This is a genomic window from Kitasatospora sp. NPDC003701, from assembly GCF_053587085.1.
Genome location: NZ_JBSFNM010000028.1, coordinates 55499 through 105546, shown reverse-complemented (window position 1 = coordinate 105546; position 50048 = coordinate 55499). Strand labels below are relative to the sequence as shown.

Annotated in this window: 15 protein-coding genes (1 of these 15 cut by a window edge); 3 read left to right on the top strand and 12 right to left on the bottom strand. The window is 75.7% G+C overall.

The annotated features are described in order from the left end of the window. From ACWDRR_RS24950 to ACWDRR_RS24925, 6 genes are all read right to left on the bottom strand, one after another. The coding region (locus ACWDRR_RS24950) for a type I polyketide synthase (protein WP_449774427.1) at positions 1-1790 on the bottom strand (1790 nt) is incomplete at its 3' end. A gap of 46 nt (positions 1791-1836) precedes the next feature. Beyond that, positions 1837-17856 carry a type I polyketide synthase gene (locus ACWDRR_RS24945; RefSeq protein WP_449774429.1) on the bottom strand — a complete coding sequence of 5340 codons (16020 nt, stop codon included), beginning with the start codon at positions 17854-17856 and terminating at the stop codon, positions 1837-1839. Positions 17857-17960: 104 nt separating this feature from the next. Next, positions 17961-35036 carry a type I polyketide synthase gene (locus ACWDRR_RS24940; protein ID WP_449774426.1) on the bottom strand — a complete coding sequence of 5692 codons (17076 nt, stop codon included), beginning with the start codon at positions 35034-35036 and terminating at the stop codon, positions 17961-17963. Between the two features lie 32 nt (positions 35037-35068). Then, the gene (locus ACWDRR_RS24935; RefSeq protein ID WP_449774425.1) at positions 35069-36262 is read right to left on the bottom strand and encodes a cytochrome P450; all 1194 of its coding nucleotides are present in this window, start codon (positions 36260-36262) and stop codon (positions 35069-35071) included. A gap of 192 nt (positions 36263-36454) precedes the next feature. Further along, on the bottom strand, positions 36455-37087 hold the full coding sequence (locus ACWDRR_RS24930) for an FMN-dependent NADH-azoreductase (protein WP_449774424.1): 633 nt from the start codon (positions 37085-37087) through the stop codon (positions 36455-36457). A 247-nt stretch (positions 37088-37334) separates the two neighbouring features. Continuing rightward, entirely contained in the window at positions 37335-38555 is a 1221-nt protein-coding gene (locus tag ACWDRR_RS24925; protein ID WP_449774423.1) for a response regulator transcription factor, read from the bottom strand. A 1414-nt stretch (positions 38556-39969) separates the two neighbouring features. Here ACWDRR_RS24925 and ACWDRR_RS24920 point away from each other — a divergent pair. After that, on the top strand, positions 39970-40479 hold the full coding sequence (locus ACWDRR_RS24920) for a GNAT family N-acetyltransferase (protein WP_449774422.1): 510 nt from the start codon (positions 39970-39972) through the stop codon (positions 40477-40479). A gap of 118 nt (positions 40480-40597) precedes the next feature. Here ACWDRR_RS24920 and galE read toward each other — a convergent pair whose 3' ends face one another. The 3 genes from galE to ACWDRR_RS24905 form a co-directional block, all read right to left on the bottom strand. After that, positions 40598-41614, bottom strand: a complete 1017-nt coding sequence (gene galE, locus ACWDRR_RS24915) for a UDP-glucose 4-epimerase GalE (RefSeq protein WP_449774421.1) — start codon at positions 41612-41614, stop codon at positions 40598-40600. A 128-nt stretch (positions 41615-41742) separates the two neighbouring features. Continuing rightward, the gene (locus ACWDRR_RS24910) at positions 41743-42453 is read right to left on the bottom strand and encodes a hypothetical protein (RefSeq protein WP_449774420.1); all 711 of its coding nucleotides are present in this window, start codon (positions 42451-42453) and stop codon (positions 41743-41745) included. Between the two features lie 102 nt (positions 42454-42555). Then, the gene (locus tag ACWDRR_RS24905; protein WP_449774419.1) at positions 42556-44817 is read right to left on the bottom strand and encodes an RICIN domain-containing protein; all 2262 of its coding nucleotides are present in this window, start codon (positions 44815-44817) and stop codon (positions 42556-42558) included. Positions 44818-45795: 978 nt separating this feature from the next. Here ACWDRR_RS24905 and ACWDRR_RS24900 point away from each other — a divergent pair. Continuing rightward, positions 45796-47181 carry an NAD(P)/FAD-dependent oxidoreductase gene (locus ACWDRR_RS24900; RefSeq protein ID WP_449774418.1) on the top strand — a complete coding sequence of 462 codons (1386 nt, stop codon included), beginning with the start codon at positions 45796-45798 and terminating at the stop codon, positions 47179-47181. A 36-nt stretch (positions 47182-47217) separates the two neighbouring features. Here ACWDRR_RS24900 and ACWDRR_RS24895 read toward each other — a convergent pair whose 3' ends face one another. From ACWDRR_RS24895 to ACWDRR_RS24885, 3 genes are all read right to left on the bottom strand, one after another. Then, positions 47218-47808 (bottom strand): SMI1/KNR4 family protein, encoded by a 591-nt coding sequence (locus tag ACWDRR_RS24895; protein WP_449774417.1) that lies wholly within the window; start codon positions 47806-47808, stop codon positions 47218-47220. Between the two features lie 87 nt (positions 47809-47895). Beyond that, a complete protein-coding gene (locus ACWDRR_RS24890) occupies positions 47896-48318 on the bottom strand; it encodes a hypothetical protein (RefSeq protein WP_449774416.1) in 423 nt (140 codons plus the stop codon). Positions 48319-48499: 181 nt separating this feature from the next. After that, entirely contained in the window at positions 48500-49279 is a 780-nt protein-coding gene (locus tag ACWDRR_RS24885) for a sigma 54 modulation/S30EA ribosomal C-terminal domain-containing protein (RefSeq protein WP_449774415.1), read from the bottom strand. A gap of 410 nt (positions 49280-49689) precedes the next feature. Here ACWDRR_RS24885 and ACWDRR_RS24880 point away from each other — a divergent pair, with 410 nt between their 5' ends. Beyond that, positions 49690-50048, top strand: partial view of a cytochrome P450 gene (locus ACWDRR_RS24880; protein WP_449774414.1) — the beginning only. The gene runs 2242 nt beyond the window's last position; 359 of the gene's 2601 nt are visible here — the first part of the coding sequence; the start codon lies at positions 49690-49692; the stop codon falls past the right edge of the window.

Here is a 50048-nt window from a genome sequence, read left to right as displayed (position 1 = left end):
GCGTCCAACGCCGCACACGCCGCGTCGAACGCCTCCGCGAACACCGGGTACCGCTCGGCCAACTCCCGGCCCATACCCACCCGCTGGGAACCCTGCCCCGGGAAGACGAGGACCGTCCGCGCCGATCCCGAGCCACTGCCGGTCACCAGTGCGGCATCCGACTCCCCGCGCGCCAGCGCGCCCAGGCCGGCCAGCGCCTCCTCGCGCGAGCCCGCCAGCACCACCGCACGCTCGCCCAGCAGTGCCCGCTGCGCCACCAACGCGGCGGCGAACTCCGGCAGTTCCTGCTCCGACGGCTGGAGGAAGGCGGTCAGCCGCTCGGCCTGGCCGGCCAGCGAGCCCGCGCTCTTCGCGGACAGCACCAGCGGCACCACACCGTCGGGGGCGGCCTCGCCCGCGACCGGCTCCCACTCCTCCTCGGGCGCCTGCTCCAGGATCAGGTGGGCGTTCGTCCCGCTGACACCGAAGGACGACACCCCGGCCCGGCGCAGCCGGTCCACCTCCGGCCAGGGCCGGCTGCGGTCGAGCAGCTCCACCGCGCCCGCCGTCCAGTCCACCTGCGAGGAGGGCGCGTCCACGTGCAGGGTCGCAGGCAGCACACCGTGTCGCAGCGCCTGCACCATCTTGATCACGCCCGAGACACCGGCCGCCGCCTGGGCGTGGCCGATGTTCGACTTCAGCGACCCGAGCCACAGGGGCCGCCCGGGCTCGCGCTCCTGGCCGTAGGTGGCCAGCAGGGCCTGCGCCTCGATCGGGTCGCCCAGCACCGTCCCGGTGCCGTGCCCCTCCACCACGTCCACGTCGGCCGGGGTGAGCCCGGCCGCCGCCAGCGCCTTGCGGATCACGACCTGCTGGGAGAGTCCGTTGGGCGCGGTCAGGCCATTGGACGCGCCGTCCTGGTTCACCGCGCTGCCGCGCAGCACGGCCAGCACCCGGTGACCCTTGCGGCGGGCCTCGGAGAGCCGCTCCAGCACCACCACACCCGCGCCCTCGGCCCAGCCCGTCCCGTCGGCCGCGTCCGCGTAGGACTTGCACCGGCCGTCCGAGGCGAGACCGCGCTGGCGCGAGAACTCCACGAAGGTGTGCGGGGTCGCCATCACGGTCGCGCCGCCCGCGAGCGCCATCGAGCACTCGCCGCGCCGCAGCGCCTGCGCGGCCAGGTGGATCGCCACCAGCGAGGACGAGCACGCGGTGTCGACCGTGACCGCCGGGCCCTCGAAGCCGAACACGTACGAGATCCGGCCCGACGCCACGCTGCCCGCCGCGCCCGTGCCGGCGAAGCCCTCCAGCTCGGGCGGCACGCTGCCGCCGAAGAAGTAGTCGACGCCCATGATGCCGTTGAACACGCCGACGTCCGCGCCCTTGAGCGAGGTCGGGTCGACGCCGGCCCGCTCCAGGGCCTCCCAGGAGGTCTCCAGCAGCAACCGCTGCTGGGGGTCCATGGCGAGCGCCTCGCGCGGCGAGATCCCGAAGAACTCGGCGTCGAACTTCCCCGCGTCGCGCAGGAATCCGCCCTGCGCGACGTAGGAGGTGCCGGCCTTGTCGGGGTCGTCGTCGAACAGCGCGTCCAAGTCCCAGCCGCGGTCGTCCGGGAAGGCCGACACGCCGTCCCGGCCCTCGCTGACCAGCTGCCACAGGCTCTCGGGGCCGGTGACGCCGCCGGGGAGCCGGCAGGCCATGCCCACGATCGCGACCGGCTCGTCCGCGTTCCGCTGGACCTGCTTGCGCAGGTCGTGCAGTTCGGCCGTGACACGCTTGAGGTACTTGAGGATCTTCTCGTCCGTGGCCATCGTCAATTCCTCACCGGGGGTTGGGCAGACCGTGAAGGCGTGGTGCTCAAGAGATTCCGAGCTCGTCGTTGATGAAGTCGAGGACCTCATCGGCGGAGGCGGACTCCAACTGCTCGGCCACCGTGGACTCTTCGACCTGCTCGACTCCGTTGAACCTCGCCACCAACCCCTGGAGGCGGAGCACGATGCCGGACTTCTTGGACTCGTCGGACAGCAGTCCGGCGATCAGTGACTCGATGTCTTCGATCTTGGCGTTCACCATCGACAGCGCGTCGTCGGTGGTGCCGAGTTCGCCGTGCAGGAAGCGGGCCAGGGCGAGCGGGGCCGGGTAGTCGAACACCACGGTCGCGGCCAGCTTCAGGCCGGTGGCCTCGCGGAGCCGGTTGCGCAGCTCGACCGAGGTGAGCGAGTCGAAGCCGGCGTCCTTGAACGCCGTCTCCGGGCCGACCTGGTCCGGTCCGGCGTGGCCGAGGACGGTCGCCACCTGGCTGCGGACCAGGTCCAGCAGCAGGGCCTCCTGCGCCGCCGGTGCCAGGCCGGCGAGCCGGCGGGTCAGCCCGCCGCTGTCGCCGACGGCCGTGCGCGCCAACTGCCGTCCGGCGCGCACCAGACCGCGCAGCAGCGGCTGGGCCGTGCGGCCGGCGGCCGCGTCGGCCCGCAGCGACCGCAGGTCCAGCTTGATCGGCACCACCAGCGCGGTGTCGGTCCGCAGCGCCGCGTCGAACAGCCGCATGCCCTCGGCCGGGCCGATCGGCAGGACCCCGCCACGGCTCATCCGGGCCTGGTCGGCGGCGCCCAGGTGGGCGGTCATACCGCTGATCTGCTCCCACAGGCCCCAGGCGAGGGACGTGCCGGGCAGGCCCGCCGCGCGGCGCCGGTGCGCCAGCGCGTCGAGGTAGGCGTTGGCCGCCGCGTAGTTGCCCTGACCGGCCGAGCCGAACAGGCCGGACGCGGAGGAGAACACCGCGAAGGTCGTCAGGTCGAGGTCGCGGGTGAGCTCGTCCAGGTGGCTCACCGCGGTCACCTTCGGACCGAACACGTACGCCAGCCGCTCCGGTGTCAGCGCGCCGATCACCCCGTCGTCCAGCACGCCGGCGGTGTGCACGACGCCGGTCAGCGGGTGCTCGGCCGGCACGCCGGCCAGCAGCGCGGCCACCGACGCCCGGTCGGTCACGTCGCAGGCGGTGACCGTCACCGCCGCGCCCAGCCCCGCGAGTTCGGCCACCAGCTCCGGCGCGCCCTCCGCCCGCACCCCGCGCCGGCTGGCCAGCACCAGGTGCCGGACGCCGTGCTCGGTGACCAGGTGCCGCGCCAGCAGCGCGCCGAGCGAGCCCGTCCCACCGGTGACCAGGACGGTCCCGTCGGGGCGGAACGCCTGCGGCACCGCCGCGGCCTGCCCGGCCTGTGCCCGGACCAGGCGCGGCACGGACAGCGCCGCCGCCCGCACCGCGACCTGCGGCTCGTCGGCGGCCAGGACGGCGCCGAGCACCGTGGTGAACGAGTCCTCGGTGTCCGGGTCCAGGTCGAGCAGGACGATCCGGTCCGGGTTCTCGGCCTGGGCGGTGCGCAGCAGGCCCCAGACCGCCGCCGCGGCCGGGTCGGGGACGTCGGCGTCGGCACCGGCCGGCACCGCGCCCCGGGTGACCACGACGAGCCGCGAGTCCTCGAAGGCCTCGTCGGCCAGCCAGGCCTGGACGACCTCCAGTGCCGTGGCGGTCAGCGCGAGCACCTCGTCGGCGCCGCCGGCGCCGTGGGCCTCCAGGACGGCGACGGCGGGTGCCTCGCCGGCCAGGGCGGCCACGTCCTCGCCGGTGGCGACCGGCACCCAGGACGGCGCCGGTTCGGCCGCCCGCGGCGCCGGGGTCAGCACGCTCCACTCCAGGCGGAACAGCGCGTCCCGGCCCTCGTCGGCCGCCGCCGCGGTGTCCAGCTGCTCGACGTCCACCGGCCGGAAGGTCACCGAGTCCACCGTCAGGACGGCGCCGCCGGCCTCGTCGACGGCGGTCAGCCCGAGCCTGTCCGGCCCCTGCGGTGCGATCCGGACCCTGACGGCGCCCGCCCCGGCGGCGTGCAGCACCAGCCCGTTCCAGGCGAACGGCAGCACGTTGTGGCCGTCCTCGGGCTGGGCGAACGCCTGGGTGTGCAGGGCGGCGTCGAGCAGTGCCGGGTGGATGCCGAAGCGGGTGGCCTCGTCGCGCCGCTCGTCCGGCAGGGCGACCTCGGCGAAGAGTTCCTCGCCGCGCCGCCAGACCGCCCGCAGGCCCTGGAACGCCGGGCCGTAGGCGTAGCCGTGGCGGGCGAGGTCGTCGTAGAAGCCGGCGACGTCGAGGTCCACGGGTTCCGCGCCGGCCGGCGGCCAGGCGGTGGTGTCGAAGCCGGGTGCCTGCGTGCGGTCGGCCGGAGCCGCCGTCAGGGTGCCGGCCGCGTGCCTGGTCCAGGCGCCCGGGCCGATCTCGCCGGCCGCGTCCTCGCGGGCCGAGTAGACGGCGACGGTGCGCGCGCCGTTCTCGTCGGGGCCGCCGACGGCGACCTGCACCCGGACGCCGCCCTGCTCGGGCACCACCAGGGGTGCCTCGATGACCAGTTCGTCGAGCGCGCCGGCGGCCACCACGTCGCCGGCCCGGACGGCCAGCTCGACCAGACCGGTGCCGGGCACCAGGACGACGCCGCCGACGGCGTGGTCGGCCAGCCAGGCGTGGGTGCGCAGCGACAGCCGCGAGGTGCAGAGCACCCCGCCGGTCTCGGGCACCTCCACCACCGCGCCGAGCAGCGGGTGGTCGGCGGTGACCTGGCCGAGCGAGACCGCGTCGGTGGCCGGGGTGGTCCGCAGCCAGTAGTGCCGGTGGTCGAAGGCGTAGGTCGGCAGCTCCAGGTGGGCGGCCGGGTGGCCGGTGGGCAGGGTCTTGGCCCAGTCCACCTCGACGCCCCGGACGAAGAGTTCGGCCACCGAGGCCAGCAGGGCCTGCGTCTCCGGGCGGCCGTCGCGCAGCGCCGCGACGCAGACCGCGTCCTCGCCGGCGGACTCGGCCACCACACCGCTGAGCGCGGCGCCCGGGCCGAGCTCGACGAACAGCGTGCCGCCATCCTCGGCCGCCGCGGCGATGCCCTCGGCGAACCGGACCGGACGGCGGACGTGGTCCACCCAGTAGGCGGGATCGGCCAGTTGACCCGGCTCGGCCGGACGGCCGGTGACGTTCGAGATCACCGTCAGCTTCGGCTCGCCCCACGAAACGTCCGCCAGGACGGCCGCGAACTCCGCCAGCATCGGCTCCATCAGCGCCGAGTGGAAGGCGTGCGAAACCGTCAGCCGCTTGACCTTCCGGCCCTGCGCCTTCAGGCTCTCGGCCGCCTTCAACACCGCCGCCTCCTCGCCGGAGAGCACCACCGACGACGGACCGTTCACCGCCGCCAAGTCCACGCCGTCACCCAGGAGTTCGGCGACCTCCGCCTCGGTGGCGGCCACCGCCACCATCGCGCCGCCCGACGGCAGCGCCTGCATCAACCGGCCGCGCGCGGCCACGACCGCCGCCGCATCCGCCAGCGACAACACCCCCGCCACATGCGCGGCCGTGATCTCACCGATCGAGTGGCCCAGCACCGCGTCCGGACGGACACCCCAGGACTCCACCAGGCGGAACAGCGCCGTCTCCACGGCGAACAGCCCCGCCTGGGTGAACACCGTCTGATCGAGGGATCCCGCCGTACCGAACACCACGTCCTTGACCGAGTGCTCCACCCGGCCCGCCAACCGCGCGTCCAACGCCGCACACGCCGCGTCGAACGCCTCCGCGAACACCGGGTACCGCTCGGCCAACTCCCGACCCATACCCACCCGCTGGGAACCCTGCCCCGGGAAGACGAGGACCGTCCGGTCCGCATCGGACACCGTCCCGGTCACCACCGCGGGGCTGTTCCCACCCCGCGCCAGCAGACCCAGCCCGGCCACCGCCTCGTCGGCGGAGCCGGCCAGCACCACCGCGCGCTCGGACAGCAGCGCCCGCTGCGCCAGCAGCGCGGCGGCGAGCTCCGTCGCCCCGGCCCCGGCGGTCTCGACGAAGGCGGTCAGCCGCTCGGCCTGGCCGGCCAGCGAGCCCGCGCTCTTCGCCGACAGCACCAGCGGCACCACACCCTCGGGGGCGGCCTCGACGACGACCGGCTCCTCGACCGGGGCCTGCTCCAGGATCAGGTGGGCGTTCGTCCCGCTGACACCGAAGGCGGACACCCCGCCACGGCGGGGCCGGCCGGTCTCCGGCCACGCCCGCGCCTCGGTCAGCAGCTCGACCGCGCCGGCCTCCCAGTCCACCTCGGTCGAGGGCGCCTCGACGTGCAGGGTGGGCGGCAGCACCGCGTGCCGCAGCGCCTCCACCATCTTGATCACACCGGCCACCCCGGCGGCCGCCTGCGCGTGCCCCAGGTTGGACTTGACGGACCCGAGCCAGAGCGGACGCCCCGGCTCGCGGTCCTGGCCGTAGGTGGCGAGCAGGGCCTGCGCCTCGATCGGGTCACCGAGCACGGTGCCCGTGCCGTGCGCCTCGACCGCGTCCACCTCGACGGTGGACAGGCCCGCGTTGGCGAGCGCCTTGCGGATCACCCGCTGCTGCGAGGGGCCGTTGGGGGCCGTCAGGCCGTTGGAGGCGCCGTCCTGGTTCACCGCACTGCCGCGCACCACCGCGAGCACCGGGTGCCCCTTGCGGCGCGCCTCGGAGAGCCGCTCCAGCACGACCACGCCCGCGCCCTCGGCCCAGCCGGTGCCGTCGGCCGTCGAGGAGAAGGCCTTGCAGCGGCCGTCGGGCGAGAGCGCCTGCTGGCGGGAGAACTCCACGAAGGTGTGCGGGTTGGCCAGGACGGTCGCGCCACCGGCGAGCGCCATCGAGCACTCGCCCTGGCGCAGCGCCTGCGCGGCCAGGTGGATGGCCACCAGGGAGGAGGAACAGGCCGTGTCCACGGTGACCGCCGGACCCTCGAAGCCGAACACGTACGAGACCCGGCCGGACGCCACGCTGCCGGCGGAGCCGGTGGCGGTGAAGCCGCTCAGCTCCGGCGGGATCTCGCCGCCGAACCCGTAGCCCTGGCTCATCACGCCGGAGAAGACGCCGACGTCGGTGCCCTTCAGCGCCGCCGGGTCGATGCCCGCGCGCTCCAGCGCCTCCCAGGACGCCTCCAGCAGCAGCCGCTGCTGCGGGTCCATCGCCAGCGCCTCACGCGGCGAGATCCCGAAGAACCCGGCGTCGAACAAACCGGCCTCGTGCAGGAAGCCGCCCCGGTCGACGTAGGAGGTGCCGACCCGGCCCGGGTCGGCGTCGAACAGGCCGTCGAGGTCCCAGCCGCGGTCCTCCGGGAAGGGCGAGAGGGCCTCCCGCCCGTCGGCGACCAGCCGCCACAGGTCCTCGGGGCTCGCCACGCCGCCGGGCAGCCGGCAGGCCATCCCGACGATCGCGATCGGCTCGTCCGGGTCGGCGAGCAGGACGGTCGGCGCCGCCGAGCCCGCCGCGGCGGCCACCAGGCCGAACGCGCCGTGCAGGTGGCGGGCCAGCGCGAGCGGGGTCGGGTAGTCGAAGACGACGGTGGTGGGCAGGTTGAGGCCGGTGGCCTCGCGCACCCGGTTGCGCAGTTCGACGGAGGTGAGCGAGTCGAAGCCGGCGTCCTTGAACGCCTTCTCCGCCTTGACGTTGTCCGCCCCGGCGTGGCCGAGGACGGTCGCCACCTGGCTGCGGACCAGGTCCAGCAGCAGGGCCTCCTGCTCGGCCGCCGGCAGCCCGGCCAGCCGGTCCGCCAGCCCGCCGCCGCTGCGCTGCGCGGCCGCGGCCCGCACGGCCTGCCGGCCGGCCCGGACCAGACCCCGCATCAGCGGCTGGACGGCGCCGCCGGACGCCGCGTCGGCGCGGGCGGCGCGCAGGTCGAGCTTGATCGGCACGACCAGGGCCCGGTCGGCGTGCAGGGCCTCGTCGAACAGGGCGAGGCCCTCGGCCGGGGTCAGCGCCAGGACGCCGCCGCGGCTCATCCGGGCCTGGTCGACCTCGCTCAGGTGCGCGGTCAGGCCGGTGCTCTGCTCCCACAGGCCCCAGGCCAGCGACACACCGGGCAGCCCGTCGGCCCGGCGGCGGGCCATCAGGCCGTCGAGGTAGGCGTTGGCCGCCGCGTAGTTGCCCTGACCGGCCGAGCCGAAGAGCCCGGCCGCGGAGGAGAACACCGCGAAGGTGGTCAGGCCGAGGTCACGGGTGAGCTCGTCCAGGTGGCGCACGGCGGTCGCCTTGGGCGCGAAGACGCCGGCGATCCGCTCCGGTGTCAGCGCGCCGATCACCCCGTCGTCCAGCACACCGGCGGTGTGCACGACGCCGGTCAGCGGGTGCGCGGCCGGCACGGCCGCCAGCAGCGCGGCCACCGCCCCGCGGTCGGCGACGTCGCAGGCGGTGACCGTCACGGAGGCCCCGAGCCCGGCCAGTTCGGCCGCCAGCTCCGGCGCGCCCTCGGCGTCGAGGCCGCGGCGGCTGACCAGTACCAGGTGCCGGACACCGTGCTCGGTCACCAGGTGGCGGGCCACCAGGGCGCCCAGCGAGCCGGTGCCGCCGGTGACCAGGACGGTGCCCTCCGGGCGGAAGGCCGGGTCGGTAGCGGCCGCCCCGCCGCCGGTGGCACGGACCAGTCGCGGCGCGGACAGCGCGCCGCCGCGCACCGCGACCTGCGGCTCCGCGGTGGCGAGCACCGCGGCGAGCAGCGGTTCGACGTCCGTGCCCGAGGTGACGTCGGTGGCGGTGTCGGTGTCCAGCAGGACGATCCGGTCCGGGTTCTCCGCCTGGGCCGCGCGGATCAGCCCCCAGACGGCGGCGCCGGCCGGGTCGGTCACCGCGGCGTCGCCGCCGGCGGGCACCGCGCCCCGGGTCACCAGCACCAGCCGGGAGTCCTCCAGGCTCGGTGCGGCCAGCCAGGTCTGGACGAGCTCCAGGATCCGGTTGGTCAGCGCCAGGGCGTCGCCGCCCCGGCCGATCGCCTCCACCAGCGCGACCACCGGGGTGGTGACGTTGTCGGCGAGGATCTGCACCTCGTCCGCGTGGAACAGCGGCACCCACGGCGGCAGCGTCTCACCGCCGGCGGGCGCTGCGGGCAGCTCGGCCCACTCCACCCGGAAGAGGGAGTCGGGGCCGGCGTCCGCCGCGGCGGCCGAGAGCTGCTCGGCGGCGACCGGCAGGAAGGAGAGCGCGTCCAGCGTCAGGACCGGGCCGCCGGTCTCGTCGGCGGCCTCCAGCGACAGCCCGCCCTGACCGGACGGCGCGAGCCGCACCCGCAGCACCGAGGCGCCGGCCGCGTGCAGCGTCAGACCGGTCCACTCGGCCGGCTGCCACAGCCGCGGCCCGCCCGCGGCCTCGTCCGCCACGGCGGCGTGCCGCAGACCGGACTGGAGGGCGGCGTCCAGGAGGGCCGGGTGGATGCCGAACCGGCCGGCGTCGCCGCGCTGCTCCTCGGGCAGGGCGACCTCGGCGAAGACCTCTTCGCCTCGCCGCCAGAGCCCCCGGACGCCCTGGAAGGCCGGGCCGAGGGCGTAGCCGAGGCGGAGCAGGTCGTCGTAGAGCTCGTCGGCGCCCGCCTGCCGGGCGCCGGTGGGCGGCCAGACGACGAGGTCGCCGTGCGCCTCGGTGCGGGCCGCCGTCGCCGGGGCGAGCCTGCCGGTGGCGTGCCTGGTCCACGCGTCGGCGCCGGTGTCCTCGGCGGCGTCCTCGCGGGTGGCGTAGACGTCGACGCTGCGGGCGCCGCTCTCGTCGGGGCCGCCGACGGTGACCTGGACCCGGACGCCGCCCTGCTCGGGCAGCACCAGCGGGGCCTCGATCACCAGCTCGTCGAGCCTGCCGCAGCCGACCTCGTCGCCGGCCCGCACGGCCAGCTCCACCAGCGCGGCGCCGGGCACGGGCACGACGCCGCCGACGGCGTGGTCGGCGAGCCAGGGGTGGCTGCGCAGGGAGAGGCGGGAGGTGAAGGCCAGCCCGTCCGACTGCGGCAGCCGGACGACGGCGCCGATCAGCGGGTGGTCGACGGTGGCCTGGCCGAGCGAGGCCGCGTCGGTGGCCGGGGCGGTCTGCAGCCAGTAGTGCCGGTGGTCGAAGGCGTACGTCGGCAGGTCCGCCTGAGCGGTGGCGGTGGGCAGGACGCCGGTCCAGTCCAGGGCGACGCCGCGGACGAAGAGTTCGGCCATCGAGAGGAGGAGCCGGCGCGGGCCGCCCTCGTCGCGGCGCAGCGAGCCGGTGACCAGGACGTCGGCCGCGGTCTCGTCGACGATCTCGTTGATCGGCTGGACCAGCACCGGGTGGGCGCTGGACTCGACGAACACGGTGTGGCCCTCACCCAGCAGCGCGGCGACGGCCGGGCCGAAGCGGACCTGGCTCCGCAGGTTGCGGTACCAGTACCCGCCGTCGAGCACGCCGGCCTCGCCGACCCACCTGCTCGTGACGGTGGAGTAGAAGGGCACCAGCGGCGCCTGGCTGCGGATGTCCGCGAAGGCCTCCGCCAGCGTCTCCTCGATCGCCTCGACGTGCCGGGTGTGGGAGGCGTAGTCCACCGCCACCCGACGCACCCGTACCCCGTCGGCCGCCAGCACCTCCAGCGCCTCGTCGAGCGCTTCCGCGTCACCCGCGACCACCACGGACGCCGGACCGTTGACGGCCGCCACCTCGACGCGGTCCGCCCAACGCTCCAGCCTGACGAGCGCGTCGGCCTCGGAGAGCGCCACCGAGGCCATCCCGCCGCGCCCGGCCAGCTGTCCGGCGATCACCTGGCTGCGCACGGCCACGATCCGCGCCGCGTCGTCCAGGGAGAGCGCCCCGGCCACGCAGGCTGCCGCGATCTCGCCCTGCGAGTGGCCCAGCACGGCGTCCGGCAGCACGCCCACGGACGCCCAGACGGCGGCCAGACCGACCATCACCGCGAAGCTCGCCGGCTGGAGCACGTCGACGCGCTCCAGCAACTCCGCCGGGGCCTCGCCGCGCAGCACCTCCTCCAGCGACCAGTCCACCCACGGGCCCAGGGCCCGCGCGCACTCCGCGATGCGCTCGGCGAACACCGGCGAGGAGTCCAGCAGTTCACGACCCATCCCGGCCCACTGCGAACCCTGGCCGGGGAACACCAGCACCGTCCGGCCCGCGCCGGCCGAGCCGAGCGAGCCACCGGTCACCAGCGCGGGGGCGGACTCGCCCCGGGCCAGCGCCGCCAGCCCGGCCAGCGCCTCGTCCGTCGAGCCGGCCACCACGACCGCGCGCTCGGAGAGCAGCGCGCGCCGCGACACCAGCGCGTTCGCCGTGCCGGGCAGCGACGGCCGGTCGGCCGTGCCGAGGAAGGACACCAGCCGCTCGGCCTGGCCGGCCAGCGAACCGGTCGAGGCCGCCGACACCACCAGCGGCACCACCGCACCGCCCGGCGGCACCTCGTCCGCCGCCGGTTCGACCGCCGGCACCTCGGCGGACTCCTCCAGGATCAGGTGCGCGTTGGTGCCGCTGATCCCGAAGGAGGAGACCCCGGCCCGGCGCGGCCGGCCGCCGCCGGCCCAGTCGCGCGGCTCGGTCAGCAGCTCCACCGCGCCGGCCGTCCAGTCCACCTGCGGCGTCGGCTCGGTCACGTTCAGCGTGGAGGGCAGCACGCCGTGCCGCAGCGCCTGCACCATCTTGATGACGGCCGCGACACCGGCGGCGGCCTGGGTGTGGCCGATGTTGGACTTCAGCGAGCCGAGCCAGAGCGGACGCTCCGGGTCACGGTCCCGGCCGTAGGTGGCCAGCAGGGCCTGCGCCTCGATCGGGTCGCCCAGTGCCGTCCCGGTACCGTGCGCCTCCACCACGTCGATGTCCGAGGCGTCCAGGCCCGCGTTGGCCAGGGCCTTGCGGATCACCCGCTGCTGCGAGGGGCCGTTCGGCGCGGTCAGACCGTTCGAGGCACCGTCCTGGTTCACCGCGCTGCCGCGCAGCACCGCGAGCACCTGGTGCCCGTTGCGCCGCGCCTCGGAGAGCCGCTCCAGCACCACGATGCCCACGCCCTCGGACAGGATGGTGCCGTCGGCGCCCGCCGAGAAGGCCTTGACCCGGCCGTCGGCCGCGAGGCCGCGCTGGCGCGACATGCCGAGGACGCCGACCGGCGAGCCCATCACGGCGACGCCGCCGGCCAGGGCCAGCGAGCACTCGCCCGAGCGCAGCGCCTGCGCGGCCAGGTGGATCGCCACCAGGGACGACGAGCAGGCCGTGTCGACCGTCACCGCCGGGCCCTCGAACCCGAACACGTAGGAGACCCGGCCCGAGGCCACGCTGCCCGCGGTCGCGGTGGTCACGAAGCCTTCGAGCTCGGCGGGCATGCTGGTCAGGGACTCGACGTAGTCGTGGATGGAGACACCGGAGAAGACGCCGATGTTGCCGCCCCGCGCCGTGCCGGGGTTGATGCCGGCGCGCTCCAGGGCCTCCCAGGAGGCCTCCAGCAGCAGCCGCTGCTGCGGGTCCATCGCCAGCGCCTCGCGCGGCGAGATCCCGAAGAACTCGGCGTCGAACTCCCCGGCGTCGTGCAGGAATCCGCCCTTGTGCACGTAGGAGGTGCCGGGCTTCGCCGCGTCGTCGTCGAAGAGGCCGTCGAGGTTCCAGCCGCGGTTGTCCGGGAAGCCCACCATGCCGTCGCGGCCCTCGTGCACCAGGCGCCACAGGCCCTCGGGGTCGACGACGCCGCCGGGCAGCCGGCAGGCCATGCCCACGATGGCGATCGGCTCGTCCGGGTCGGCCGCGACCACCGTCGGGACGGCGGCGGCGCCGGCCGCGGTGTCGCCGAGCTCCTCGCGCAGGAAGCGGGCGAGCGCCACCGGGGTGGGGTAGTCGAAGATGAGGGTGGCGGGCAGCTTGACCCCGGTCGCGGCGCTCAGCCGGTTGCGGAGCTCGACCGCGGTGAGCGAGTCGAAGCCGATGTCGCTGAACCCGCGGGTGCCCTGGGCCAGTTCCTGGCCGTTGAAGCCGAGTACGGCGGTGGCCTCGGCCTGGACGATGCCCAGCAGGATGCTCTCCTGCTCGGCCTCGGACTTCCCGGCCAGGCGGCGGACCAGCCCGCTGCCGTCCCCGGCGGCGGCCCGCGCCACCCGGCGCCCGCTCCGCACCAGGCTGCGCAGCATGTGCGGGACGGCGCCGCCGGACGCGGTGTCGGAGCGCAGCGCCCGCAGGTCGAGCTTGATCGGGACGAGCAGCGCCTGCTCGGCGTGCAGTCCGGTGTCGAAGTGGGCGAGGCCCTCGGCCGGGGTCAGCGCCAGGACGCCGCCGCGGCTCATCCGGGCCTGGTCGACCTCGCTCAGGTGCGCGGTCAGGCCGGTGCTCTGCTCCCACAGGCCCCAGGCCAGCGACACACCGGGCAGCCCGCCGGCCCGGCGGCGGGTCATCAGGGCGTCGAGGTAGGCGTTGGCGGCGGCGTAGCTGCCCTGGCCGGCCGAGCCGAGCAGCGCGGCGGCGGACGAGAAGACCACGAACGCCCGCAGCTCCGGGGCGAGTTCGCGGGTGAGCTCGTCCAGGTGGCGCACCGCGGTCGCCTTGGGCGCGAAGACGCCGGCGATCCGCTCCGGTGTCAGCGCGCCGATCACCCCGTCGTCCAGGACGCCGGCCAGGTGCACGAGGCCGGTCAGCGGGTGCGCGGCCGGGACGGCGGTGAGCAGGGCGGCGACCGCCTCGCGGTCGGCGACATCGGCCGCGACGACCGACACGGAGGCCCCGAGCCCGGCCAGTTCGGCCGCCAGCTCCGGCGCGCCCTCGGCGTCGGGGCCGCGGCGGCCGGCGAGCACCAGGTGCCGGACACCGTGCTCGGTCACCAGGTGGCGGGCCACCACGGCGCCCAGCGAGCCGGTGCCGCCGGTGACCAGGACGGTGCCCTCGGGGTCGAAGGCCACGGGCGCGTCGGCCTCGGCGGCGGTGTCGGCCGCCGGGGCGGCGTCGGCACGCACCAGCCGGGAGGCGGACAGGACGGTGCCGCGCACGGCGACCTGCGGCTCGCCGGAGGCCAGGACCGCCCCGAGGACGGGGCCCGCCCCGGTGGCGGCGGCGGGGTCGAGGTCGACCAGGACGATCCGGTCCGGGTTCTCCGCCTGGGCCGCGCGGACCAGGCCCCAGACGGCGGCGCCGGCCGGGTCGGTCACCGCGGCGTCGCCGCCGGCGGGCACCGCGCCCCGGGTGGCCACCACCAGCCGGGAGTCCGCCAGGCCCGCGGTGGCCGTCCAGGCCTGGATCGCGGCCAGCACCCGGCAGGTCGGCGCCAGCGGGTCGGCGGCGGGGTCGTGGCCGCTCGCGTCGAGGACGGCGACCGCCGGGACGCTCTCCCGGGCGGCCAGCGCGGCGACGTCCTCCGGGCCGGACAGCGGGGCCCAGACCGGCGCGGCCGTGGCGCCCTCGGGCGCGGGCAGCGGGGTCCACTCCACCCGGAACAGCGAGTCCCGGCCGTCGTGGCCGGCCGCGCTGCCCAACTGCTCGGCGGAGACCGGCAGGGAGACCAGCGAGTCCATCGTGAGGACCAGCTCGCCGGCCTCGTCGGCGGCCTGGAAGGACAGCGCGTCGGTGCCCCGGGGGGCGACCCGCACCCGCAGCGCGGAGGCGCCCAGGGCGTGCAGGACCAGCCCGTTCCAGGCGAACGGCAGCACGTTGCGGCCGTCCTCCGGGTTGGTGAACGCGTTGGTGTGCAGGGCGGCGTCCAGCAGGGCGGGGTGGATGCCGAACCGGTCGGCGTGCTCCCGCTGCTCCGCCGGCAGCACGGCCTCGGCGAAGAACTCCTCGCCGCGCCGCCAGACCGCCCGCAGGCCCTGGAACGCCGGGCCGTAGGAGTAGCCGCGGACGACCAGGTCGGTGTAGAAGTCCTCGATCTCCACGGGCTCGGCGCCGGCCGGCGGCCAGGCGGCGAAGTCCACGGCGGGCGTGCCGCTGCCGCTCGGGGCCGTGGCGGAGAGCAGACCGGTGGCGTGCCTGGTCCACTCGCCGTCGCCGTCCTCGCCGGCGGCGTCCTCGCGCAGGGAGTAGACGTCCACCGTGCGGGAGCCGCTCGGGCCGGGGCCGCCGACGGCCACCTGGACCCGCACGCCGCCCTGCTCGGGCAGCACCAGCGGGGCCTCGATGACCAGCTCTTCGAGGATGCCGCAGCCGAACTCGTCGCCCGCACGCACCGCCAGGTCGACGTAGACGGTGCCGGGGACGATCACCACGCCCTGCATGGCGTGGTCGGCGAGCCAGGGGTGCGTGCGCAGCGACAGCCGGGAGGTGAACACCAGCCCGTCCGACTGCGGCAGCCGCACCACGGCGCCCAGCAGCGGGTGGTCGGTGCCGGTGAGGCCCAGCGAGGCGGCGTCGGTGGCCGAGCCGGTCAGCTGGAGCCAGTAGTGCTGGTGGTCGAAGGCGTAGGTCGGCAGGTCGACCACGGCGTCGGCGGCCCCGGCGGGCAGCAGGCCGGTCCAGTCCACGGCGACGCCCCGGACGAAGAGTTCGGCCACCGAGGTCAGCAGCCGGCGCGGCCCGCCCTCGTCGCGGCGCAGCGAGCCGGTCACCACGGCCGTCGCGTCGGCGGCGTCCACGATCTCGCTGATCGGCTGGACCAGCACCGGGTGGGCGCTGGACTCCACGAAGACGCTGTGGCCCTCGCCCAGCAGCGCGGCGACGGCCGGGCCGAAGCGGACCTGGCCGCGCAGGTTGCGGTACCAGTAACCGCCGTCCAGCACACCGGCCTCACCGACCCACCCGCCGGTGACCGTCGAGAAGAACGGGATCTGCGGGGCGCGGCTGCGGATGTCCGCGAAGGCCTCGGTGAGGGTCTCCTGGATCGCCTCGACGTGCCGGGAGTGGGAGGCGTAGTCCACCGCGATCCGGCGCACCCGCACGCCCTGGTCCTCCAGGGCCTCCAGCACCTCGTCGAGGGCTTCCGCGTCACCGGCGACCACGACGGACGCCGGGCCGTTGACGGCCGCGACCTCGACGCGGTCCGCCCAGCGCTCCAGTCGCTCGACGGCGTCGGTCTCGGAGAGCGCCACCGAGGCCATCCCGCCACGCCCCGCGAGGCTGCCGGCGATCACCTGGCTGCGTACCGCGACGATCCGGGCGGCGTCCTCCAGGGAGAGCGCACCGGCCACGCAGGCCGCCGCGATCTCGCCCTGCGAGTGACCGACCACCGCGTCCGGCACCACGCCCACCGACGCCCACACGGCCGCCAGACCGACCATCACCGCGAAGCTCGCCGGCTGGAGCACGTCGACGCGCTCCAGCAACTCCGCCGGGGCCTCGCCGCGCAGCACCTCCTCGAGCGACCAGTCCACCCAGCGCTCCAGCGCGGCCGCGCACTCCGCGACCCGCGCGGCGAACACCGGCGAGGAGTCCAGCAGTTCACGACCCATGCCGACCCACTGCGAACCCTGCCCCGGGAAGACCAGGACGAGCTTGCCGGCGGGCGCCACGCCGCCCGTCACCAGCCCGGCGGCGGACTCGCCCCGGGCCAGCGCGGCCAGCCCGGCCAGCGCCTCCTCCTTCGAACCCGCGACCACCACCGCGCGCTCGCCGAGCACCGCCCGCCCGGTGACCAGCGCCCCCGCCGCACCGGCGAGGGGGACCGCCTCCGAGGCGTCGAGGAAGGAGACCAGCCGCTCGGCCTGGCCGGTCAGCGAACCGGGCGAGGCGGCCGACACCACCAGGGGCACCACCGCGTCGGGCGCGGCCGCGGGCGCGGCCGGCTCCTCCTCGGGCACCTGCTCCAGGATCAGGTGCGCGTTGGTGCCGCTCGCCCCGAAGGAGGAGACCCCGGCCCGGCGGGGCCGGTCGCTCTCCGGCCACTCCCGGGCCTGCGTCAGCAGCTCGACGGCGCCGGCGGTCCAGTCGACCTGCGGGGTGGGCGCGTCGACGTGCCGGGTGGCCGGCATCACGCCGTGCCGCAGCGCCTGCACCATGTTGATCACACCGGCGACCCCGGAGGCCGCCTGGGTGTGGCCGATCACCGACTTGACCGAGCCCAGCCGCAGCGGGCGGTCGGCCGAGCGGTCCTGACCGTAGGTGGCGAGCAGCGCCTGCGCCTCGATCGGGTCGCCGAGGAGGGTGCCGGTGCCGTGGCCCTCGACCATGTCGATGTCGGCCGTGGAGAGGTTGGCGCTGTCCAGCGCCTTGCGGATGACCCGCTGCTGCGCCGGGCCGTTGGGCGCGGTCAGACCGTTGGACGCGCCGTCCTGGTTGAGCGCGGAACCCCGGATGACCGCCAGCACGCGGTGGCCGAGCTCCCTGGCCCGGGAGAGCTTCTCCAGCAGGACGACACCGGCGCCCTCGGCCCAGCTGGAGCCGTCGGCGCAGGCCGCGTAGGACTTGCAGCGGCCGTCGAAGGCCAGACCGCGCTGACGGGCGAAGCCCACGAACCCGCCCGGGGTCGACATCACGGTCGCGCCGCCGGCCAGCGCCATCGAGCACTCGCCGCGGCGCAGCGCCTGGGCGGCCAGGTGGATGGCGACCAGCGAGGAGGAGCACATGGTGTCGACGGTGACCGCCGGGCCCTCCAGCCCGAGGGAGTAGGCGACCCGGCCGGAGGCGACGCCGCCGGCGGTGCCCAGGGCCCGCTCCAGGCTGAGGAAGCCCTCGTAGCCGCTGAGGTCCGGGGCGTAGTCCTGGTGCACGATGCCGGCGAACACGCCGATGTCGGTGCCCCGGACGGAGTGCGGGGCGATGCCGGCCCGCTCCAGCGCCTCCCAGGACACCTCCAGCAGCTGCCGCTGCTGCGGGTCCATGGCGAGCGCCTCGCGCGGCGAGATGCCGAAGAACCCGGCGTCGAACTGCCCGGCGTCGTGCAGGAAGGCGCCCTCGCGCACGTAGGTGGTGCCGGGGTTGTCCGGGTCCGGGTGGTAGAGCCCTTCGAGGTCCCAGCCGCGGTCCTCGGGGAAGGTGGTGTAGACGTCGGTACCGTCGGTGACGACCCGCCAGAGGTCCTCCGGGGTGCGGATCCCGCCCGCGTAGCGGCAGGCCATCGACACGATGGCGATGGGCTCGGCGGGGGCTTCGAGGAGCTTCTGGTTCTCCTGCTGGAGCCGTGCGTTCTCCTTCAGCGAGGCACGAAGTGCGTTGACGATCTGCTCGTCCGGCGTCGTCATGTTCCTACGTCCTCCGTGTCAGTCCGCTGTCAGTGGTCAGCTGGTCGTACCGGGTCATCAGGGGCATCCGGGGTCGTCCCGGGTCAGGTCGTCTTGCCCAGGGCGCGTTGCACGAGGTCGGCAACGTCCATGGCGTCGATCAGGTCGGCGTCGTCCGCGGCCGGTTCGGCCACCGCGTCGGGTGCGGCGGCGTCCTCGGTCTCGACGAGGGCGAGCAGGGTGTCCAGGAGGCCGGCCTCCTTGAAGCGGGCGAACGGGACGTCCGCGAGCGCGCGCCGCAGGTCGTCCTCCCGCCCGTCGAGGTCGTCGCCGGTGTCCCGCAGGAGCTCGGAGCTCAGGTAGCCGACGAGGGCGTCCGGGGTGGGGTAGTCGAAGATCAGGGTCGCCGGCAGCCGCAGCCCGGTGGCCACGTGCAGGCTGTTGCGGAGGTTGACGGCGGCCAGCGAGTCGAAGCCGACCTCCTGGAAGGCCTGCAGCGGGCCGATGCTCTCGGCGCTGCTGTGGCCCAGGACGGTCGCGGCCTGGCCGCAGACGAGCTTCAGCAGGATCCGGCCCTGCTCGGCCTCCGGGACGGCCCGCAGCGAGTCCACCAGCGAGGAGGTGGTGTCGCTGTTCCCGCTGTCCGGCTGGGAGGCCCGCAGGGCGGCGTCCGCCTCGGGCAGGTCGGCGAACAGCGGGCTGACCCGGACGGAGGTGAACGCCGGGATGAAGGCGTCCCAGTCCATGTCGGCCACCGTGACGAACTTCTCCTGGGCCTCCACCGCCTGTTCGAAGGCGGTCATCGCGACCTGCGGGGCCATCGGCAGGACGCCCCGGCGGCGCAGCTGGGTGAGGGTCGCCTCGTCCATGCCGGCGCCGACCTGGTCGAGGGCGCCCCAGGCGATCGACGTCGCCCGCAGGCCGCGCCCCCGGCGCCACTCGACCAGGGCGTCGAGCGCGGTGTTGGCCGCGCCGGAGACGCCCTGCCCGCCGCCGCCCCAGACGCTGGCGATCGAGGAGAAGACGACGAACGCGTCGAGCGGGGTGTCCGTGAACAGCTCGTCGAGCCAGAAGGCCGTGTCCACCTTGGCGGCGAACACCTCGGCGAGGTCCGCCGCGCCGGTGTCGGTGACGGTGCCGGTCCAGGGCAGGTCGGCCGCGTGCAGCACGGCGGTGAGCGGGTGCTCCGCGGGCGTCTCGGCGACCAGCCGGGCGAGTTCGCCCCGGTCGGCGTCGGCACAGGCCAGCACGGTGGTGTCCGTGCCCAGCGCGGCGAGGTCCTCCCGCAGCCCGGCCAGGGCCTCCTCGGGGGTCCGGGGGCCGGTGGTGACGATCAGCCGGCGGGCGCCGGAGCGCGCCAGCCAGAGCGCGGCGTGCCGGCCGAGCCCCTCGGCGCCGCCGGTCACCAGCACGGTGCCGCTCGGCTGCCAGCCGCCGGCGGCGGTGGGCTCCGGTGCGGGCTTGCGGACCAGCCGGCGGCTGTAGACGCCCGAGCGCCGGACGGCGAGCTGGTCGTCGCCGGCGGCGCCGTTCAGCGCGCCGAGCAGGTACTGCGCCGTCCGGGCGTCGTCCGCCGCGGGCAGGTCGATCAGGCCGCCCCACCGGTCGGGGAACTCCAGGGCGGCGGCCCGGCCCAGGCCCCAGAGCGCGGCCTGCGCCGGTGCGGTGAGGGTGTCCTGGATGCCGATGTTGACCGCGCCGCGGGTGAGGCACCAGAGCGGCCGGCCGGCCCCGGCGTCGCCGAGGGCCTGGATCAGCGCGAGGGTCGCCACCGTGGCGCTCAGGTCCGGCGCGGCCGTCCCCGGGTCGAGCGCGAGCAGGGAGAGCACGCCGGTCACGTCGTGTTCGGCCAGGGTCGCGGTCAGGCGCTCCGCGAGGCGGGCGCGGGTGGTCCCGGCGGCGGTGACCTCCAGCGTGACGAGGTCGAGCCGCTGCCCGGCCAGCGCGGCCGTCAGGTCGGCGGCGGGTGCGGCCGCCGGGACGACGACCAGCCACCGGCCGCCCGGCACCCCGGCGGCTTCGCGTTCCAGCGGCCGCCAGGTGACGTTGTAGCGCAGCTTCTCGGCGCTCGACCGGCGGCGCCGCCGGCCGCGCCAGTCCGCGAGGACCGGGACGACCGTGCGCAGCGCGTCGCGCTGGTCGGCCGAGGCCAGGTCGAGCAGGTGGGCGAGCGAGTCGGCGTCCGTCTGCTCGACGGCGGCCCAGAAGTCGGAGTCCGCGCCTTCGGCCGCCGAGGCGAGGTCCTCGGGTGCCTCGCCCTCCTGCAGCCAGAAGTGGCGGCGGTCGAAGGCGTAGGTCGGCAGCGCGACGGGCGCGGTGCCGGCGCCGGCGGGCAGCACGCCCGTCCAGTCCACGGCGACGCCGCGGACGTGGAGTTCGGCCATCGAGGCCAGCAGCCGGCGCGGGCCGCCCTCGTCCCGGCGCAGCGTGCCGCCGACGACGGCGCGCAGCCGGAGGCTGTCGTCCGCGGCGGTGTCGAAGATCTCGTTTACCGGCTGGACCAGCACCGGGTGGGCGCTGGACTCGACGAAGACGGTGTGGCCCTGGCCGAGGAGTTCGGCGACGGCCGGGCCGAAGCGGACCTGGCTCCGCAGGTTGCGGTACCAGTACCCGCCGTCCAGCACCCCGGACTCACGCACCCACTCGCTCGTCACGGTGGAGTAGAAGGGCACCAGTGGCGCCTGGCTGCGGATGTCCGCGAAGGCCTCCGCCAACGTGCCCTCGATCGCCTCGACGTGACGGGTGTGGGACGCGTAGTCCACCGCCACCCGACGCACCCGCACACCCTCGGCCGCGAGGATGTCCAGGGCCTCGTCGAGGGCCTCGGCGTCACCCGCGACCACCACCGAGGTCGGGCTGTTGACGGCCGCCACCTCGACGCGGTCCGCCCAGCGCTCCAGCCTGGCCAGCGCGTCGACCTCGGAGAGCGCCACCGACGCCATCCCACCACGCCCGGCGAGGCTGCCGGCGATCACCTGGCTGCGCACGGCGACGATCCGCGCCGCGTCCTCCAGGGAGAGCGCGCCGGCCACGCAGGCCGCCGCGATCTCGCCCTGCGAGTGGCCCAGCACGGCGTCCGGGACGAGGCCCGCCGAGGCCCAGACGGCGGCCAGACCGACCATCACCGCGAAGCTCGCCGGCTGGAGCACGTCGACGCGCTCCAACAGCTCCGCCGGGGCCTCGCCGCGCAGCACCTCTTCGAGCGACCAGTCCACCCACGGGTCCAGCGCCGCCGCACAGGCCGCCACCCGCTCGGCGAACACCGGCGAGGAGTCCAGCAGTTCACGGCCCATCCCGGCCCACTGCGAACCCTGGCCCGGGAAGACCAGCACCGTCCGGCCCGGGCTCGACACGCTGCCCGTCACCAGCCCCGGCGCCGACTCGCCCCGCGCCAACGCGCCCAGCCCCGCCAGCGCCTCGGACCGCGAACCGGCCACCACCACCGCACGCTCGGCGAGCACCGCACGCCGCGAGACCAGCGCACCCGCCGCACCGGCCAGGGGCGCCCCCGACGCCTCGACGAAGGAGACCAGCCGACCGGCCTGGCCGGCCAGCGAGGCGGCGCTCTTCGCCGACACCACCAGCGGCACCACCGCGTCGGGCGCGGCCTCGACCGCGACCGGCTGCTCCTCCTCGGGCCCCTCCTCCAGGATCACGTGCGCATTGGTGCCGCTCGCCCCGAAGGACGAGACCGCCGCCCGGCGCGGGTGGCCGTTGCGCGGCCACTCCCGTGCCTCGGTCAGCAGCTCCACGGCCCCTGACGCCCAGTCCACCTGCGGCGTCGGCTCGGTGACATGGAGCGTCGCGGGCATCACGCCGTGCCGCATCGCCTCCACCATCTTGATCACGCCGGAGACACCCGCCGCCGCCTGGGTGTGGCCGATGTTGGACTTCAGCGACCCGAGCCGCAGCGGCCGGTCGGCGGGCCGGTCCTGGCCGTAGGTGGCCAGCAGCGCCTGGACCTCGATCGGGTCGCCCAGCGAGGTGCCGGTGCCGTGGCCCTCGACGACGTCCACCTCGGACGCGGACAGGCCCGCGTCGGCCAGCGCCCGGCGGATCACCCGCTGCTGCGAGGGGCCGTTCGGCGCGGTCAGCCCGTTGGAGGCACCGTCCTGGTTCACCGCGCTGCCGCGCAGCACGGCGAGCACCCGGTGGCCGTTGCGCCGCGCCTCGGAGAGCCGCTCCAGCACCACCACGCCCACGCCCTCGGCCCAGCCGGTGCCGTCCGCCGTCGCGGAGTAGGCCTTGCACCGGCCGTCGGCGGAGAGGCCGCGCTGGCGCGAGAACTCCAGGAAGGCGTCCGGGCTGGACATCACGGTCGCGCCGCCGGCCAGCGCCATCGAGCACTCGCCGCGCCGCAGCGCCTGGGCCGCCAGGTGCATCGCCACCAGCGAGGACGAGCAGGCCGTGTCCACCGTCACCGCCGGGCCCTCGAACCCGAACACGTAGGACACCCGGCCCGAGGCCACGCTGGACGACGTACCGGTCATGACGTAGCCCTGCACGTCGTCGGGCACCTGCCGCAGCCGCGTCACGTAGTCGTGGTGGACGATGCCGGTGAAGACACCGATGTCCTGGCCCCGGGTGGAGAGCGGGTCGATACCGGCCCGCTCCAGCGCCTCCCAGGAGGTCTCCAGCAGCAGCCGCTGCTGCGGGTCCATGGCGAGCGCCTCACGCGGCGAGATGCCGAAGAGTCCGGCGTCGAACTGGGCCGCGTCGTGCAGGAATCCGCCGACCCGGGTGTAGCTGGTGCCGGGGTGGGCCGGGTCCGGGTGGTACAGCTTGTCGACGTCCCAGTCCCGGTCGGTGGGGAAGGCCGAGAGGCCGTCGCGCCCCTGCGCGACCAGCGTCCAGAGCTCCTCGGGGGTGGTCACCCCGCCCGGCAGCCGGGTGCTCATGGCGATGATGGCGATCGGCTCGTCCGGGTCCGTCGCGGCCGCGGTGGGCGCCGGGGCGCCGTCCGGCCGCTCGCCGAGCAGTTCGGCGCGCAGGTGGCCGGCCAGCGCGGACGGGGTCGGGTAGTCGAAGACCAGGCTGGTGGGCAGGGCCAGGCCGGTGAAGTCGTGCAGCCGGTTGCGGAGCTTGACGGCGCTGAGGGAGTCGAAGCCGAGCTCGCGGAACGGCTGGTTGCCGTCGAAGGATTCGGCGCCCTGATGGCCGAGGACGACGGCGGCGCTCTCCTGCACCAGGTCCATCAGCAGGCGGTGCTGTTCCGCGGTGGCGAGGTCGGCGAGGCGCTCGGCCAGCGAACCGCCCGTCGCCGTGCCGCGCCGCACCACGCGCCGGGCCAGCGGGGCACCGGCCGGGGTGTGCGCCGGTACCGCCGGGTCACCGTCGGCGCCGAGCGACTCGGCCGGAGCGGCGGCGCCCTCCAGCGTCAACGGCCCGAAGGCGGCGACCGGTTCGCCCTCCGTGTCGGCCAGCTCCACCAGGTGGCGCCCGCCGCCGGCCGGGGTGATCCGCAGCCGCAGTGCGGTGGCGCCCTCCGCGTACACGGCGAGCTCGGCGCAGGCGGTCGGCTCGCGCTCGCCGGCGGCGTCGCCTCCGGTGTGGGCGGCCAGCACCTTCAGCGCGGTGTCGATGAGCGCCGGGTGGAGCGTGAACGCCCCGGCCTCGTCGGCCCGTTCGGCGGGCAGCTCGATGTCGGCGAGGAGCCGGCCGTCCCGCTGCCGGAGCCGGCGGACACCGGCCACCTTGGCGGCGGGCCCGGCGGTGTCCTCGGCGTCGTCGGCGGACGGCCAGTCGCGCAGGTCGAAGGCGGGCTGCGGCAGGCCGGGCGCCAGCAGGGCCCGGGCGTGGCAGGTCCACGGATCCTGCTCCCGGCCGGCCGGCCGGGAGTGCACGCCGGCGCGGCGCACACCGTCCGGGCCCGGGGCCTCCACCGACACCCGCACCTGGAGCTGCCCGTGACCGGGCAGGATCAGCGGCGACTCCACGGTGATCTGCCGAACGGCGCCGCTGGCGGTCTCACTGCCGGCCCGGACGAGCAGGTCCAGCAGCACGGCCGTCGGGACGGCGCGGTCGCCGGCGCCGGCCGGGTCGACCAGCAGGCCGCGGCTGCGCCGGGTGAGCCGCCCGGTGAGCACGACTCCGCTGCCGCCGCCGTCCCCGGGGACGTCGACGACCGTGCCGAGCAGCGGGTGACCGGTGCTGCGGGCGCCGAGCGCCTCGGCGTCCACGGCGGTTCCGGCCTCGACCCAGTACCGCTCGTGCTGGAAGGCGTAGGTGGGCAGTTCGGCCCCGACCGCCGCGACCGGGCCGGCCTCCGCGCCCGGCCGGCCGAGGGCGGCGGGCCAGTCCACGTCCACGCCCCGCACGTGCAGTTCGGCGAGCGCGGTGAGGACGGCGGTGTCCTCGGGGACGTCGGAGCGCAGGGTGGCGAGGCAGCCCCGCGCCTGCGCGCCGAGCGTGCCGAGCGCCATCGCGGTCAGGACGCCGCCCGGCCCCAGTTCGAGGTAGGTCGTGGCGCCCTGGTCGCGCAGCGACGCGACCGCGTCGCCGAACCGGACGGCGCGGCGCACCTGGTCGACCCAGTACGCGGGGGTCCCGAAGTGCCCGTCCTCGGCGAGCTCACCGGTGAGGGTGGAGACGACGGGGACGGTGCCCGGCCGGTACCGCAGCCGGGCCGCGACGGCCTCGAACTCCGCCAGCATGGGAGCCATCAGGGGCGAGTGGAAGGCGTGGCTGACGGCGAGCCGCCGGGTCTTGCGGCCGGCGCGGGCCAGCTCGGCGGCGGCGGCGAGCACCGCGTCCTCGGCGCCGGAGAGCACCACCGCGTCGGGGCCGTTGACCGCCGCCACCTCCACCGCGTCACCGAGGAGTCCGGCCACCTCGGCCTCGCTCGCCTGCACGGCGACCATCGCCCCGCCGGCGGGCAGCGCCTGCATCAACCGGCCGCGGGCGGCGACCAGTTCACCCGCCGAGGCGAGGTCCAGGATGCCGGCGGCGTGGGCGGCGGTGATCTCGCCGATCGAGTGGCCGGCCAGCAGGTCCGGTCGCACGCCCCATGAGGTGAAGAGCCGGAACAGCGCCGTCTCCAGGGCGAAGAGGCCGGCCTGGGTGTACATCGTCCCGTCGAGCAGTGCGGCCGCCGCGGTGCCCCGGTCGGCGAAGACGACCTCGTGCAGCGGTCGCGCCAGGTGACCGTCCAGGTGCCGCTCGACGGCGCCGCAGGCGGCGGCGAAGGCGTCCCGGAAGACCGGGAAGGCCTCGGCGAGCCGGCGGCCCATGCCGGCCCACTGGCTGCCCTGCCCGGTGAAGAGGAAGGCCAGCTTGCCGTCGGCGTCGGCGGCGTTGCCGAGGACGGTCCCGGCGCCGGGCGCGCCGTCCTCGAGGGCGCGCAGGGCGTCGGCCAGCTGCCGGCGGTCGCCCGCCAGCACCACGGCGCGGTGGTCGAGCCGGGCCCGGGCGGTGGCGAGCGCGTGGGCCGTCCCGGCGAGCGGGAGGTCGGCGCGGTCGTCGACGAAGCGGGCGAGCCGCCCGGCCTGGCCGCGCAGGGCGGCCGCCGTCCGGGCCGACAACGGCACCGGGACGGGCACGGCCACGGCCGCGCCGGCGTCGGCCTCGTCCTGCGGCGCGGGCTCCGGCACGATCCCGGCCCCGGCCGGCGCCTCCTGCACCAGGACGTGCGCGTTGGTCCCGCCGATGCCGAAGGAGGACACCCCCGCGCGGCGCGGGCGGCCGGTCTGCGGCCACTCCCGGGCCTGCGTCAGCAGCTCGACCGCGCCCACCGACCAGTCCACATGGGTCGAGGGCCGGTCCACGTGCAGCGTCGGGGGCAGCACGCCGTGCCGGATGGCCATCACCATCTTGATCACCCCGGCCACCCCGGCGGCGGCCTGGGTGTGGCCGATGTTCGACTTGACCGAACCGAGCCAGAGCGGCCGCCCCGGTTCCCGGTCCTGGCCGTAGGTGGCCAGCAGCGCCTGCGCCTCGATCGGGTCGCCCAGCACGGTGCCCGTGCCGTGCGCCTCCACCGCGTCCACCTCGACCGGCGACAGGCCCGCGTTGGCCAGCGCCTTGCGGATCACCCGCTGCTGGGAGAGCCCGTTCGGCGCGGTCAGCCCGTTCGACGCACCGTCCTGGTTCACCGCGCTGCCGCTGATCACGGCCAGGACCTGGTGCCCGCGCCGGCGCGCCTCGGAGAGCCGCTCGACGAGCAGCACGCCCACGCCCTCGGCCCAGCCGGTGCCGTCGGCGCCGTCCGCGAAGGCCTTGCAGCGGCCGTCCGGGGCCAGCCCGCGCTGCCGGGAGAACTCGACGAAGGTCTCCAGGTTGCCCATCACCATCACGCCACCGGCCAGCGCCATCGAGCATTCGCCGCGGCGCAGCGCCTGGGCGGCCAGGTGCAGGGCGACCAGCGAGGAGGAGCACGCGGTGTCGACCGTGACGGCCGGCCCCTCGAAGCCGAACTGGTAGGCGACGCGGCCCGAGAGGACGCTGGCGGATCCGCCGGTGAGGCGGAAGCCCTCGACCCCGGCCGCCCCGTGCATCCGCACGGTGTAGTCGTGGCTGTTGACGCCGACGAACACGCCGATGTCCTGCCCGCTCAGCCCGGTGGGGTCGATCGCGGCGCGTTCGAACGCCTCCCAGGAGGTCTCCAGCAGCAACCGCTGCTGCGGGTCCATCGCCAGCGCCTCGTTCGGCGAGATGCCGAAGAAGGCGGCGTCGAACCCGGCCGCGTCGTCGAGGAAGGCGGCGTGCCGGACGTAGGTCTTGCCCGCGCTGTCCGGGTCGGCGTCGTAGTGCCGCTCGATGTCCCAGCCGCGGTCCTCGGGGAACTCGGTGACGGCGTCGACGCCGTCGGCCACCAGCCGCCAGAGGTCCTCGGGGCTGTGCACCCCGCCCGGCAGGCGGCAGGACATCGCCACGATCGCGATCGGCTCGTCGGGATCGGCGGCGGGCCCGCCGGCCGCGGTGACGGCCGCGTCCGCCGGGGCCGTGCTGCCGAAGAGCCTGACCCGCAGGTGCTCGGCGAGGGCCACCGGCTTCGGGTAGTCGAAGACGATGGTCGAGGAGAGCGTGAGTCCGCTCGCGGCCGCCAGCCGGTTCCGCAGCTCCACGGCGGTCAGCGAGTCGAAACCGGCCTCCTTGAAGGCGCGGTCGGCCCGGACGGCGTCGGGGGCGGCGTGGCCGAGCACCTGGGCGGCGTGCCGGCGCACCAGGGCCACCAGCTCCTCCGCCTGCTCGTCCGCGCCCAGGCGGGCGAGGCGCTCGCGCAGGGAGGCGGTGTCCGCGCCCGCGGCCGCGCCGGCGCTCCGCCGCCCGGTGGGTGCCAGGCCGCGCAGCAGCGGTGCGACCGGGCCGCTGCGGGCCGCCGCGCGCAGCGCGGGCAGGTCGAACCGCGCGGCCACCAGGGCCGGGGACGTGCCGGCGTCGGCGCGCAGCGCGGCGTCCAGCAGCGCCATCCCCTCGGCGTCGGAGAGCCCGACCATGCCCAGCCGCCGGGTGCGGTGCAGATCGGCGGTGCCGAGGTGGCGGGTCATGCCGCTGGCCTGGCTCCAGTAGCCCCAGGCGAGCGAGACGGCGCGCAGGCCGAGCCGGCGGCGGTGGTGGGCCAGCGCGTCCAGGCCGGCGTTGGCCGCCGCGTAGTTGCTCTGCCCGGGGTTGCCCAGGACGCCGGCCGCCGAGGAGAACAGCACGAAGGCGGCGAGGTCCAGCTCCCGGGTCAGCTCGTGCAGGTGCAGGGCGGCGTCCAGCTTGGGCCGCAGCACGGTGTCGACCCGCTCCGGGGTCAGCGCCGTGACCACGCCGTCGTCCAGGACGCCGGCGGTGTGGACGACGGCGGTCAGCGGGTGCTCGGCCGGCACAGCCGCGAGGAGGGCCGCGAGCCGGGCGCGGTCGGCCGTGTCGCAGGCGGCGACGGTGACGGTGGCGCCCAGCGCGGTGAGGTCCTCGCGCAGCGCTTCGGCGCCCTCGGCGGCGGGGCCGCTCCGGCTGACGAGCAGCAGGTGCCGGACGCCGTGCGCGGTGACCAACTGCCGGGCGACCAGGGCGCCGAGCGTCCCCGTCCCGCCGGTGACCAGGACGGTGCCGGCGGGGTCGAGCCCCGGGGCCGTGTCGGTACGGCCGGGTGCCTCGGTACGGCCGGGTGCCCCGGTACGTCCCGGTGCCTCGGCGGAGCGCTCCGGGGCGGTGACGCGCACCAGTCGGGGCGCCTCGGCCACGCCGGCCCGCACCCGCACCCGCGGCTCGCCACTGGCCAGCACGGCCGGCAGCAACGCCTCGGCGGTGTCGTCGAGTTCGACCAGCACGATGCGGTCCGGGTGCTCGGACTGGGCCGAGCGCAGCAGACCGGACACGGCGGCGGCGGCGAGGTCGGCCTCGTCCCCGGAGGCGGCCACGACCAGCCGGGACGGTGCCAGGGCGGGTGCGGCCAGCCAGGCCTGGAGGACGGCCAGCGCGGCGGCCACGGCGGCCCGGGGGTCGCCGGCCGGGTGGTCGACCGCGTACCGCAGGACGTCCGGGGCCGGGCCGTCCGACCCGGCCAGGGCCTCGACGTCCGCCGCGGTCGCGACCGCGGCCGTGGTGACGGGGGCCGCCCGGTCCACGGCGGGCAGGGGCAGTTCGGCCCATTCGACGCGGAACAGCGCGTCCTGGACCGGCTCCCGGGCGATGCCGTCCTGTTCGGGCGCGTAGGGCCGGGCGAGCACCGCCTCGGCGATCAGCACCGGCCCGCCGGCCGGATCGCCCAGCTCCAGGCGGGCTCCCTCGTCCGGCGTCCCGGAGGTGCGGACCCGCACCTCGGAGGCGCCCGAGGCGAGCAGGGTGACCCCGCGCCACTCGGCCGCGAGCGTGCCCTCCGGGAGGATCGTGCGGACGGCGGCGTCCAGCAGCGTCGGGTGCAGGCCGTAGCGGTCGGCGGGGCCGGCCGCGTCGTCCAGGGAGACCTCGGCCGCGGGGCCGACGGCGGGCCGGGCGGCGTGCGCGTCCACCGGGGTGGGCGTCAGCGTGCCGTGGGCGTGGCGCGTCCACGGCACGTCCAGCGCCGCGTCGTCCGCCCGGGAGTACACCTCGACCGTGCGCCGCCGTGCGTCGTCGGCCTCTCCGACGATCATCTGAACGGACCGGCCCCCGCGCAGCGGGAGCACCACGGGCCGGTCGACGGTCAGGTCCGCGACGGTCGGGGTACCGACCTCGTCGCCGAACCGGACGGCCAGCTCGACCAGGGCCGCGTTCGGCACCAGGACGGCGTCGCCCACCACGTGTTCGGCCAGCCAGGAGTGCGCGCCGAGCGACCACCGCGAGGTGGTCATGAAACCGCCCGAGCCGGGCACCCCGACGATCGCGCCGATCAGCGGGTGATCGGTGCCGGCCTGGCCGAGCGAGGCCGCGTCGGTGGCCAGGGCGGTCTGCAGCCAGTAGTGCCGGTGGTCGAAGGCGTAGGTCGGCAGGTCCAGCTGGGCGGTGGCGCTGGGCAGGAGGCCCGTCCAGTCCAGGGCGACGCCCCGGACGAAGAGTTCGGCCATCGAGGTCAGCAGTCGGCGCGGCCCGCCCTCGTCGCGGCGCAGCGTCCCGGTGACCAGGGCTTCGGCCGCGGCCTCGTCGACGATCTCGTTGACCGGCTGAACGAGCACCGGGTGGGCGCTGGACTCGACGAACACGGTGTGGCCCTGGCCGAGGAGTTCGGCGACGGCCGGGCCGAAGCGGACCTGGCTCCGCAGGTTGCGGTACCAGTACCCGCCGTCCAGCACCCCGGACTCGCCGACCCACTCGCCGGTGACCGTGGAGAAGAACGGGATCTGCGGGGCGCGGCTGCGGATGTCCGCGAAGGCCTCCGCCAACGTGCCCTCGATCGCCTCGACGTGCCGGGTGTGGGAGGCGTAGTCCACCGCCACCCGGCGCACCCGCACCCCGTCGGCCGCCAGCACCTCCAGCGCCTCGTCCAGGGCCTCGGCGTCACCCGCGACCACCACCGAGGTCGGGCCGTTGACGGCCGCCACCTCGACGCGATCCGCCCAACGCTCCAGCCTGGCCAGCGCGTCGGCCTCGGAGAGCGCCACCGACGCCATCCCGCCACGCCCGGCGAGGCTGCCGGCGATCACCCGGCTGCGCACCGCCACGATCCGGGCCGCGTCCTCCAGCGACAGCGCACCGGCCACACAGGCCGCCGCGATCTCGCCCTGCGAGTGACCGACCACCGCGTCCGGCACCACACCCACCGACGCCCACACGGCCGCCAGACCCACCATCACCGCGAAACTCGCCGGCTGAAGCACATCCACCCGCTCCAGCAGCTCCGCCGGGGCCTCGCCGCGCAGCACCTCCTCCAACGACCAGTCCACCCACGGGCCCAACGCCGCCGCACACGCCGCCACCCGCTCCGCGAACACCGGCGAGGAGTCCAGCAGTTCACGACCCATCCCGGCCCACTGCGAACCCTGCCCGGGGAACACCAGCACCGTCCGGCCCACGCCCGACGCACTGCCCGTCACCAGCCCCGGCACCGACTCGCCCCGCGCCAACGCACCCAGCCCCGCCAACGCCTCGGACCGCGAACCCGCCACCACCACCGCACGCTCGTCCAGCAGTGCCCGCCGGGAGACCAGCGCACCGGCCAGCGCCGCCGTGTCGCCGGCCTCCGCGAGGGCCGTCAACCGCCCGGCCTGGCCGGCCAGCGAGACGGTGCTCTTCGCCGACACCACCAGCGGCACCACACCCGTAGGCGCGGCCTCGACCGCGACCGGCTCCTCCTCGGGCGCCTGCTCCAGGATCAGGTGCGCGTTGGTGCCGCTGACACCGAAGGAGGAGACCGCCGCCCGGCGGGGCCGGCCGGTCTCCGGCCACTCCCGCGCCTCGGTCAGCAGCTCGACGGCGCCCGCCGTCCAGTCCACCTGCGAGGACGGCGCGTCCACGTGCAGCGTGGGCGGCAGCACGCCGTGCCGCAGCGCCTGCACCATCTTGATCACACCGGCGACGCCGGCGGCGGCCTGGGTGTGGCCGATGTTGGACTTCAGCGACCCGAGCCGCAACGGCCGGTCGGCGGGCCGGTCCTGGCCGTAGGTGGCCAGCAGCGCCTGCGCCTCGATCGGGTCACCCAGGACCGTCCCGGTGCCGTGGCCCTCCACCACGTCCACCTCGCCCGTGGTCAGACCGGCGTTCGCCAGCGCCTTGCGGATCACCCGCTGCTGCGAGAGCCCGTTGGGCGCCGTCAGGCCGTTGGACGCACCGTCCTGGTTCACCGCCGACCCGCGCAGGACCGCCAGCACCCGGTGGCCGTTGCGCCGCGCCTCGGAGAGCCGCTCCAGCACCACCACGCCCGCGCCCTCGGCCCAGCCCGTCCCGTCGGCCGCGTCCGCGTAGGACTTGCACCGGCCGTCCGTCGCCAGCGCCCGCTGCCGGGAGAACTCGACGAACGTGTCCGGCGTCGCCATGACCGTCGCGCCGCCGGCCAGCGCCAGCGAGCACTCCCCGCGCCGCAGCGCCTGCGCCGCCAGGTGCATCGCCACCAGCGAGGAGGAACACGCCGTGTCCACCGTCACCGCCGGGCCCTCGAACCCGAACACGTACGACACCCGGCCCGACGCCACACTCGACGCCGTACCGGTGGCGACGAAGCCCTCCAGCTCCGCCGGCGCCGCGCCACCCGCCCCGTAGCTCTGGCCCATGACGCCGGAGAACACCCCGACGTCCGCGCCCTTCAGCCCGGCCGGGTCGATACCGGCCCGCTCCATGGCCTCCCAGGACGCCTCCAGCAGCAACCGCTGCTGCGGGTCCATCGCCAGCGCCTCACGCGGCGAGATCCCGAAGAAGCCGGCATCGAACAGTCCGGCGTCGTGCAGGAAGCCGCCCCGGTCGGCGGTGGAGGTACCGGCCTGCTCCGGATCCCCGGAGAACAGCCCGTCCAGGTCCCAGCCGCGGTCGGTCGGGAACGGTGACAGGGCCTCCCGGCCCTCGCTGACCAGCCGCCACAGGTCCTCCGGGCCGGTGACGCCGCCCGGCAGCCGGCACGCCATGCCGACGACGGCGATCGGCTCGTCCGGGTCGGCGGGAACGGCGCGGTCGGCCGCCTCCGGGGCCTCCCGGAGGCCCAGGGTGCGGGCCCGCAGGTGGGCCGCCAGCGCCTCCGGCGTGGGGTGGTCGAAGCTGACGGTGGCGGGCAGGCGCAGCCCGGTGCGCTCGGTCAGCCGGTTGCGCAGCTCCACGACGGCGAGCGAGGTGAGGCCCAGGTCGCGGAAGGCCCGGCCGGCCGCGATCGACGCGGTGCCCGGCCGGCTCAGCGCGGCGGCGGCCTCGGTGCGGACCAGCTCTTCGAGCAGGGCGAGCTGCGCGCGCTCGTCCAGGCCCGACAGGCGCTCGCGCAGGGCGGCGGTGACGGCCTCGTCGGGCCGGGCTGCCGGGGGCGGCGTCTCGGTGAGGGCGCGCAGGACCACCGGAACGGGGCCGTCCGGGGCGATCGGGCCGGGTCGCAGCGCCACCAGCGCCGGGGCTCCGGTCTCGACCAGCAGGTCGAACGCGGCGAGCCCGTCGCGCAGGCACTGGGCCGGGTCGCCGGTCGACGGGGGCTCGGTGCTCCAGGCCAGCGCCGCGCCGGTGCGGCCGCGCAGCCGGCGGGTGCGGACCAGCGCCTCGGTCAGCGCCTCGGCGACGGCCGTCTCCGGGGCCTCGGCGGATCCCAGCGTGGCCGCCGTGCCGGTGACGACGACGAAGGCGGCGAGGTCGGTGTCCGCCGTGAGCTCGTCCAGGGCCAGGGCGAGGGCGGGGTCGGCGGCGGCGTGCACGACGGCGGTCACCGGGTGGCCGAGGGCGGCCAGCGCGGTCCGCAGCGCGGCCGGGTCCGCCGGCTCGGCGGTCACCCGGGTGAGCTCCACCCCGGCGGGCGCGGCCGCCGGCTCGGGGCGGTCGCCCGTCGCCGGGGTGTCGACCAGCAGCAGGCGCTCCACCCGGTGCACGGTGGCCAGGTGGCGCACCAGGGCGGCGCCGGCCGCCGTGTCGGCCCCGGTGAGCACGACGGTCGTGCCCGGACCGGCCGGGCCCGGGCCGCTCGGACGGTCGGCGAGCGGGACTCGCACCAGTCTGGGGACGAGCAGCTCCCCGGCCCGCACCGCGAGTTGGGGCTGTCCGGAGGCGACGGCGGCCGCCAGGACGCCGGCGAGGTCCGCAGCGGCGTCGAAGTCCGAACCGGCCGCGAGGTCGTTGCCGGCGTCGAGGTCGGCCCCGGCTTCCAGGTCGGCCCCGGCTTCCAGGTCGAGCAGGGTGACGCCCTCGGGGCGGTCGCTGCCGGCCTGGACCGACCGCGCGACGGCCCAGAGCGGTACGCCCGCCAGGTCCGGCGCGCCGTCCCCGGCGGTGGCGGCGACCGCACCGCGGGTGAGGACGAGCAGCCGGCCCTCGGCCGGGACCGGCCGGGCGGCCACCTGGTCGGCCGCCCGCCGGCCGTCACCGGCGGGCGGGGCGAGCACCGTCACGCCGGGCGCCGGCTCGCCGGCCGCCACGGCGGCGTCCAGGGCCGCGAGGTCGGGATGGTGCCGGACGTCGAGGCCGGCCGCCCGCAGGCCGGTGACCAGCGCGCCGGCGGGGCCGACCACCGCCCAGCCGGGCGCCGCGGGACCGGCGGCCCCGGGGGCGTCCGAGGGCGCGGCCGGCGCCGGCACCCAGGCCGGTGCCAGCAGGCCGTCGTGGTGTCCGTCCGCGGCGTGGCGCAGCCGGGCGGGCTGCTCTGCCAGCAGGCGCCGGACGATCTTCCCGGAGGCCGTCCGGGGAATGCCGGCGACCTCGTAGACCCGCTCCGGCAGCTTGTAGGCCGACAGCCGCTCGCGGCAGCGTTCGATCAGTGCGGCGGCATCGAGGCCGCCCGGCCCCGGGACGACCCAGGCGACGGGCACCTCGCCGAGGGTGTCGTGCGCCACCCCGGCCACACCGGCGTCGGCCACCCCCTCGACGGTGCGCAGGACGGCCTCGACCTCGTCGGGGTGGATGTTCTCGCCGCCCCGGATGATCAGGTCCTTGAGGCGGCCGCAGATGGTGAAGTAGCCGGCCTCGTCGCGCCGGGCCAGGTCGCCGGTGTGGAACCAGCCGTCCTGGACGGCGGCGGCGGTGGCCTCCGGGCTGTTGTGGTAGCCGACCATGACGTTCGGTCCGCTGACCCAGACCTCGCCCTCCTCGCCGGCGGCGACGTCCCGGCCGGTGCGCGGGTCGACGATCCGCACCCCGACGCCCGGCACGGGCAGGCCGCAGGAGCCCTCGACCCGCGCGGCGTCCGGCGGGTTGATGGTGATCGCTCCGCAGGTCTCGGTGCTCCCGTAGGCGTCGACCAGCGGCACCCCGAAGCCCTCTTCGAAGGAGCGGCGCAGCTCGGAGCCGGTGACGGCGCCGCCGACCAGCCCGATCCGCAGGTCGGGCAGCGAGAGACCGGTCCGCCGGGCCGTGGCGACCAGGTGGTGGTAGGTGGTGGGGACGCCGGCCAGGAAGGTCGAGCGGTCCTCGCGGAGCGCGGTCAGGATGTCGTCCGCGGAACTCCCGTCCATGATCCGGGCGGTGGCGCCGGCCACCGGGACGGAGAGCACGCAGGCGATGTGCGAGAGGCTGTGGAAGAGCGGCAGCGGCCACAGCACGCGGTCCTGCTCGGACAGGCCCGGGACCGGCACGTAGCAGGAGGCCACGGACCAGAGGCAGTTGCGCTGGGTGGAGAGCACGCCCTTGGGCCGGCCGGTGGTGCCCGAGGTGTAGAACATCCAGGCCACCTCGTCCAGGCCGAGGTCGTCGGGGGCCTCGGTGGTGGGCTCGGTGACGGCGAGTTCATCGAAGGAGAGGGCGCCCTCCGGGGCCGTCGCCGGGCCGGTCACCAGGACGCGGGGCCCGGCCGTCGGGGCAGGCAGCAAGCGCAGGAACGTTTCTGCGTGACCGGCGGCGGTCAGGGCGAAGACCGCACCGCTGTCGGTCAGCAGGTACTCGGTCTCGGCCGCCGTGGCCTGCGGGTTGACCGGTACCCCGATCCCGCCGGCCCGCACGACGGCGAGATAGCCCTCCACCATGGCGACGGAGTTGCCGAGGCAGAGTGCCACCCGGTCCCCGCGCCGGACGCCGAGGCCGGCCAGGTGACCGGCCAGCCTCCGCGTCCGTGCTTCGAGCTCTCCGTAGGTGACCGCGTGCCGGTCGTCCTCGAAAGCGATCTTGTCCGTGAGACGGACCGCGTTCTCCCGGAGGATGACCGGGAGCGGGGTGATCAGATCGGGGCGCACCTTACCGCGAACTCCTTCCGGAGAGCAGGGAGTTACCAGGAAACGGGCAGAGACTTCACAGCGAAGACGGACCCGTGGGTCCGCAGCGGGACGTCGTCCGCCGGCACCGCCAGGCGCAGGTCGGGGAAGGCCTCCAGCAGCGCGCGCAGACCGACCTTCAGCTGCAGGCGGGCCAGGTTCTGGCCGATGCACTGGTGGACGCCGTAGCCGAAGGCCACGTGACCCGCGGTGTCCCGGTCCAGGTCGAGCTCGGCGGGGCAGCCGAACTTCGCCGGGTCCCGGTTGGCGGCCGGCAGCGACACGGTGACCGTCTCGCCCTTCTTCACCGTGTGGCCGCCGAGTTCGAGGTCCTCCAGGGCGGTCCGGAAGATCTCGTACTGGTTGACGGTGATGTAGCGGAGGATCTCCTCCACCGCGTCGTCGAGCTTCGAGGGGTCCGCCCGCAGCGCGGCCAGCTGCTCGGTGTGGTGCAGCAGCGCGAACACGCCGACCGCCAGCGCGCCCTCCGTGGTCTCGTAACCGGCGAACAGCAGCAGGGCGGTGATGTTGCCCAGCTCCTCGTCGGTCAGCTCCCCGGAGGCGATGAGCCGGCTCAGGATGTCGTCGCCGGGCTCCTCCTTCTTGCGCGCGATGGTCTCCTGGATGAAGGCGCCCACCTGGGCGAACGCGGCCATCGACTCCTGCGCGTCGCCGAACGGGTTGTTCATGACCGCCGGCGCCTCGGCGTAGCGGTCCCGCTCGCTGTAGGGCAGGCCGATCAGGTCGGACAGCACCCGCAGGACCAGCGGGTTGACGAAGGTCTCCAGCAGGTCGGCGGAGTCACCGTGCTCGCGCACCACCTTGATCTGCTCGGCGGCCACCGCCTCGACCTCCGGCGCCAGCTGGCTGATCCGGCGGCCGGTGAACTCGCGCGTCAGCAGGCGGCGGAAGCGGGTCTGCTCCGGCGGGTCCATGTGGATGAACATCCCCGGCATGGCCGGGAACTGCGGGACCGGGCCGCCGTACTTGGTGACCGGGAAGTGCCCGATCTCCAGGTTGTGGCTGAACTTCGGGTCGCTCAGGACCTGCCGGGCGAGCTCGTGACTGGTGGCGATCCACCCGACGTGTCCGTCGGGGTACACCATCCGCGCCAGCGGGCGCTCCTTCCGCAGCTCGTCGAAAATCGCCGGAGGGTCGAACTTGTCAGTCCGCGCCCAGGCATCCTCGTAAGAGATCGCCTCGCTCATGACGCACCTTCTCCGTTTCGGGTCGAAAATATCCCTGCGCACGAAAACGGCGGCCCCGCCGGTTCGGTGCGAAGCCGGTTCCCGGTGATTCTCCGGGCCCGCGCGGATGTGCGGGCCCGGCGAATCGCCCGGGCGAATTCGGCAAAAGCCCGCCCGCGACGTGCCCGCCGGCCACGAATGGCAGCAGTGAAATCAGAGAGCCAGCTTCTTGAGCGTCTCGTTGGCGTTCGCCAGGGACTGCTCGCCCAGCGGCTTGAGCGCCGCCATGGCCGGCACGATCGCCGCGAGCGTCAGCTCCGCGTGCACGAACTTCAGGTTGTCCGCGAGACCGATCGAGCTCAGCACGGCGCGCAGGTAGGGCTCCTGGTGGTCCCAGCCCTCCCGCGGGGTCCCCGGCGCGTAGGAGCCGCCGCGGGCGGTGACCACGATGACCGTCTTACCGCTCAGCGGGCCCGACTCGGCACCCGGGGGCACCATGTGGGCCGGGCTGACCAGGAGGTCGATCCACGACTTGATCGTCGACGGGACGGCGTAGTTGTACATCGGCACGCCCAGCACGATGGTGCTCGCCTCACGGACCTCGGCCACCACCGCCTCGGTGAGCGCCTTCTCCTCCGGCGTCAGCCCGTGGTCACGGCTGGGGTCCAGGAGGGACTCGCGCACCGCGTGGGTGATGTGCGGGACCGGCTGGGCGCCGAGGTCGCGGTAGGTGTAGCCGTCGCCGGGGTGGTTCTGCCGCCACTGCGTGGCGAAATACGACGACAGCTGCCTCGTCGTGGAGCCGGTTGCGCGGATGCTCGAATCAATGTGGAGAAGAGAAGACACAAAAGGCCCCTGGATTGTCCTGAGCGATTCACCGAGAACTGCTTTTCCAACTCTCTTCGAGTCTAAGGAGAACCGCCCCGGAGGGGCATCCCTCAGTCTGGTAGCCCGGGTGGCCACCGGCCCCGCGAGGAGCCGCACGGCCGGCCCGCGCGCCGGTCCCGGCGGTCCGAACGACGCATCGCGAAAGCCCTACCGGAAGGGTGGGTTCCGCGAACGTCCGCGAACCGTCCGCACCGGCGCGCGGACCTCACACGGCCAGCCGGCCGGCCGGAGCCTCGGTCACGAATGCGGACTCGGCGCCCAATTCGGTCGTCCGCTCCTCCACGAGCCGGTTCCAGGTGCCCGCCAGCTCGACCCGGGAGGCGACGTCGAGCTTGCGGAAGATCTTCTTGAGGTGGAAGGCCACGGTGTGCGGCGACATGAAGAGCTGCCGGCCGACCCGCCCGTTGGTGAGACCCTGGCTCACCAGCTCGGCCACCGCGTACTCGGTGTCGGTCAACTGACTGACCTTCACCCTGGTCCGGCCCGGGCGGCGCGAGAACTGCCCGCTGTTGCCCTCGATCTCCCTCAGCTTGCTGCGCACCCGCAACGCGTCCCGGGACGCACCGACGGCCAGGTAGTCGTCCGCCGCCCGCTTCAGCAGCTCGACGGCCCGCTCCTGCTCCGAACGGTGGGCGAACCGCACCGCGCTCGCGTCCTCCAGCGCGGAGGCCTGCGCCCAGCGGTCCAGGTGCAGGCCGGACGCCCGCTCCAGGGCCGACGCGTTCCGCTCGAACAGGCCGATGGCGTGCGCGGACGCCGCCTGGACGGTGCGGAAGCTGGGGTTGCGCGCCGCGAGTTCATTGACCTGGGTGACCACCCGGACGGCGATCTCGTCGTCCCCCAGCCGCTGGGCGGCCCGGACCAGCCAGGCGGCCGCGGCCGGCTGCGAGACCAGCAACTCCCGCGCCAGTGCGCCGTCGTGCACCAGGCCCTTCAGGAGGTGGGCGATGCTCTCCGTGCCGTCCCGGGCCTCCAGCACCTGCGCGACGGCCCAGGCGCACTGCCCGGCCATCAGATTCGCGTGCCCGAGCAGGGCGTGGTCCCGCAGCCGGTTGGCGTACTGGAGGGCCGCGGTGAGGTCCAGCCGCCGGGTCGTGCTGACGGCCATCACGAGGAACCCGCTCGGGGTCAGCGACCGGTTGCCGGCCTGCTGCGCCAGCCGGAGACCGGCCTCCGCCGACGCGACCGCCCCGTCCAGGTCGCCCTTGGCCAGGTCGAGCTCCGCCCCGCACAACAAATAGGCGGCGCGCTTCTCAACTTGGTTCGAACCGTGGACAGGTGACGTGTCGTCGGCGAGCATGTTGGTGGCCGCCCCCAGACCGCGGACGCGGGTCAGCAGCGTCGCGTGCCAGATTCTCGCCTTCAGCGCGCATGCGCCCGGCGCTCCGGCCCGCGCCCGGCCCGTGGCCGCGGCAGCCAGATCCATGCTCCTACCGAGCTGGCCGTCGAGCCACGACTGCGCGGAACGAGCCGCCAGCTGGACGACTTCGTCGGATAACTGCAGGGAAGGACCGGGCGTCGTGGAAGTCCGAATTGACACTGTATCCTCCGACTCGGAACCGGCGCCGCCCTGAACTGTCCGACTGCTCGGCGGACATCGTCGGGCGCCACTCGATTCGGCATGGGAATGTGGGGGCCTGCAACACGATCGTGCCGGTGGAACCTGGTCGATCCCGGTCGGGCGGCGGTCCGGCGGTCCCCGGTGGCAGGCCGAGGAGCCCACCGCACCCGGGCCCCGGCGGCCGGGGCGCGGTCCGCCGAACGGAGCCACCGGTCCCGGAGGACCGCCAGGTCGGGACATCGTTCGGCAGCCCCCTTCCACGGAGCCGGCGTTCGGCTCCAGGAAGACCTGCCGGTGCCGCCTGGGGCGCTGACGCGAGATTGACCACTGCGGGACGGAGCGCCGACCGCCGAGCGCGTGACGACACCCGGACGACGAGCCCGAAGAGCCCGAGCCGGTCACGGTACGACTGGTGTGACCACGGCTTCGAAAGGGCCCTGAACGGTCACCCGCCCGTCGGACCGGGTCCGCGGGGGGAGACGAAGAAGAGGGGGCGCAGCGACCGGGCCGTAGCCGGTCACCCGCGGACAGTAGGGCAGCGAGCACCATCCGATCTGTAAGAGGCTTTCCCCGCAGGTACCTTGAGGTGCCGCCGCGCGACCGGGACTGCGGCAGCGCCCCCGGTCGCCCCGACGGGCGAAGGCGGTGCCCCGCCGGCGGTCCCCCACGAGCATGCCCAGAACACCGAGGCGTTGGAAAGGCCCGGCCACATCGTGGAACAGACCGTCTCGCCGCCGCACCTGTTCAGACATGTCGCGCCCCACGACAAGCAGTGACTCGATCCGCACGACGCATCTCATCCCCCTCGGCCCGCAGCCTCACCCGCTGTGCGACACCCCAGAACGAGCCCGACCACGCCCGCGGTGCGGGCCGTCGCCCCCCGCCCCCGCGGGAAGGACGCACGCGGACGCGCCCAAATCTGGCCTGTCCATGCCGATTCAGACTCTACGTCATGTCGAACACGATCGGGTGATGATCGTGATCAATCCGGTGACCGGAGTGACGACCCGAACACCCTGATCCGTGCGGTGCGCGCGGGCCGGCCGACCGGTCGGGGCCGGGCCGAAAGCCGGCCCGGGACAGCCCGGACCGGCCGAACGGCTCAGCCCGTCACGGCGGGTCCGGCCACCACCGCACGGTGATCCGTACCCGGCACCCGGTGTTCGAACACCGCGACCTCGGTCAAAGCTTGTCCAGGGCGAGGACGGCCGATCCGGATCACCGGCGGCGGGCGGGAGAAGTCCGCACGACGCCACCGGCCGCGCCGGAGAATGGCCCGATGACCCTCCGGATCGACGTACCCCACCCCGACGACGCCGCACCCGTGGGCCGGACGCAGCTGACCGCCTGGCTCCAGACCTACCCCGACGAGGCGGCGGGGATCGACGAGGCGTGGATCCGTGAGCACCGCGGGTCCACGGCGACCGCGGAGGGCGTCGCCCGGTGGCGGGAGTTCATCGAGGACGCCCTGCGGCAGCCGGATCTGCTGTTCTGCCGTGTCGTCCGCTCCGGGCCGGAGATCGTCGGCTTCCTCTGCGGGCGGCGGGACGAGGCGGTCACCCTCGGGCCGATGTACCTGCTGGCGCAGGCCCAGGGGCAGGGCGTCGGCGGCCGGCTGATGGGCGACTTCCTGAGCTGGGCGCAGGACGCCCCCGTCCGCCTCTGGGTGACCGAGTACAACGCCGGGGCGATCCGCTTCTACGAGCGGTACGGGTTCAGGACCACCGGGGAGCGGGAGCTCTGGCGGGGCAGGCTGCCCAATGTGCGGATGGCCCGCACCGGGGGCTGACCCCCGGCCGGCCCGTCGGTGGTCGCAGCAGCACGACCGGGCCCGCGCGGGGTGCGCGCGGGCCCGGTCGATGGGGCCCTCGAAGCGGGGGCCTGGGGGCGGGGGCGTTGAGGCGGGGTCAGGCCGAGGCGAGGTGGGCGGTCCACTTGGCGCGCCAGGCGAGGGCGTCGGCGACGGCCTCCTCGATCGTGCGCCGGGCGGTCCAGCCGAGCAGTTCGCGGGCGGTGTCGACGGCGGCGTAGCAGCCGATCACGTCGCCGGGGCGGGGGTCCGCCTCCCGGACGTCGAGCTCGGCGCCGACGGCCGCCTCGAAGGCCGCGATCAGCTCACGGACGGTGGTGCCCTCGCCGGTACCGATGTTGATCACCCGGTAGCGGTCGTCGGCCGCGGGCTCGACGACCTCGTCGAACCGGGTGAGCGCGGCGACGTGGGCCTCGGCGACGTCCTGCACGTGGATGTAGTCCCGGATGCCGGATCCGTCCCGGGTCGCCCAGTCCACACCGGTGACGGTGAACGGCACGCCGTCGGCGTGGGCCTCGATCAGCTTGCCCAGGGCGTGGGTCGGGTTGAGGTCCTGCAGCCCGGTGCGCAGCCGCGGGTCGGCGCCGACGGGGTTGAAGTAGCGCAGCGCGATCACGCGGACGTCCTCGGCGCCGTCGCCCCGGGTCCAGTCCTGGAGGACCTGTTCCATCAGCTGCTTGGTCCGCGCGTACGGGCTGTTGGCGGCGACCGGGCAGCTCTCGTCGACCCGGGCGTCCGGGGTGGGCGCGTAGATGGAGCCGGAGCTGCTGAAGACGACCCGGGTGCAGCCGTTGCGCTGGAGGCCCTCCAGCAGCTCGACGGTCTTGGCGACGTTCTCCCGGTAGTAGTACAGCGGCCTGGCCACGGACTCGGGCACGACGATCCGCGCGGCGCAGTGCAGGGTGGCGGCGATGTCGGGGTGCTCGGCGAAGATGCGGTCCAGCAGGGCGGCGTCGGCGATGTCGCCCCGGTAGAAGACGCGGCCCTCGACGAACTCCGGCCGGCCCTTGGAGAGGTCGTCGAGGACGACGGGCGTGATGCCCTGGTCGAGCAGCGCGGAGGCGACGGTGCTGCCGATGTATCCCGCGCCACCGGTGATCAGGACCTTCTTCATACGCGGGTGCTCCCCTGCTCTCGTCGGACGCCCCGATGGCCTCCGGTGAATGGGGGGACGGCGTGAGCGGAGGCAACGGTTCCACCGACCTGCAGTTCCGCCGACCTGCGGTTCCGCCGGCTCGCCGGTCAGCGCCGGCGGCCCCGGCGGCGGAGCCCGAAGCCGGTGGCGACCAGGACGACGGCGACGACGGCGGTGGCGACGGCCGCCCAGGTGGCCGTCGACGAGTCGTCGTTCTCGGCGGCCGTGCTCCGCGCCGACGTGACGCCCGGTCCGGCGGAGCCGGAGGCCGTCGGGGACGTCGGCGCGGGCGGCGCGGGCGGCGACACCGGCACGGGCGCGGACGTCGAGCCGGAGGTCCCGGTGGGTCCCACCGTCGGCCCCACCGTGGGCCCCGCCGTCGGCGCCGAGGTGGGCGTGGCGGCGGACGTCCCGGTGGGCGTGGGCAGCGTCGGGTCGGAGATGACGGCGGCCTCGATGTCGAGTTCACGCTCGCCGTGTCCCAGGGAGGGGAACGCGCAGTCGACGGCGATCCGCCAGTGGCCGGCCGGCAGCATCTCGCGGGTGGTGTACGACCCCGGGTGTCCGGGGACGGCGACCAGGCGCCAGGGGCCGGCCGAGCGGCCGTCGGCGGAGGTCGCGGCGAGCGTCCCGGCGAACTCCTCGGTGACGGGGTCGTGGTCGTTCTCCCAGGTGGCGACGGTGGTGACGTGCCCGTTGTCCTGGCCGACGACCTCCAGGTGGACGGTGTCGCCGTGGGCGGCGGCGGGCACCGCGGCGGGTACGAGGACGACCGCCCCCGCGATGGCGAGGGCGGCGGCGAACGGTCGGATGCGCATGGGGGCTTCCTGGTGGGGGTGGCCCGGGTGCGGCCGCCGCTGCTCAGCGGCGGCCGCACCCGGGCGGGTGGAACGAACGGGTACGGCGGGAGCGACCCGCCGTCAGCTGGTCTTCTGCAGCGTCCAGGACTGGTAGGCCTGGCCGTTGGGCTTCTGCAGTTCGAGCAGCCAACCACCGTAGTACCAGCGGTTGCTGACGCCCAGGACCAGGGTCGAACCATCGGCGCTCAGGGTGTACCCGCCACCCGACGGGGTGAGCCGCCACTTCTGCGCGGCCGCGCCGGAGCAGGGCTGCTGCGCGAGGTACTGGCCGGCCACCGGGTCGCCGCCCAGCTGGAGGCACTTGTCCGAGCGGGCGGACTTGATCCGCACGGCACCCGAACCGGCGTCCTCGAAGCTCCACTTCTGGTTGGCGTAGCCGGTGCGCTGGTAGGCGATGGCCACCGTGCCGTCGTTGAGCGAGCTGCCCCAGAGGTCGGCGGCCTGGCCGGTCAGCCCGTTCACCAGCGTGTAGCGGCCGCCGGGCTGCGGCTGGCCGCCGTCGGCGAGGGTGCGGAAGGTGGCGGCGCGGCCGGGCTTGGAGACGGCGCCCGCGCCGTCGCGGACCGCGACGGCGATGCTGTAGGAGGTGGCGGGCGCCAGCCGGACGAGGCCGACCACGGTGGAGCGGACGGTGCCGATGGTCTGGCCGTTCAGCAGCACGTCGTAGCCGGCGGCCGCCGGAACGGCCGGCCAGCTCAGCATGGCCGAGTTCTGGGTGATCTGACTGGCCGTCACATCAGGGCCGGTGGTTCCGGCCGTGGGCGTGGCGGTCGGGGTCGGCGTGGCGGTCCGGGTCGGCGAGCCGGTGGGCGACGGGGTCGTGGTCGCCGTCGGGCTCCCGGTCGGGGTCGGCGTCCCGGTCGGCGTGGCGGTCGGGCTCGGCGTGGTGGTGCGGGTCGGCGAGGCCGTCGCGGTGGCCGTGGGGCTCGGGTTGGGGTTCGGGCCGGTGCCGCCGCCCGCGATCAGGAACCGGTTGTTGGCGACGTTCCAGTGCGTGGCCAGGTAACTTCCGGCCGTGGGAGCGGTGTTGTAGTAGTCGTCGTGGTGGCAGTCGAGCCGGGCGTCACTGGCGTTGTCCGGGCAGACCGTCTTCATCGCGGGGTAGTACGGGGTGTCCGAGTAGCACATCAGGTCCCACTCGTCGACGCAGTGGCCACCCTTGCTGGAGTTGGGCGCGCTGTTGCTCACCGCGCCCAGGTTGTGGCCGAGTTCGTGCGCCGCGGTGTGGCCGCCCCAGCAGCCCGAGTCGGTCCGGCCGTACGACGGGCCGAAGTTGCTCTGGTTGTCCTGCCCGGGCCGCTCGTCGCCCGCGAAGGTGCCGATGCCGCAGTAGACCTTGGCATCGGTGAACATCATGTACTTGCGGTCCTTGCGGTTGAACCCCTGCGCGGCCAGCGCGCGGTTGCTCGCGTTGAAGTCCTGCATCTCGGAGTCCGAGATCTGCACGTTCAACACCGAAGCGGTGCAGTCGGGTTCGGTGACGAAGCGGACGTGCCGCACGCCGCCGGTCTCCTGTGCGCTGGCGTTGTAGATGACGTCGACGTCCGCGGCCCACTTCTTGAACGAGGCCAGGTACTGGGCGAACCGGTCGTTGCCGGGGCCGTGGACGTACACCACCTGGACCCGGTTTCCGGCGCTGCCGTCGCCCTCGCAGACGACCGCGGGGCCGCCGGCGGCCGCGGCCGGCTGGGGGGCCGGCGCTCCGGCGGCGGCACCCGCGTCACCCAGGAGGGCCTTCTGCCCCGCGTCCAGGACCGGCGCCGCTCCCTTCAACAGATCTGCCGCGGACGGCGGTTGGGCGTTCGGTGCCGGGGTGAGCACCGGCGGCTGGGCGGCCGCGGCGGCCACCGGCGGGACGTCCTTGCGGATGTCCACGTCCTTGGGCGGCGCGTCCGGACCGTGGCTGCACAGCTCCCCGCCCGGCACCTCCAGCGAACCGGCGCACCGGTCGCCGGACGGCAGGGTCAGACCGGCGTAGACCAGACCGCGCTCCGGCTGGTCCTTGGGTATCTCGTTCAGCGGCGTGGCCTTCTTCTCCCGCTGCGGGGCGGGCGCCTTGGTGGCCCCCTCGGCGGTGCCGGTCTCCCCCGGCCCGCCGTCCCCGGCCACCACTCCGGCCGTGCCCGCCTCCGCCCGGTCGGCCGAACTGTCCACCGCCGCCGCCGCGGTGCGGTCCGCGGCCGGTTCCATCGCGGTCTGGATCCCCAGTGCGCCCGCGACCAGCCCGGCCACGACTGCCGCGGCCAGGAGCGCCGTCCGGCGCCCCGACCTGCCGCGCCGCCGGCGGTCCGTACTCCGGTGCTCGCTGCTCCGGTGTCCCATCGCGTTCGTCTCCTCTCCTCGGTGTGACGGCCCGCCCGCCGCTCGACGCGACGTGCGGACCTTCCGACACCAGGGAGACCGGACCCGACCGGTCGGGATAACAGAAACCTCCTTTCGAAATTCGCGCAGGTCTGCGACAGCGTCTCCGACGGCCCGGCGAGCGGGTCCACGCAGCCGGTCCACCACCCCTGCGACACGGCGAACGGACCGACCCGGCCCGGCAGTCGGACCGCCCGGGCCGACGGTCACCGGTACACGAAAGACCCCGTTCCGGCCTGGTCCGACCGGTCCCTCCGCCGTCCCGCACGGCGCTCGGCCGGGGCTCGCTGGTCACCCGTGCGAGGGAAAGAACGATGGTTGCCCTTTGAACAGTTGCGGCTGCTGAGCACAATGGGCTACCCGGTCACCGACCGGGGACCGCCGGCCGGTGACCGATGGGTCCGAGACCGGCCGTCGACGGCCGACGAGCGAAGGGTGGAGCATGGAGCCGGGCTCACTGAGCTCCGGCCGGGAGCGCGAACCCGGCGGCGGACCGCCGCCCCGCGCTCCGGCCTTCCTCCCGGCTGCCCCGCTCCGCACTCCCCTCGACCGCACCGACCGCGCACCCCTCGACCGCACGGACCGCGGGGCCCTCGACCGCACCGACCGCGGGGCCCTCGACCGCACCGACCGCGGGGCCCGGAGGCGGCCGGCCCCCGGTCCGGGCGTTCACCCGCGGGCCGATCCGCTCCACCCGCGCTCTCGTCCCCCGGACGGCCACCGCCGCCCGCAACCGCACGGAGGCACCTCGATGATCCCCCGGCCGCCCGGCGCGCTCCCGCTCGTGGGGCACCCGGCGCCGCTCCCGCGCGACCCGCTGGCCGCACCGTGCTCCCCGCCCCACCGCGACCTCCTCCCGGCCCGCCCGGGCCCGGCGCGGCCGCACCCGGCCCGGCGCCGTGGCCCCGACCGCACCGCCGACCGCACCGCCGGAGCGCGGTGAGCACCGCCCTCGTGCTCGGCGGCGGCCTGGCGGGGCTGCTGGCCGCCGCGGCCCTGGAACCGCACGCCCGCCACGTCACCGTCGTCGAACAGGACACCCTCCCCGACGGGCCGCGCCCGCGCCGGGGCCTCCCGCAGGGCGACTTCAGCCACATCCTGCTCGGCGGCGGCGCCGACGCCCTGGACGTACTCCTCCCGGGAACCGTCGACGCGTTGCTCGCCGCCGGAGCGCACCGCCGGCCGATGCCCTCCGGTCTGCTGATGCGCCTGGGCCCGGGCTGGCTCCAGGCCTTCGAGTCGACCGCCTACCTGATCGCCTGCAGCCGGCACCTGCTCGACCACACCGTCCGGCAGCGGCTGCGCGGCCGCGCCACCGTCACGATCCGCGAGGGCACCTCCGTCCTCGGCCTGACCGGCGACGCGGCCCAGGTCCGCGGGGCGCTGGTCGAGAACCCGGACGGATCGCGCGAGAGCCTCCCGGCCGACCTCGTCGTGGACGCGACCGGCCGCCGCTCGCAGGCCCCGCGTTGGCTGCGCGCGCTGGGCTCCGACGGTCCGCGCGAGGTGACCGTGGACTCCGGACTCGCCTACGCCGCCCGCCTGTTCGACGCACCGTGCGGCAACCAGGGCTTCCCGGTCGTCAGCATCGTGCCCGTCCCGGGCCGCCGCACGCCCGGGCGGGGCGCCACCGTCGTCCCCATCGAGAACGACCGCTGGATCATCACCCTCTCCGGCACCCGGGCCGGCGAACCCTCCCGCACCGAGGCGGAGTTCCACACCTTCCTGAAGGGTCTCGCCCACCCGGTCGTCCACGACCTCGCCCGCACCGCCCGCCCCATCGGTCCGATCCGCACCTGTCACGGCACCCTGAACCGCCGCCGCTGCTACGAGAACGGCACCCCGGCGGGCTTCGCCGCCACCGGCGACGCGCTGGCCGCCCTCAACCCGGTGTACGGGCACGGCATGGCGGTCGCCGCCAAGTCCGCCGTCGCCATCCGGACCACCCTCGACGCCGAAGGCCTCCACCCGCACGTCAGCGCCGCCGTCCAGCAGCGGATCGCCCGCACCGTCGACACCCCCTGGAACATGGCCGAGGACCAGGACCGGGGCTTCCCCGGTGTCCGGTCGAACGAGTCGCCCACCCACCGGCCCACCGGCCGGGTCGCCCGCTGGTACACCGAACGGCTGCTGCGCGCGGCCCTCACCGACCCCGCCGCCTCGGCGGCCTACTTCGACGTCTTCTCCCTCGCCGCCCCCACCAGCCGGCTGACCGCGCCCGCCGTGGCCCTCGCCGCGCTGCGCCCCCGCCGGTCGGACCCGCCGACCGTCAGCCAGGCGATCGCCCGGTTCCCCCGGGTGGCCGAACTGACCGGTCCCTACTGAGCATCCGCCCCGAGGCGCCCGCGGGCCGGTCCGGCGTCACTCCGACCACCACGGCAGGCCGGCCGCCCAGCGTCCGACCCACCCCGCGAAGCCCGGCTCCCCCGCCAGCTCGCCGTGCGGGGTGCCGAAGGGGACGGCGGCGTCCTCGGTGATCAGCCAGACCCCGCCGCGCCCGGGGCCCGAGACCACCAGGTGCCAGTACATGCCGCAGCCGTCCGTGCCCAGCACGATCGAGCCGTGGTGGAAGACCGGCTCCAGCAGCGCGTCGAGCTCCTCCTCGGAGCGCGGATCGTCCTCCCAGTGCCAGGCGGCGGTCAGCGGGAACGGCTCCGCCGGCACCTGCGGCGGCCGGCCGGCACCCCAGTCGGCCGGCAGCTCGGCGACCGGTATCAGCCCGTAGTACGGCGGGCCGTCCGGGAAGCCGTCGCAGATCTCGGCCACGACCGTCCGGTACGGCTCGGGCAGCACGATGCTGTGCTCGGCCTCGAAGGCGTGCACCGCCTCCCAGCCGAGCGGCGGCGTCCACCGGACGGGCCCGGCCCGGTCGCCGACGGGATCGGCGGCCGGGCGGGCCGCGAAGGCGGCACGCAGCAGGGCGAGGTCCTCGGGCGAGGCGTGGTCCGTCATGCCGTCATGAGTACCAGAGGGGTACGACACCACCGGGGCCGGGCCGCGACGGGCCGGTGCGGGCGGCCCGGGGCGCCCGAGGGCGGCTCAGGCCGCGACGCCCAGGCTCCCGGCGCCGTGGCGGTGGACGCCGTGCGCGTGCATGGTGGCGAGGGAGGCCGCCAGGCGGTCCGGCTCGCCCGCCAGCCAGAGGCGCAGCGCCGCGGCGAGCGCGGCGCTGGCGGGGCCGACCCGCAGCCCGACGGCACGGGTGACCCGCTCGCCGACCAGCGGGAGGAGGTCGGCGACCGGCACGGGCAGCCAGAGGGTGACGGCGCAGGGAGCGGGCCGGGCGAGGACGCGGAGCAGGCCCAGCGCGCCCGCGTCGCCGTGCAGGGCGGGGATGACGTCCAGCAGGCCGTCCACCGCGACCTCCGACACGTCGCTGCCGTGGCCGCGCGCCAGTGCGCGCAGCAGGGCCCGCTCGGCCGCGGAGATCCGGACGGTCAGCATGACTTCTTCGCAGTCCATGGTCCCAGTTCCCGTCTTGCGCTAGGGGGTGTGCCGGTCGGTCGGGTGCTCGTCTGCTCGTCACTGGTGCGGGGCGGTGCCGTGCCGGGCGGTGCTGGGCGGTGCCGTGCCGGGCGGGCCGGCCGGGTGCCGACCCGGGGGGGGTCGGCCCGGTCGGCCGGTGCCGATCGATACCTGCCCCTCAGCGGGCCTCCACTACCGGCGTGATCAAGCCGTAGTGACCGTCGTAGCGGCGGTAGAGGACCCGGCCGCGCGCGTCGCCGGGATCGGTGTGGAAGACGAACGGCCAACAGGTGAGCCAGAGCCGGCGGGCCGCCTCGGCCGGGTCCAGCCGGGGCGCGGGGTGCAGGCTCTCCGTCAGGGGGAGCCCGGCGGAGCCGAAGCGCGCGGTGGAGTGGGCACGCACCAGCCGGAGGCCGCCGGTCGCGGCGCCGCGGTGGACGACGCTGTCCTGGCCGGTGAGCGCGTCGGTGAAGAGGTGGAACCGGTGGTCCAGGGCCAGCATCGCGCGGGCGGCCTCGTCCGGGGTGCAGCGGTCCGGCGTGACCGATTTCCGCCGGACGATCTGCCGTTCGGCCAACGGGCGCGGCGCGTACTGCGGCCGGTAGGCGCTCTCGTACACGGCGGCGAGCCCGATGTCCCCCTGCTCGCGCAGCCGTGCGGCGCGGCCGGCCAGGGTGCCGAGCGCGAGGTCCACCGCCTCGACCCCGGCCGCGGCGGCCAGCTGCACCCGGACCGGACCGGTGCCCGCCAGCTCGATCGCGGCCTGCGCCACCACCGGCCGGGTGAGCGAGCGGTGGCGCAGACGGGTGAGCCGGACCCGGGCCGCGTGCGCGCCCGGGCCGAGGGCCGTGCTCAGCTCCAGCGCCCGGGCCCGCGCGTACTCGGCGTCCGCGCGGGGCAGTTCGCCGCGGATCTCCACCCGCACGTCGGGGGCCGGCCGGTGGTGCAGACGGGTCATCAGGGTCCTCCTCGGTTACGGACCCATGCTGGACCGGTCGGGCCCCTCCGGCCGAGGGCCGAAAGACCTTGTCAGAGAGGCAAGGCCGGGTCCCGCGCGGCCCGGGCCCGCGCACCCCGCGGCCCCACCGGCCGGCCTCGCCACGGCCCCGTTCACCCGCGAATGCCCCGCCCCGGTCCCGCCCCGGTCCCGCCTCGGTCCCGCCCCGGTCCCGCCCCGTGCGCTCGACCGATGGAGTGATCCGCCGCGGTACGGCGCAACGCCCCGCCGGACCGGCGCGTTTCCCATGACGTGCGCCCTCTGGCAGTGGTGCGCGCGGGGTCCGCGCCGGCGGAGCCCTCGGTTCCCCCCGGTCGCGGCGACGACTCCGGCGGTGCGCCGCGCCGGTCCATCTGGTGAGAGGTGATGTCATGGTCCTGACGACCGAGACGCGTAGACCGACCGTTCCCTGCAGAAGCACCCCACGGAGAACCCCCTCGGCCCCTCCCCCGCTCGCGCCGGGCGCGCTCCCCGGCCTCGGCCACGCGCCCGCGCTGCTGCGCGATCCGCTCGGCTTCCTCGGCTCGCTCTCCCGGCACGGCGGCGTGGTGCGGATCCGGCTCGGTCCGCGCACCGTCTGCGTCGTCACCGACGCCGGCCTGGTACACACCCTGCTGGTCGCGCTCGCCCACGACTGCCCGCGCGGCGCCGTCCAGGACACCCTCAAGACGGCGTTCGGCGACGGCCTGCTGATGTCCGAGGGCCAGGCGCACCGCGACCGCCGCCGGAT

Coding starts and splice junctions, on each gene's coding strand:
- galE (WP_449774421.1), bottom strand. CDS start 41,614: ATGAAGAAGGTCCTGATCACCGGTGGCGCGGGATACATCGGCAGCACC.
- ACWDRR_RS24920 (WP_449774422.1), top strand. CDS start 39,970: ATGACCCTCCGGATCGACGTACCCCACCCCGACGACGCCGCACCCGTG.
- ACWDRR_RS24890 (WP_449774416.1), bottom strand. CDS start 48,318: ATGGACTGCGAAGAAGTCATGCTGACCGTCCGGATCTCCGCGGCCGAG.
- ACWDRR_RS24895 (WP_449774417.1), bottom strand. CDS start 47,808: ATGACGGACCACGCCTCGCCCGAGGACCTCGCCCTGCTGCGTGCCGCC.
- ACWDRR_RS24935 (WP_449774425.1), bottom strand. CDS start 36,262: ATGAGCGAGGCGATCTCTTACGAGGATGCCTGGGCGCGGACTGACAAG.
- ACWDRR_RS24885 (WP_449774415.1), bottom strand. CDS start 49,279: ATGACCCGTCTGCACCACCGGCCGGCCCCCGACGTGCGGGTGGAGATC.
- ACWDRR_RS24910 (WP_449774420.1), bottom strand. CDS start 42,453: ATGCGCATCCGACCGTTCGCCGCCGCCCTCGCCATCGCGGGGGCGGTC.
- ACWDRR_RS24925 (WP_449774423.1), bottom strand. CDS start 38,555: ATGGATCTGGCTGCCGCGGCCACGGGCCGGGCGCGGGCCGGAGCGCCG.
- ACWDRR_RS24905 (WP_449774419.1), bottom strand. CDS start 44,817: ATGGGACACCGGAGCAGCGAGCACCGGAGTACGGACCGCCGGCGGCGC.